The sequence below is a fragment of the Microbulbifer jejuensis genome (assembly GCF_047289955.1).
Classification (GTDB): domain Bacteria; phylum Pseudomonadota; class Gammaproteobacteria; order Pseudomonadales; family Cellvibrionaceae; genus Microbulbifer.
The window spans coordinates 1-55,201 of the sequence record NZ_JBLBUB010000030.1 but is presented as its reverse complement, the minus strand read 5'-3'; the positions used below and the strand labels follow the sequence as shown (position 1 = coordinate 55,201).

General features: G+C 54.1%; 61 protein-coding genes, 2 tRNA genes and 2 pseudogenes (1 of these 65 cut by a window edge). 19 read left to right on the top strand and 46 right to left on the bottom strand.

Annotated features, from left to right (window positions below):
* Positions 1–428 (bottom strand): annotated as a pseudogene (locus tag ACL7TT_RS17335) (integrase core domain-containing protein); its annotated part reaches 337 nt to the left of the window's first position; the annotation flags it as partial.
* Positions 425–745 (bottom strand): annotated as a pseudogene (locus tag ACL7TT_RS17330) (transposase); the annotation flags it as partial. The pseudogenes ACL7TT_RS17335 and ACL7TT_RS17330, both read right to left, overlap by 4 nt.
* 35 nt (positions 746–780) lie before the next feature.
* Between ACL7TT_RS17330 and ACL7TT_RS17325 the strand changes: the two are divergent.
* The 8 genes from ACL7TT_RS17325 (at position 781) to ACL7TT_RS17290 (ending at position 9,527) form a co-directional block, all read left to right on the top strand.
* A complete protein-coding gene (locus ACL7TT_RS17325; protein WP_413397286.1) occupies positions 781–1,266 on the top strand; it encodes an IS66 family transposase in 486 nt (161 codons plus the stop codon).
* Positions 1,266–1,409, top strand: coding sequence for a transposase domain-containing protein (locus ACL7TT_RS17320; RefSeq protein WP_413397296.1), 144 nt, complete (start codon positions 1,266–1,268; stop codon positions 1,407–1,409). Before ACL7TT_RS17325 ends, ACL7TT_RS17320 begins: the two co-directional genes overlap by 1 nt.
* Before the next feature lie 202 nt (positions 1,410–1,611).
* The gene (locus tag ACL7TT_RS17315) at positions 1,612–2,013 is read left to right on the top strand and encodes a hypothetical protein (protein WP_413397285.1); all 402 of its coding nucleotides are present in this window, start codon (positions 1,612–1,614) and stop codon (positions 2,011–2,013) included.
* Positions 2,014–2,193: 180 nt separating this feature from the next.
* Positions 2,194–3,732: an efflux RND transporter periplasmic adaptor subunit gene (locus ACL7TT_RS17310; RefSeq protein ID WP_413397283.1), complete on the top strand. Its 1,539-nt coding sequence runs from the start codon at positions 2,194–2,196 to the stop codon at positions 3,730–3,732.
* Positions 3,726–6,893, top strand: coding sequence for an efflux RND transporter permease subunit (locus tag ACL7TT_RS17305; protein WP_413397282.1), 3,168 nt, complete (start codon positions 3,726–3,728; stop codon positions 6,891–6,893). Before ACL7TT_RS17310 ends, ACL7TT_RS17305 begins: the two co-directional genes overlap by 7 nt.
* A 564-nt stretch (positions 6,894–7,457) precedes the next feature.
* Positions 7,458–8,672: a hypothetical protein gene (locus ACL7TT_RS17300; protein ID WP_413397280.1), complete on the top strand. Its 1,215-nt coding sequence runs from the start codon at positions 7,458–7,460 to the stop codon at positions 8,670–8,672.
* Positions 8,673–9,162: 490 nt separating this feature from the next.
* Positions 9,163–9,236 (top strand) — tRNA-Cys (locus tag ACL7TT_RS17295).
* A gap of 203 nt (positions 9,237–9,439) precedes the next feature.
* Positions 9,440–9,527, top strand: a tRNA-Leu gene (locus ACL7TT_RS17290).
* A 558-nt stretch (positions 9,528–10,085) separates the two neighbouring features.
* On the opposite strand, the gene ACL7TT_RS17285 is transcribed toward ACL7TT_RS17290, so the two are convergent.
* Together ACL7TT_RS17285 and ACL7TT_RS17280 are read right to left on the bottom strand one after the other, a co-directional pair.
* On the bottom strand, positions 10,086–10,730 hold the full coding sequence (locus tag ACL7TT_RS17285) for an SOS response-associated peptidase family protein (RefSeq protein WP_413397278.1): 645 nt from the start codon (positions 10,728–10,730) through the stop codon (positions 10,086–10,088).
* Positions 10,723–10,986 carry a hypothetical protein gene (locus ACL7TT_RS17280; RefSeq protein ID WP_299948086.1) on the bottom strand — a complete coding sequence of 88 codons (264 nt, stop codon included), beginning with the start codon at positions 10,984–10,986 and terminating at the stop codon, positions 10,723–10,725. Before ACL7TT_RS17280 ends, ACL7TT_RS17285 begins: the two co-directional genes overlap by 8 nt.
* Positions 10,987–11,329: 343 nt before the next feature.
* Between ACL7TT_RS17280 and ACL7TT_RS17275 the strand changes: the two genes are divergently transcribed.
* From ACL7TT_RS17275 to ACL7TT_RS17260, 4 genes are all read left to right on the top strand, one after another.
* Positions 11,330–11,926, top strand: a complete 597-nt coding sequence (locus ACL7TT_RS17275; protein WP_299948088.1) for an AHH domain-containing protein — start codon at positions 11,330–11,332, stop codon at positions 11,924–11,926.
* 14 nt (positions 11,927–11,940) lie between these two features.
* Positions 11,941–12,483: a hypothetical protein gene (locus tag ACL7TT_RS17270; RefSeq protein WP_413397275.1), complete on the top strand. Its 543-nt coding sequence runs from the start codon at positions 11,941–11,943 to the stop codon at positions 12,481–12,483.
* Positions 12,484–12,587: 104 nt separating this feature from the next.
* On the top strand, positions 12,588–12,830 hold the full coding sequence (locus ACL7TT_RS17265) for a hypothetical protein (RefSeq protein ID WP_413397273.1): 243 nt from the start codon (positions 12,588–12,590) through the stop codon (positions 12,828–12,830).
* Between the two features lie 304 nt (positions 12,831–13,134).
* Positions 13,135–13,281 carry a hypothetical protein gene (locus ACL7TT_RS17260; RefSeq protein WP_413397270.1) on the top strand — a complete coding sequence of 49 codons (147 nt, stop codon included), beginning with the start codon at positions 13,135–13,137 and terminating at the stop codon, positions 13,279–13,281.
* Here ACL7TT_RS17260 and ACL7TT_RS17255 read toward each other — a convergent pair.
* From ACL7TT_RS17255 to ACL7TT_RS17130, 26 genes are all read right to left on the bottom strand, one after another.
* The gene (locus tag ACL7TT_RS17255) at positions 13,278–13,913 is read right to left on the bottom strand and encodes a hypothetical protein (RefSeq protein WP_413397268.1); all 636 of its coding nucleotides are present in this window, start codon (positions 13,911–13,913) and stop codon (positions 13,278–13,280) included. The two genes, ACL7TT_RS17260 and ACL7TT_RS17255, sit on opposite strands and share 4 nt — an antisense overlap.
* A gap of 15 nt (positions 13,914–13,928) precedes the next feature.
* On the bottom strand, positions 13,929–14,906 hold the full coding sequence (locus tag ACL7TT_RS17250; protein ID WP_413397266.1) for a hypothetical protein: 978 nt from the start codon (positions 14,904–14,906) through the stop codon (positions 13,929–13,931).
* The gene (locus tag ACL7TT_RS17245) at positions 14,891–15,592 is read right to left on the bottom strand and encodes a hypothetical protein (protein WP_413397264.1); all 702 of its coding nucleotides are present in this window, start codon (positions 15,590–15,592) and stop codon (positions 14,891–14,893) included. Before ACL7TT_RS17245 ends, ACL7TT_RS17250 begins: the two co-directional genes overlap by 16 nt.
* Positions 15,579–16,142 (bottom strand): baseplate complex protein, encoded by a 564-nt coding sequence (locus ACL7TT_RS17240; protein ID WP_413397262.1) that lies wholly within the window; start codon positions 16,140–16,142, stop codon positions 15,579–15,581. The genes ACL7TT_RS17245 and ACL7TT_RS17240 overlap by 14 nt, the downstream gene beginning before the upstream one ends.
* Entirely contained in the window at positions 16,139–17,047 is a 909-nt protein-coding gene (locus ACL7TT_RS17235) for a hypothetical protein (protein WP_413397260.1), read from the bottom strand. The genes ACL7TT_RS17240 and ACL7TT_RS17235 overlap by 4 nt, the downstream gene beginning before the upstream one ends.
* 6 nt (positions 17,048–17,053) lie before the next feature.
* On the bottom strand, positions 17,054–17,263 hold the full coding sequence (locus ACL7TT_RS17230) for a hypothetical protein (RefSeq protein ID WP_413397258.1): 210 nt from the start codon (positions 17,261–17,263) through the stop codon (positions 17,054–17,056).
* A gap of 19 nt (positions 17,264–17,282) precedes the next feature.
* Positions 17,283–17,921, bottom strand: coding sequence for a hypothetical protein (locus ACL7TT_RS17225; RefSeq protein WP_413397256.1), 639 nt, complete (start codon positions 17,919–17,921; stop codon positions 17,283–17,285).
* A gap of 11 nt (positions 17,922–17,932) precedes the next feature.
* Positions 17,933–20,113, bottom strand: coding sequence for a phage tail-collar fiber domain-containing protein (locus ACL7TT_RS17220; protein WP_413397254.1), 2,181 nt, complete (start codon positions 20,111–20,113; stop codon positions 17,933–17,935).
* Between the two features lie 9 nt (positions 20,114–20,122).
* Positions 20,123–20,647: a phage tail protein gene (locus tag ACL7TT_RS17215; protein WP_413397252.1), complete on the bottom strand. Its 525-nt coding sequence runs from the start codon at positions 20,645–20,647 to the stop codon at positions 20,123–20,125.
* On the bottom strand, positions 20,644–21,813 hold the full coding sequence (locus ACL7TT_RS17210) for a baseplate J/gp47 family protein (protein ID WP_413397251.1): 1,170 nt from the start codon (positions 21,811–21,813) through the stop codon (positions 20,644–20,646). Before ACL7TT_RS17210 ends, ACL7TT_RS17215 begins: the two co-directional genes overlap by 4 nt.
* Complete coding sequence (locus tag ACL7TT_RS17205; protein WP_413397249.1) at positions 21,810–22,145, bottom strand: DUF2590 family protein; 336 nt, start codon at positions 22,143–22,145, stop codon at positions 21,810–21,812. The genes ACL7TT_RS17210 and ACL7TT_RS17205 overlap by 4 nt, the downstream gene beginning before the upstream one ends.
* The gene (locus ACL7TT_RS17200) at positions 22,145–24,445 is read right to left on the bottom strand and encodes a phage tail tape measure protein (RefSeq protein WP_413397247.1); all 2,301 of its coding nucleotides are present in this window, start codon (positions 24,443–24,445) and stop codon (positions 22,145–22,147) included. Before ACL7TT_RS17200 ends, ACL7TT_RS17205 begins: the two co-directional genes overlap by 1 nt.
* Positions 24,445–24,564 carry a DUF6890 family protein gene (locus ACL7TT_RS17195; protein WP_413397294.1) on the bottom strand — a complete coding sequence of 40 codons (120 nt, stop codon included), beginning with the start codon at positions 24,562–24,564 and terminating at the stop codon, positions 24,445–24,447. Before ACL7TT_RS17195 ends, ACL7TT_RS17200 begins: the two co-directional genes overlap by 1 nt.
* Positions 24,565–24,626: 62 nt before the next feature.
* Entirely contained in the window at positions 24,627–24,914 is a 288-nt protein-coding gene (locus ACL7TT_RS17190; RefSeq protein WP_413397245.1) for a putative phage tail assembly chaperone, read from the bottom strand.
* A gap of 40 nt (positions 24,915–24,954) precedes the next feature.
* A complete protein-coding gene (locus ACL7TT_RS17185; protein ID WP_413397243.1) occupies positions 24,955–25,227 on the bottom strand; it encodes a hypothetical protein in 273 nt (90 codons plus the stop codon).
* A complete protein-coding gene (locus ACL7TT_RS17180; RefSeq protein WP_413397241.1) occupies positions 25,224–25,709 on the bottom strand; it encodes a hypothetical protein in 486 nt (161 codons plus the stop codon). The genes ACL7TT_RS17185 and ACL7TT_RS17180 overlap by 4 nt, the downstream gene beginning before the upstream one ends.
* Positions 25,706–26,293 carry a hypothetical protein gene (locus ACL7TT_RS17175; RefSeq protein WP_413397240.1) on the bottom strand — a complete coding sequence of 196 codons (588 nt, stop codon included), beginning with the start codon at positions 26,291–26,293 and terminating at the stop codon, positions 25,706–25,708. Before ACL7TT_RS17175 ends, ACL7TT_RS17180 begins: the two co-directional genes overlap by 4 nt.
* Positions 26,290–26,502, bottom strand: coding sequence for a TraR/DksA C4-type zinc finger protein (locus ACL7TT_RS17170; RefSeq protein ID WP_413397238.1), 213 nt, complete (start codon positions 26,500–26,502; stop codon positions 26,290–26,292). The genes ACL7TT_RS17175 and ACL7TT_RS17170 overlap by 4 nt, the downstream gene beginning before the upstream one ends.
* A gap of 9 nt (positions 26,503–26,511) precedes the next feature.
* On the bottom strand, positions 26,512–26,958 hold the full coding sequence (locus tag ACL7TT_RS17165) for a phage protein (protein ID WP_301414070.1): 447 nt from the start codon (positions 26,956–26,958) through the stop codon (positions 26,512–26,514).
* 49 nt (positions 26,959–27,007) lie between these two features.
* Positions 27,008–28,162, bottom strand: coding sequence for a DUF2586 domain-containing protein (locus ACL7TT_RS17160; protein ID WP_413397236.1), 1,155 nt, complete (start codon positions 28,160–28,162; stop codon positions 27,008–27,010).
* Between the two features lie 60 nt (positions 28,163–28,222).
* Positions 28,223–28,885: a phage virion morphogenesis protein gene (locus ACL7TT_RS17155; protein ID WP_413397234.1), complete on the bottom strand. Its 663-nt coding sequence runs from the start codon at positions 28,883–28,885 to the stop codon at positions 28,223–28,225.
* Positions 28,869–29,357, bottom strand: coding sequence for a phage tail protein (locus ACL7TT_RS17150; RefSeq protein WP_413397233.1), 489 nt, complete (start codon positions 29,355–29,357; stop codon positions 28,869–28,871). Before ACL7TT_RS17150 ends, ACL7TT_RS17155 begins: the two co-directional genes overlap by 17 nt.
* Positions 29,357–29,821: a head completion/stabilization protein gene (locus ACL7TT_RS17145; protein ID WP_413397232.1), complete on the bottom strand. Its 465-nt coding sequence runs from the start codon at positions 29,819–29,821 to the stop codon at positions 29,357–29,359. Before ACL7TT_RS17145 ends, ACL7TT_RS17150 begins: the two co-directional genes overlap by 1 nt.
* Positions 29,822–29,916: 95 nt before the next feature.
* Positions 29,917–30,588 (bottom strand): phage terminase small subunit, encoded by a 672-nt coding sequence (gene gpM, locus ACL7TT_RS17140; protein WP_413397230.1) that lies wholly within the window; start codon positions 30,586–30,588, stop codon positions 29,917–29,919.
* 81 nt (positions 30,589–30,669) lie between these two features.
* Positions 30,670–31,716, bottom strand: coding sequence for a phage major capsid protein, P2 family (locus tag ACL7TT_RS17135; protein ID WP_413397228.1), 1,047 nt, complete (start codon positions 31,714–31,716; stop codon positions 30,670–30,672).
* Positions 31,717–31,774: 58 nt separating this feature from the next.
* Positions 31,775–32,695 (bottom strand): GPO family capsid scaffolding protein, encoded by a 921-nt coding sequence (locus tag ACL7TT_RS17130; RefSeq protein ID WP_413397226.1) that lies wholly within the window; start codon positions 32,693–32,695, stop codon positions 31,775–31,777.
* A gap of 156 nt (positions 32,696–32,851) precedes the next feature.
* On the opposite strand from ACL7TT_RS17130, the gene ACL7TT_RS17125 reads away from it, so the two are divergent.
* From ACL7TT_RS17125 to ACL7TT_RS17115, 3 genes are all read left to right on the top strand, one after another.
* On the top strand, positions 32,852–34,612 hold the full coding sequence (locus ACL7TT_RS17125) for a terminase large subunit domain-containing protein (RefSeq protein ID WP_413397224.1): 1,761 nt from the start codon (positions 32,852–32,854) through the stop codon (positions 34,610–34,612).
* Between the two features lie 13 nt (positions 34,613–34,625).
* Entirely contained in the window at positions 34,626–35,672 is a 1,047-nt protein-coding gene (locus ACL7TT_RS17120) for a phage portal protein (protein ID WP_413397222.1), read from the top strand.
* Between the two features lie 63 nt (positions 35,673–35,735).
* A complete protein-coding gene (locus ACL7TT_RS17115) occupies positions 35,736–35,990 on the top strand; it encodes an Ogr/Delta-like zinc finger protein (RefSeq protein WP_413397221.1) in 255 nt (84 codons plus the stop codon).
* Positions 35,991–36,018: 28 nt separating this feature from the next.
* Here ACL7TT_RS17115 and ACL7TT_RS17110 read toward each other — a convergent pair whose 3' ends face one another.
* Positions 36,019–36,279 (bottom strand): hypothetical protein, encoded by a 261-nt coding sequence (locus tag ACL7TT_RS17110; protein ID WP_413397219.1) that lies wholly within the window; start codon positions 36,277–36,279, stop codon positions 36,019–36,021.
* Positions 36,280–36,378: 99 nt separating this feature from the next.
* On the bottom strand, positions 36,379–36,639 hold the full coding sequence (locus ACL7TT_RS17105) for a hypothetical protein (protein WP_413397217.1): 261 nt from the start codon (positions 36,637–36,639) through the stop codon (positions 36,379–36,381).
* Positions 36,640–37,018: 379 nt separating this feature from the next.
* Here ACL7TT_RS17105 and ACL7TT_RS17100 point away from each other — a divergent pair, with 379 nt between their 5' ends.
* Positions 37,019–37,156, top strand: a complete 138-nt coding sequence (locus tag ACL7TT_RS17100) for a hypothetical protein (RefSeq protein WP_413397215.1) — start codon at positions 37,019–37,021, stop codon at positions 37,154–37,156.
* A gap of 205 nt (positions 37,157–37,361) precedes the next feature.
* Here ACL7TT_RS17100 and ACL7TT_RS17095 read toward each other — a convergent pair whose 3' ends face one another.
* From ACL7TT_RS17095 to ACL7TT_RS17075, 5 genes are all read right to left on the bottom strand, one after another.
* A complete protein-coding gene (locus ACL7TT_RS17095; RefSeq protein WP_413397213.1) occupies positions 37,362–38,627 on the bottom strand; it encodes a hypothetical protein in 1,266 nt (421 codons plus the stop codon).
* Positions 38,628–38,869: 242 nt separating this feature from the next.
* Positions 38,870–40,483, bottom strand: coding sequence for an antiviral reverse transcriptase Drt4 (gene drt4 / locus ACL7TT_RS17090; protein ID WP_413397212.1), 1,614 nt, complete (start codon positions 40,481–40,483; stop codon positions 38,870–38,872).
* A gap of 352 nt (positions 40,484–40,835) precedes the next feature.
* Entirely contained in the window at positions 40,836–41,294 is a 459-nt protein-coding gene (locus ACL7TT_RS17085; protein WP_413397210.1) for a hypothetical protein, read from the bottom strand.
* 169 nt (positions 41,295–41,463) lie between these two features.
* Complete coding sequence (locus ACL7TT_RS17080) at positions 41,464–41,796, bottom strand: hypothetical protein (protein ID WP_413397208.1); 333 nt, start codon at positions 41,794–41,796, stop codon at positions 41,464–41,466.
* Between the two features lie 172 nt (positions 41,797–41,968).
* Positions 41,969–42,373, bottom strand: a complete 405-nt coding sequence (locus ACL7TT_RS17075; protein ID WP_413397206.1) for a hypothetical protein — start codon at positions 42,371–42,373, stop codon at positions 41,969–41,971.
* 131 nt (positions 42,374–42,504) lie between these two features.
* On the opposite strand from ACL7TT_RS17075, the gene ACL7TT_RS17070 reads away from it, so the two are divergent.
* Positions 42,505–42,846, top strand: a complete 342-nt coding sequence (locus ACL7TT_RS17070; RefSeq protein WP_413397204.1) for a hypothetical protein — start codon at positions 42,505–42,507, stop codon at positions 42,844–42,846.
* 118 nt (positions 42,847–42,964) lie between these two features.
* Here the strand turns inward: ACL7TT_RS17070 and ACL7TT_RS17065 are convergent, their stop codons facing one another.
* From ACL7TT_RS17065 to ACL7TT_RS17045, 5 genes are all read right to left on the bottom strand, one after another.
* Positions 42,965–43,297 (bottom strand): hypothetical protein, encoded by a 333-nt coding sequence (locus tag ACL7TT_RS17065; protein ID WP_413397202.1) that lies wholly within the window; start codon positions 43,295–43,297, stop codon positions 42,965–42,967.
* 319 nt (positions 43,298–43,616) lie between these two features.
* Positions 43,617–44,732: a hypothetical protein gene (locus ACL7TT_RS17060; RefSeq protein WP_413397200.1), complete on the bottom strand. Its 1,116-nt coding sequence runs from the start codon at positions 44,730–44,732 to the stop codon at positions 43,617–43,619.
* Positions 44,732–44,944, bottom strand: coding sequence for a hypothetical protein (locus ACL7TT_RS17055; protein ID WP_301414105.1), 213 nt, complete (start codon positions 44,942–44,944; stop codon positions 44,732–44,734). The genes ACL7TT_RS17060 and ACL7TT_RS17055 overlap by 1 nt, the downstream gene beginning before the upstream one ends.
* A 439-nt stretch (positions 44,945–45,383) precedes the next feature.
* A complete protein-coding gene (locus ACL7TT_RS17050) occupies positions 45,384–48,056 on the bottom strand; it encodes a hypothetical protein (protein WP_413397198.1) in 2,673 nt (890 codons plus the stop codon).
* Between the two features lie 22 nt (positions 48,057–48,078).
* Positions 48,079–48,486, bottom strand: coding sequence for a hypothetical protein (locus ACL7TT_RS17045; RefSeq protein WP_413397196.1), 408 nt, complete (start codon positions 48,484–48,486; stop codon positions 48,079–48,081).
* Between the two features lie 273 nt (positions 48,487–48,759).
* On the opposite strand from ACL7TT_RS17045, the gene ACL7TT_RS17040 reads away from it, so the two are divergent.
* Both ACL7TT_RS17040 and ACL7TT_RS17035 read left to right on the top strand, forming a co-directional pair.
* The gene (locus ACL7TT_RS17040; RefSeq protein WP_413397194.1) at positions 48,760–49,077 is read left to right on the top strand and encodes a helix-turn-helix domain-containing protein; all 318 of its coding nucleotides are present in this window, start codon (positions 48,760–48,762) and stop codon (positions 49,075–49,077) included.
* Positions 49,078–49,105: 28 nt separating this feature from the next.
* On the top strand, positions 49,106–50,185 hold the full coding sequence (locus ACL7TT_RS17035; protein WP_413397193.1) for a phage integrase: 1,080 nt from the start codon (positions 49,106–49,108) through the stop codon (positions 50,183–50,185).
* Between the two features lie 547 nt (positions 50,186–50,732).
* Here the strand turns inward: ACL7TT_RS17035 and ACL7TT_RS17030 are convergent.
* The 4 genes from ACL7TT_RS17030 to ACL7TT_RS17015 all read right to left on the bottom strand — a co-directional run bounded on the left by ACL7TT_RS17030 (position 50,733) and on the right by ACL7TT_RS17015 (position 54,288).
* On the bottom strand, positions 50,733–52,178 hold the full coding sequence (locus tag ACL7TT_RS17030; RefSeq protein ID WP_413397191.1) for a pyridoxal phosphate-dependent decarboxylase family protein: 1,446 nt from the start codon (positions 52,176–52,178) through the stop codon (positions 50,733–50,735).
* A gap of 127 nt (positions 52,179–52,305) precedes the next feature.
* Positions 52,306–53,067 (bottom strand): type 1 glutamine amidotransferase domain-containing protein, encoded by a 762-nt coding sequence (locus tag ACL7TT_RS17025; protein ID WP_413397189.1) that lies wholly within the window; start codon positions 53,065–53,067, stop codon positions 52,306–52,308.
* Between the two features lie 414 nt (positions 53,068–53,481).
* Entirely contained in the window at positions 53,482–53,874 is a 393-nt protein-coding gene (locus ACL7TT_RS17020) for a hypothetical protein (protein WP_413397187.1), read from the bottom strand.
* A 24-nt stretch (positions 53,875–53,898) separates the two neighbouring features.
* Entirely contained in the window at positions 53,899–54,288 is a 390-nt protein-coding gene (locus ACL7TT_RS17015; RefSeq protein ID WP_413397185.1) for a VOC family protein, read from the bottom strand.
* Positions 54,289–55,201 lie beyond the last annotated feature (913 nt).

Sequence of the window (55,201 nt, the reverse complement as noted above, 5' to 3'; positions counted from 1 at the left end):
GTCAGGATACGCAGCACAGGTAGCTCATGCGAAGCGTAGAATGGCAGCACACGGTCATTCAGAAGGTCTGCTGCAGTGATTGGCGTCTTTGTTGTATACAGCTTGCAGTGCGCCACTTTTGCGTAGGTGTCAACGTAGGTCTGCTGGTATACACGTCCAACGCCTTTGAATGTCCCAACGTAGAAGGTGTCCTGGGAGCCCAGGTAACCAGGATGTTGAGTCTCAATTTCGCCGCAGGCTTCGTCATCATGGCGTTTGCGTTCCAGAGCCTGAACCTGTGATTCAGTGAGAATCAGACCTTCCTTTGCCACTTTGGCTTCCAGGGCTTTCAGGCGGAGTCTGAAGTTAGCCAGGTCATGCCGTAACCAGATACTGCGAACCCCGCTAGACGACACAAAGACACCGCGCTTACGTAGCTCATTGGATAGCTGTTGCCCAGGGCGAGCAGGGCAATAATCTTGCGCTCCAGCTCGTCGGTAAGCTGGGTTTGATGCTTCTTGACGATCTGTGGTTCGAAGGTGCCGGCGCGGTCCCGTGGTGTCTGCAGCTCGAAGCTGCCCGTCGGGCTTTGCATGGTCTTGGGTGTATGGCCATTTTTGCGGTTGGGCTTGTCCTCGCCGGCGAGGTGCTCCTCCAGCTCCGCGCTCATAGCTGCTTCGGTAAGCTGTTTGATCAGAGGCGTCAGGATGCCATCTTTGCCGCTGAGGTCTTTGCCCTCACGCAGCGCCTTGACAGCAGCATCCATACCTGCAAACCGACGATTACGTTGGCTATCATGCCGTGGGCACAGAACAGGGTATTACCCACCTCGGCTGCTGGGCACATGCACGGCGCAAATTTGTCGAAGCGCAAAAGGTTGCCGGTGGTAAAACCAGCAAGCCAAAAGGTAAAAAGCAGCTGAGCAAAGTCGACATCGCCCTCAACTACATTGGCCACCTATACGGCATAGAACGCAAAGGGCAGCGCCTCACCGCGGATGAAAGATACCGGCTTCGTCAGAAAGAAAGCCTGCCGGTGCTGGCCAAAATACATAACTGGCTTGAAAAAACACTACCAAAAGCACTGCCAAAAACCGCCCTTGGAAAAGCGCTCGGATATCTACACAAGAATTGGAAAAAGCTCTTGGTTTACACCGAAGATGGAAGGCTCAATATCGACAACAATATCGCAGAAAATGCCATCCGTCCGTTTGTGATCGGTCGCAAGAACTGGCTGTTCAGTGATACCCCAGAGGAGCCAAGCCCAGCGCTGCACTATATGGGCTAATCGAAACAGCTAAAGCCAATGGGCTTGAGCCCTACCATTACCTGCGCCGAGTTTACACCGACTTACCGCGAGCGCAGACCGTCGGGGAAATTGAAGCCCTGTTGTCCTGGAATCTTCAGAGCGCGACGGAAGTAGACCTGTAGAGTGAATCAAGGGGTGGCGTTACTTGATCTGTATTAGTTCAGACTTGATCGCTTACCTTGCTGCCACGCACCTCGCCGTTTGCAGAGCACCATGACAGTGTCTTGAGAAGCAACTAAGGTAACCCTATAAGTGGCGGCTGCCGGGAAACCCGGACCCCGGTACTTTGTCCAATGGTATCCCTTGCTGTATGATTTACTGTCAATGAAACACGCTCCATCCAGATTTCGAACCAGACTGGCCGCGCTGGCGACCCTGCTCCTGCTAATATTCCAGGTCCAGGCCGTGTTGGCCTGTGAAATGATGGATCGCCCGGCACCGGCGGCAGTCTGCTGCTGTGACCATACGGCCGCAGACTCCGAAACCCCGATGGACTGCTGCGAGTTTGAAGCCCAGGTTTCCCTCAAAACACCCTTGGATGATCACCAGGCAGCCCTCACCACAGCTCCCCTGACGCTCGAACTGCCGCAGTTTGCACCGCCGCCAAGTTACCAATGGCCGCAGATACTGGCCCCGCCCGTGCCACCCGGTGTCACCGGCCCCATTTCTCACCTCCCCCATCCCGGCAACGGCACCTGGCTGGATACCCTGCGCCTGCGTATTTGATCGCTCCCTTTCTCTGACACCCAATGTCCCCACCACCATTTGAGTGCGCGGGGTTTCAGAATCATTGTCCGAGGAGCGAACCTTGACTGCCAACAACCCCGCTGCTGCCCTCAGCAGACAAAAGACCACAATCACCTGGCGCACCGGCAAAAGAACCCTCTCCAGCCAGGGAGGGAAAGTATGAACCGCCCTAAAAGCATTGGCTACCTGGCCTTGGGCCTTATGCTTGCTGCGGCGGCAGGGGCCTTTTACTGGAAAGACCGCTTCCCACTGACGGTAAATACAGCGGCGGAATTTATCCAGACCGGCCCCTTCCAGGTTGCAGTATCCATCGACCCACTCAAACCCCGTGCAGGCAGAAACCAGATACGTATCGAAGTTCGGGATTCACAGGGCAATCCGGTAGCCGGTGCCCAGGTGCGCGCTGTGGCGGAAATGCCCGCCATGGGCGCCATGCCGGCGATGCGGACCCAAGCGGCATTCAGTGAGACAGCCCCCGGCGTTTTTCAGGGCGAAATGGAACTGGCTATGGTGGGTGCCTGGCCAATGGTGGTGGATGTGGCTACCGGCCACGATCAACACGTGGATCTCTCCTTCGACATGAGTACCAACCGCAAGGGGCTGCGCCTGAAGTCGGCACCCCAGGCTTCCGATGCGGCCTATTACACCTGTGCCATGCACCCTTCGGTCAAATCCGCTGAGCCTGGAACCTGCCCCATTTGCGGTATGGATTTACAGCCGGTGCGTCACGGGGAGTTAAACAGCAACAGCCTTGTAGTGGAAAGTGCCAGGCGCCAGGCCATCGGTATCAGAACCGGCATGGTGGAACGCAAGCCCTTCTCACTGCCTGTGCACCTGCACGGCCAGGTGACTTATGATGAAACCCGCCTGCGCGATATCAGCCTCCGCTTCGATGGCTGGATCGGCGATCTGGATGCGGACTTCGAGGGCAAACAGGTCAACCGTGGCGAAGTACTGTTTACCGTGTACAGCCCCGAGCTGCTGGCAGTGCAGGACGAATACCTGAAAGCCCATCGCCGGGGCGATGCCCTCGAACAGGCAGCGCGCAGGCGTTTGCTGCTGTGGGGGCTTTCCGAAGCACAAATTGACTGGCTGGCAGAGCAGCAGAAAGCACAGGACTATGTACCGATCTTTGCCCCGGCCAGCGGGGTGATTATCGAGAAACATATCGTCGCCGGCTCCTCCTTTGAAAAAGGCAAGAACCTGCTGCGGATAGCCGATTTAAGCCGGATATGGATTGAAGCCCACGCCTACGAAGATCAGCTGCCCCTTCTGCAAATCGGTATGCCTGCCAAGGTGCGTCTAACCAATGTGCACCACCGGGAGATACCGGCCACGCTTACCCAGATAGACCCCTTCCTCAACCACAGCAACCGCAGCGCACGCCTGCGTGTCTCGCTACCCAATGCCAATGGTGAACTGCGCCCCGGTTTGTTCGCGAACATCCTGCTCAGTGCCGAGCTGGGTAATCAACTGGTAGTGCCGCGGGATGCCGTGCTGATATCCGGCAACAAACGCATTGTATTTCGCGATCTGGGGCAGGGCCGCCTGGAGCCGGTTCAGGTCCGCACAGGCTACGGTGACAGCGACCAGATTGTGATCCGCTCCGGCCTTCTGGCCGGGGACAGGATAATCACTTCCGGCGTTTTTCTGATCGCTGCGGAAAGTCGTTTGAAGTCGGGGGCGCAGCAATGGTAACTCCCGAATCGAAGGGTCTGATTGCACGCATTATCGGCCTCTGTGCCGGCAAACCTGGCATTACCCTGGTCCTTGTGGCCATAGCCGCACTGGCAGGCTACCGCACACTGATAAACATCCCCCTGGATGCCATCCCGGATTTATCCGATGCCCAGGTTATCGTGATGACAGAGTGGCCCGGTCGCAGCCCTGACCTAGTGGAGGACCAGATTACCTACCCTCTCTCCACCGCGCTGCTGGGCCTTCCCAAAGTCAAATTTGTACGGGGCCAGAGTTTCCTCGGGCTCAGCTTTGTCTATGCCATTTTTGAAGATGGCACCGATATCTACTGGGCCCGATCGCGGGTTCTGGAGTATCTGAACCAGGTGGCAGACCAGCTACCAGAGGATGTACAACCCACCCTGGGCCCGGATGCCACCGGTGTGGGATGGGTATTCCAATACGCTCTGGTGGATCGCAGCGGCAGGCACGACCTGCAGGAACTGCGCGCCCTGCAGGACTTCAAGCTGCGTTACTGGCTCACTTCGGTAGCCGGTGTTGCCGAGGTGGCCTCCATTGGCGGCTTCGAGAAGGAGTATCAGGTTCAAATCGACCCCTACCGCCTGGGGATGTTCAATATCCCCCTGGGCAAAGTGGTCGAAGCCATCCGCCGTAGCAATAACGATACCGGCGGGCGTGTATTGGAAATCGCCGGTCACGAACACATGGTGCGCGGCCGCGGTTATATCCAAGGCGTCGAGGATCTTGAGCAAGTCGTCATCGGTGTCAACGCGGCAAATATTCCCGTGACTCTCAACCAGGTTGCCGATATCAGCCTGGGACCGGCCATGCAGCGCGGTATTGCCGAACTTGATGGCGAAGGGCAGACCGTGGGCGGTATTGTCATCATGCGCTACGGGGAAAATGCCCTCAAAGTGATCGAACGGGTCAAGCAGCGTATCGAGGAAATCAGGGCCGGCCTGCCCGAGAGCGTGGAACTGGTCGTGACCTATGATCGCTCCAACCTGATCAACAGCGCCATCGACAACCTCAAAAACACCCTGCTGGAGGAAATGCTGGTGGTCGCAGCGGTGATTGCGCTGTTCCTGCTACATGCCCGCTCCGCACTGGTAGCGGTCATCACCCTGCCCATCGCCGTGCTGCTGGCTTTTATCCCCCTCTCCATCCAGGGGTTGACTGCCAATATTATGTCCCTCGGCGGCATCGCCGTGGCTATCGGTGCGATGGTGGATGCGGCTGTGGTGATGGTGGATAACATCCACAAACAGCTCGCATCAAACGCTGGTAAACCACTCTCTGCAGGGGAACGCAGACAATTGATCGTCGGCGCCATGCAAGAGGTAGGCCCGAGTATTTTCTTCTCCCTGGTGATTATCACGGTTTCCTTCCTGCCGGTATTCGCATTGGAAGCCACCGAGGGCCGCCTATTCAAACCCCTCGCGTTTACCAAAACCTACAGCATGGCCTTCGCCGCGCTGCTCGCCATCACCCTGATTCCGGCCCTGGCAGTATTGTTGATGCGCGGTAAAATCCGCAGCAACGAGAACCCGATTACGCGCGTGCTGGTGAAAACCCTGCAGCCCGCGATCCACTATTGTATCCGGCAGCGCAAAGTGGTTGCCGCTTTGTCACTGTTGGCGCTAGTCTCGGTGGCCTACCCCATCAGCAGGCTTGAGAGTGAATTTATGCCGCCGTTGAATGAAGGCAGCATTCTCTATATGCCCACAGCCCTGCCCGGCATGTCCGTGACCGAGGCGGGCAAGGTGCTACAGCAGATGGATACCGAACTGAAGCGGTTCCCAGAGGTGGAACGGGTATTCGGCAAGATCGGGCGTTCCAACAGCGCAACCGATCCGGCGCCACTCTCCATGGTCGAAACCGTGATCACCCTAAAACCAAAAAGCGAATGGCGGCCGGGCCTTAGCTGGGATGATCTGCTGGCGGAAATGGATGAAAAGCTGCGTTTCCCCGGCATGCCCAATATCTGGTGGATGCCGATCCAAACACGCACGGAAATGTTGGCTACCGGCATTCGCAGTAAGCTCGGCATCAAGGTATTCGGGGATAGCCTGGAGGGAATCGAACAAACTGCCCTGGCGATTGAGGCCGCCTTGCGCAGCGATGAGCGCACGGCAGTGGAAACGCGCAGCGTCTTTGCCGAACGGCTTACCGGTGGTTACTTTCTGGACTTTGATATTGATCGCACAAGGGCTTCCCGCCACGGCCTCAACATCCAGGACATCGAGGATGTGATTTCCGCTGCCGCCGGCGGTCTCGCCGCCACCCAAACTATTGAAGGACGCGAACGCTACGATGTCCTGGTACGCTACGCCCGCGATTACCGCGATACCCCGGAGCAACTGGAACAAATATTGGTGCCGGCATCTGACGGTGCCCAGATACCATTGAACCAGTTGGCAAACCTCAATTACCGCACGGGCCCACCGATGATTCGTAACGAAGATGGACAACTGGTGGGGCTGGTATTTGTCGACCTGAAAAGTGGAGTCGCTGTTGCTGACTATGTGAGCCGCGCCCGGCAAGTGGTTGCGGATCAGGTCACCCTTGTACCCGGCCAGCGCATTGCCTGGGCCGGCCAATACCAGTATCTGGAACGCGCCAAATCCCGCTTGCAATGGCTGGTACCACTGACGCTACTAGCCGTTTGCTTCCTGCTTTATCTGCATCGCGGACGCCTGGCTGACACACTCTTTGTACTTACAGCCATGCCCATGGCCCTGATCGGCGCCTTCTGGCTGTTGTACCTGCTGGAATACAAACTGAGCGTTGCTGTGTGGGTTGGTATGATTGCCATGGCGGGGCTCGCGGCAGAAATGGGACTGTTGATGCTGCACTACCTGTCTGTTGCGGAAAGCGCTTCGACTGATTCCGTGCCCGATCCTGACGACTCCACCAGATATGTAGCCCAAGCCGCAGCCGGCCGCATTCGCCCGATGCTGATGACCAGCCTTACCCTGCTGATTTCTTTAGTACCGGTCATGGTCTCCGACGGTACTGGCGCAGATGTCATGAAACGCATTGCCGCACCCATGGTCGGGGGCACGGTAAGCGCGCTGCTGTTTGTACTGCTGGTGATGCCCGGGATATTTTTCCAATGGCAGAGGAGAATCCCCCATCGGGAAGATAGCCATAACCCTTAAAAATCCCCAACTGGATCTGGTTGCCCTTGCGGTACCCATCCGCAGTCACTGGGCAAACCAGCCAGGTGGTGATGCCCTTTCATCGAGCCGGTAATCCAATTGATCTTTGAATTTCCGGTAAATGGCGCTGCGCAGTGAGGGACAAATTGCGCAGCTAGTCCCAGAGCCAATACCGTTTGGATTGTGATTCCGGAGCTTCGAGTAGAACCCAGATACTTCAACTGTGAACTTTGGACGAGCAGTTTTGGCAGTCAAAAAAAACCAGGGCATGGACAGAATACTCAATGTCGTGGCTACCCGAGTATGTCTGAACCACTTATTTACTGGATTTATTGTAATTTTTACTATGGGCTTATTTGGTAACGACTTTTTAAGTGTATTTTTTACAGGTCATATTAATGTGCTTCCTAGATTAATATCGCGACCCTTTGTCCCGGCTGGAGTACATCTTTCAAGCGCTTAGGCGCTCCCTAAGCTGAGGCTGATTGTTTGCTGGTAACACGTATGCACCTGTAAGCTCCCGTGTTGTCCAATCGATAACTTGTCAGATTTCCTGCTAAACATATGATGCTTGTCAGATTACTCACTCTTCCACTGCTGCTGATTACGCTCGCCCAAGGCACGCACAGCTATGAATTGCTGTATACCGCAAAGATTGAGCCCGATACAAAACTGGCCCATATCAGTATCGAATTAAGCGGCGAACAGCTGCCCAATAAACTCACCCTCAACCTGGAGTCGGGCCGCTACAAGAACCTGTCAAGCAGACAGCCATTGGTGATTGAGGAAAATAGGGCTATCTGGCATCCCACTGGCCCCAAGGCAAAACTCAGCTACAGTTTTATCATCGATAACCAAAGAAATAACGGCAGTTATGACTCGCGGATTACCGAGGACTGGGCAATACTCCGTAGCGACAGGCTGATTCCCCCCATTTCAACAAACGGCAAGGGCCACGCCAATGCCCGCTTACAGCTACAACTGCCCAAGCACTGGTCTGCCGCCCTGCCCTATCCGAAGGTTGACGAGCACCTGTACCAGCTGTCGGACCTAAATCGCCGATTTGTACGCCCCAAAGGCTGGATGATCGTGGGAAAAATCGGCAGCCGCCAGGACTGGATCGCCGGTACTTCCACCTCGGTTTCCGGCCCCCTGGGAGAAAATATTCACCGCCAGGATGCTCTCGCGTTTCTCAATTGGAGCCTGCCGGAAATCAAGAAGGTCTTTCCTCTATTTCCTGACCGTTTGCTGATTGTAACGGCCCGTGACCCCATGTGGCGTGGAGGGCTTTCCGGCCCCCGCTCTCTGTTTATGCATGCAGATCGACCATTGATCAGTGCAAACCGCACCAGCAGCATGATCCATGAGCTGATCCATGTGGCCACAGGTATCCACGGCGACGACCAGAGCGATTGGATCGTCGAAGGCCTGGCTGAATTTTACTCTCTGGAAATTCTGCGCCGCTCCGGGGGAATCAGTGAAATCCGCTATCAGGAAGCGATGGACAAACTGATGGAATGGGGGCAAAAAGCACCAACCCTGCTGGTGAAGCGCTCCTCCGGTCCAGTTACTGCCCGTGCTACGAATGTAATCATGACGCTGGATAAAGAAATTCGTGCAGTTAGTGGCGGAAAGGCGAGTATTGACGATGTGGCCCGGGAACTGGCCCGCACCAGGGGAGAGGTGACCCTTGATCGCTTTAGAGCGCTGTCGGAAAAAGTAGCTGGACAGCCAGTGAAGACACTGGCAATCGGGAATCTCACCGGCAAGGGGCGCTGATCAGCTAAAAAACAGCAAGCACCCACAAAAAAAAGCCCTGACGACGGGGGGGAGAGCGTCAGGGCCAAGACCATTAGGAGTGAAACTTGGAGGATTTCATCCTTGCTACACATCGGGCAATTACCAGTATGGAGCGCCCTTCTGACGTTACTAAACACGTTTTGGGGGGGAGACGTGTTAGCCAGATAAAAACAGTATCGGACACCAGTGAAAGATTTCCAGCAACCAAAACCTCAAATCTAGAACAAATAGAAATAGGTTTATTGGCAACATCGCTAAAAGTTATTATGTCAATTACCCTAACGCACTAAGAGGGCTTTAATTCAGTTTTTTCATATAGACACAAACAATGCTTGACTAAGCGGCGACAGCCCCTAGAATAGCCCCCCTCATATAGTCACGTGTACGTAACTATAAGAAAACGCTAGGATTTTTCAGTTTTATCCGATAAAATCCGGCATGTTTGGGTTCCGTATCTGGCGGAATAATAGGCTAGGTGGCAGAGTGGTCATGCAGCGGACTGCAACTCCGTGTACGCCGGTTCGATTCCGACCCTAGCCTCCATTTTCATTTCATTGAGGTGAAATTTATGGATAAAGTGCTGAGCGAAAGACCAAAGCCCCTCGCAGAGTACCTATCCGCTTGGTTACCAACACCGGTGGGCTCAAGGGATTCAAGAATCCATAATAAATCGCTCTAAATCAATAAGTTCAGCTTTTTGTGATGGCTTTCGGTACATTCTTACCCCAGATAACAATATCTATCCGGCCCGAGTGGTGAAATTGGTATACACAAGGGATTTAAAATCCCTCGGCTGTCATGGCCATGCCGGTTCGAGTCCGGCCTCGGGCACCAATAAAATCAAGTACTTAGCGAGAAATTTGTAATTCCTCCCCAGTGATGGAGAGGGAAATCTCGCCAAAGTGTCAACAAAGTGTCAACGCACGTTTCACCCCCCCCTACCCTCTGGTCTGATCTCATACAAAACTTCTCTCACCTGCTGGAAAACCCCGTGGTTACTGGCTTTCGGCCATTTTGGCCTGTGAAAAATCTCTTCACTTCTCTTCAAAAGTGTTCATTTTGTGAAATCTCGAAAATCGCTACAGCCCACGGCTGGCGGGGGTTTGCGGTATTTTCCAATTTCACTGGGTAAAGGAAAGCCTAAAACCGGCAGGCGTGGGGAGGAGTGATCGCAGGCCCTTTTCCGCGTTCAAAAAATATACAGATCAATGCATGCCAGCTGATTAAGTGCCTGAATTATCTTGAGTTTGTCGCTTCCAAGGCAAAAAGCGGCAGCACTGTTGGCCTTGCCATGTGATGAAGAAAATTGAAAACCCAGGATGGTCATTAGGAGACAGGATCTGGCAGCTTTGTGGGCCGAACAATAGCGAGGGTTGTCTTGCGAGGTTCAGGTCAGGAAAGCTCCTGCTGTTCACCAGAGTATTCCGTAGAGGTCGCTCTTACCACCGGCCTCACCGTCAGGGGATGCCCGGCATACTCGATATGCGGGTGCAGGTAGGGCTCAAAGGGGGCGGTGTCCTCCCCGCCGTTCAACCATTGCGCAACAAAAGTCTTGTCCGCGGGTGCGATCATGGGCAGGGATTTCTCGTGATATTGCCTGGTCTTCGGGTGTGCCCCGAGGGTGATGATGGCGCAACTCAGTAGATTGCCCCAGATCTTGTACAGACCACAGAAGAAAAAAGGCTGGCCGTAACTGAACTCCACCGGGTTCTTACCGTGCTGGCTTTCCACCCAGGCGGTGGCGGGGATCAGGCAGCGGGATTTGCGGTACTCGGGGCGCTTGCCTAGCTTCTGCCAGTTGCTGTTGATCGACCAGTATTTACGGTGCGGCTTCCAATTGTCGCCGTCGCGCTCCAGATACAGGTGCCAGATTGCGGCTTCCACTTCCGGTTCCCCATGCCGGGCAGTGACAATGGAAACATCCTGGGTGGGCCGCCTGCGGCGGCCATACAGCATGCGTTTCGGATGGTGTACTCCGTACTCCTTCAGGAAGCGCTCCATGCCGGCGTGATTGGCCACGCCAAATACACTACACATCGATATCGCCTCCCCTGTCACTGTCATGGTTTCCGGGCTCTTTCGCCAACCGAATACTCTTCATAACAGCCCGGCGAAGCTCCAACCCCTCCGTGATGGCTGCACGCAGATTGCAGCCTACAGCAGCAGAATAGGTGCCATGATAATCCAGGTAATTCAAAAGCCGTATCTGATACATTGGCTGGTTGTCATGAATAGAAGGCCGACGGCTGATTACAATCGGCTCACCATCGATAATTATAGTCTTGGGTCGCATACCTATCCCTTACAGCAGACTGTATACATATACAGTATAAGCATGCATATCAACGCTTTGTCAAGCTGTCTACGCACCCCCGGCAATTAGCAATTGCGGACCGTGATTTCGCGGTATAGTTTAATAAAGATACAAAAGCCCAAAACCGGCAAGCGTGGGGAGGAGTGGCCGACAGCGCTTTTCTTCGCTCAAAAAATGTGCAGACTTGTATGTGCTAACGTGTTAGCACGCTGAATTATTTCAGTTTTCGGGAAGAATGAGCAATCTGTCATAGCGTGTATATTTATTCCCTTTTCTGGCTCCTGTATTCTTTTCTTTCAGTGATAGCAGAGCAGGGACAGCAATGGGACATTACGAACAGCCAAAACCTTACTATCTAAAAGACCGCCGCGAGGTGGCCATTGATATGTTCGCTTCAAAGCAGGATATCACCAAGGCGGACTATATGGCCCTAAAGGTCGTTGAGCAGGTTGAAGAAACCCTCGACAAATACCGTCAAGAAGCTGTCACCATGTCAAGGAAGGAGCTGAGGAGCGAAGAACACGACTCTGCCCGTCTCGGAAAATTCATGGAAAAAAATGGGAAGCCTCACCCCGGTGGGAATTGTGATGCCCATGCAATAGTTTCTGGGGCACACCCAAAAGCCACTCGGCAAAGAGGTATCCTGGCTCGAGTCAGTATCAGGATAGATGATATAAGAAATGGAACTTGGCTCCCAAGGAGAACGGCTGATACTCCACATCCCAAAATGCCAAGTGCTGTGCCCCACTCCCGAATACACAGGAATGGTTATTACCAATGGCTTGGACTTGAGTTCGATACTCTGGACGTAAGCAACCTTACCGGACAGGCTGTAGAAACTCTTCTTAAGGGAATAGAGTATGATCTGAAGTTCTCTAGTTTTCCCAGCTTTGTGATGCTGCCTGCAGATAAACTCTAGGCTTAAGAAACACTATGAAAATCTATCAAGTATTTGAAGATTATGATAACTACATGACCGTGTACTTCGATCCTGATGAGGTTGAAGATAAGCGCGGGGATGATGATTTTATCATTTTCACACAGCCGCAGTCGTACACTAATGACTGGGTACCGCTGGAGTTGAGTATAAAGGTATGTGATTCTTCTCCTGTGATTCCTACACTTTCCAAGTGGCAAAACTACCTCGTACTTCACGAAGCAGCCTACAAGATTCTTGAAGATATGCTGAAATCCTTCGGGGAGTTTCTTCCTTGCACATACCAAGGAGCCAAGTTTTATCTATTCAATCCACTAACAATCGCTGAAGACCTTGACGCAGTAGTGCCCGGCTCTGTAAAAAGAAAAGGCAACTTACTTTCCGGCATTGCGTTTGATGAAAATAAGCTTAAAGAGGTGCCTGTCTTCAGGACTAAGGAATCCTATATCAGCATTTACTGCACCAGTGCCTTTAAAACTGTGGTTGAATCTGAAAAGCTTGACGGTCTGCTATTCAGTACAAATCTAACTCACTATTAACACGGAAGAACATCCAATAGGTGGACCCAATCGGCAAGGTCTGTTGACCTCCTCCCCGTCCTTTAGGGGGGGGGCATAAAAATATTTACATGAGGAGAAGACTAATGAGGCTACAAATTGCAATTTTGGCACCAGTTATTTTAATGTTTTCTGGATGTGCTAGCTTTGAAGCCATTTCAGCGGGTCAAATTGGCTGCGTTCCTGAGGCAATTGCAATATCAGAAAAAAAGCGAGGTTGGATCTCAACGACTTGGATTGCGACATGCAACAATAAACGGCATATTTGTAGCTCATTTCAGACAGGCGAAAAAACACGTCAAGTTAACTGTACAGCTGAACAAGAATAAGACCTGCACTAACAAACTCTGTCCAAACTTACTTTCTTGACGTTTGACACCCCCCAGCTAGTTCGCTGGGGGAGGATGTCAAATCAACTTATCATTTATATCCAAAATCGAGAGAATTCTTGTATTCTTTTGCTGCCACGAATTACAACCCACTGGATAGCCAGATGAGTATTTATCCCCCCACATTTATTCAAAATAATTCCAGCAAGCACAAAAGATTGCCTACTCATCAAACAAGAAAAACCCATGTTAGCATAGTCGCGCAACCAACGTGCCAACACGGGCAATTCAAGGAGACATCATTATGCCTTTAAATAAAAATCGGTTTCAAACTTTGATGATCGATGATGATGATAATGGCGACAAGGACTTGTATTCAAACCGGGGCCAAAAGCCTGATAACGAGCAAAAACCACCGGAATCCGACAAGCCGACACCCGATAAGGATTAACGCTTTTTCTTCAGGTAACGCACTTCTACATACCTGACTTCCCGGCTGGGGATGTAGGTTAAGTTGTCTCCCCAGCTGTCGCTGCGCACAGATTCCACCGTTTTCCAGTTTTCCCAGTCCGGTTTTTTCTTCCGGTTTACATAGAGGGCAATATTGCCGGTCTGATCCGTCTCAAAAAGCCGCACCGCGGCATTGTCAAAATCCTGCACCGCATCACAACACAGTTTTGTCCCGTCCATCATCGTCACAACCATCTGCGTGGGCCAGATACCGGTATCCTGCTGCAGGCGGTTCCACAATGATCCCTGGCTATTGTCGGTTGTGAGTCTCAGCCTGTAGAGTAATTCAAAGTACCATTTCCGACCCCATCTCCGCCAAAGTAGCCCAGCTCCCCAGCAAACACTGGCTGCGGCCAGGGCCGCAATGATAAAAACCCAGGCGAAGCTCGATAACTCCTGCTGCACATAGTAAAACACCAGCCAGCCGATCAGGCCGTACACCAGTATGCCGTACAGCAATTCATCCTTGCGCTCCCCTTCCCTGAACCCCTGATTGGCCACCGTATAACCGATATAACCAGTCACCAGAACAAGTTGGACATAGACGGGCAACTCTATCAGTTTATCCACCATGACTTTTCTCCTTGTTTATGCCTTCATCCCATCAAGCTTGTTTTTTATTGCCTCGGTATCCGCACTGGCGGAGTTATAAGTGCCGGCACTTTCTGGGGCCTGGGTCTTGCCACTGCCGGGCGTGACACCCAGGTGGGTATGGGTAGCCAGGTCGTCGGCCAGGGTTTTGACCACGCCCATCAGGTCGCTCAGCAGCTGCAGCACATTGTCGGCGGTGTTACCCAGCCAGAGGGTGCCACCCGGTTCCACCTTGATCACCTGTTTGAGTTTGGCGATGCGCTCGGCAATATTGCCCACGCGCTCTTTCAGATCCCGCCCCACAGTCACATTAATATCACTGGCGGTGGTGAGATTAAGATTATCCAGCGCAGACAGATTGGCACTGCCACCAGACAGTAACCGCAACGCGCCCAGGGCTTCAATCAGTTTTATCCCTGCCACCGCTTCCATGGAATGCTGGCGCACCTGGCGGTGTTCATTGTCGCAGTCTGTATGCAGTGCGGCCGCTTCGGTTGTTTTCTGCAGCGCGCGCTCGCGGATCTCGCCGTGGGTTTCCCGGTGCCAGGTTGCATTGGCATCCACCTTTTGCCGCACGGTGTCGCTCTGCTGCCAGACTAAGTCCTCGCGATCCAGTGCCGGTACACCCTGGCCCCGGCACAGCACCGTGCGGATAAACGGCTGGTCCGGGCGGCCATAGGCAAAGGCCAGCTCCACCAGGGTACCCGGCTGCGGAAAACCAAAAGCCCCGCGCTCATTGCCGGCAAAGTGCAGCGGCAGCGGTACGCTGCGAAAAATGGGGGTCTGCTTTTCCGCCTTGCCTTCGCTGTTCAGCAGTTGCACATCCACCCCGTAACGCGGCCGAAACGCTTCCGCCAGCTCCGGCTGTTCCGTGGGGTCACTGATGGCCACTATGCGGGCCAGCAGCGGCAGATGCAGGCCGCTTTTCAGTTCCGGGTAGACGCGCTCCAGCAGCCGTTTTATTTGTGCTTCCACGGGTCCGCGCTCCAGGTCAGGTTCATAAAATTACCGGCCAGCGCAACCCCGGTAACATAGTCATTATTGAGCAACACTCCGGGGCGCAGCCAGGGGATGCAGGCCACGCGGGCGCGGTTGGCAATGCCAAAATTCGTGGCGAAGCCCGCGGGCAGTGGCAGCGGCCGCCCGGCCCAGTGGCTGTGGGTCCAACTGCCCACAAACACCTGGCCGTCGCCCTGCTGCTGCCATAACAATTGCGGGATACCAAACACCCGCGCCAGCTGATCCATCAGCCAGTAGCCGCTGCCGGCACTGTAAAAAGCCGGGGCCTTGATCTGGGTATAAGCACCGGTGCCGATCACAAAGCGCAGCCCGGTCACCGCAGACACCAGCCCCAGCACGGCGGCCAGGGTGACATTGCGCTGGGCCAGGGGTACCCGTTGCGCCAGCGCGGCGTTCAGCTCGCGGCAGTGCAGTTTCTGGCGGGTGTTGTCCACCCCGGTGCAATGCACCACATAACCGGTAAAAAACCGCTGCAGGCGCTGGGGGTTGTAGCCCAGGTCCAGCTGCACCAAACCCTGCAGCGGTCGGCGGCTGCGCACGGTAAAGGCCGCGCGTCCGGGGGTAAACAGATCCAGGCGCACATCGTCGTCCACCAGCGCCAGGGGCTCGCCGCTGACGGTGAGGTGTTTATGCAGTCGCACCGCTCGGGTCCCCGCTGTCTGGCTCCGGCGCCAGGGCATCGTCGGCCCATTTCAGCACCTGTTCAAAGCCGGTATAGGTTTCTCCCTCCACTGGGATTGCTGCACCGGTTGGCGCAACCGGTTCGCCGTCGCTGCTCTGGGGCGCAGCGGTTTGGGTCTGCTGGCGCTGCTCCACTTTTTCCGGCACGGATAAATATTCAGACAGGGTAAAGGTCACCCGCCAAGCGTGTTTGCCGGGTATTTCCCGCGCAGTGAAACTTTCATTGAATTGCACCTGACGAATATTCATGGCCCGCGCGGTATCGTCCACAATATCGAACACGGTGAGCTTGCCCTTGTCATCCACGGATTCCGCCTGGCGCAGCAGCCCGTTCAACTCCTCCCCCTGATCAAATGGAATCACCAAGGAAACGCTCAGGGATTTGGCCTTGATGCCGTTCTGGGCGCGGTCGGTGCTGCTGGTGTTGCCACCGAGGGATTCCGTTTCGATGCGCAGTACCCCGTTCACCACCAGTTCCGAACCGGGCACGGTAAAGGCGTTGAGTCTCATAATCCGAACAGCTCCTGTAAGGGCGCGAGGGCGCCAACCGGAGCGGCAAACAACAGCGCCGCGCAAAATACATGATCGTGATCGAAGGGGTGCGCCGCCTGGATTTGCCCGGCGATCTGGCGGGGACTGCCGCTGGCGTACAGGCAGTGGGTCATACCGCGCCCGTTGAGATCGGCCACCAGGGTTTCGGTGGCTGCGCGCACCGCGTCCAAATGCTGTTGTTTTTTCTCGGCCAGGGTGTGCAGCTCTGCCAGCGGATCGGTATTTTCCAGAGCATAGCCCATGGCGCTGGCGATCTCTGCACCGATCACCTGTGCTACGCTGCGGGCGGTGTGCAGTTGTGTCAGTCGGCGCGGCTGCCAATGGCCCCCCAGGGGCGCGCCGGGCAGTTGGGACTTTTCCGATTCCAGGCGCAGCAGCTGCTGCGTGCGCCTTTCGGCCTGACACAGTTCCGGCAGGGGCAACCACTGGCACAGGGTGTGTAACCCGGTGGCGAAGGTGCCCAGGGTCTGTGTTGCCAACAGCACCGCAACGGCCTCCAGCGCGCCGACCGGCTTGTTGCGGTCCCAGGCATCCCCCAGCTTGGCCGCCAGCGCCCGCTGCGCGTTGGGGGCGGACAAATGCCGGCTGTAGCTGTGGCCCTGGCCCACGCCCTCCTGGTAGGGATGCACCACCAGCAGGTGCAGATCCGCACCGAACAGTGCCCGCAGGGTATTGTCAAGCGCAGCACTGCCCGCTGCCGTTGCCGCGGTGGGGTTTTTGACAAAAGCCGCTTCCACACTGTGCAGCCGCGACCGGGCCGTGTCGATTTCACTTCGCCCCTGTGCCAGTGCAGCCGCGACAATCCCGTCGCGCAGGGCTTTGGCCGCGGGGGGAAATTGGATCGCCGGGTGTTGCCAGGGCATGCCGGTTTACCCGGTGGTCTGTTGCCAGGGCGCAGTGCGCTGGAAGCTGGCCACGCGCACACCGAAAATAAAGACATGGGTGCAACCGCGTATAATGGTGCCCCGTCCCTCCGGGAGGATTTCCACCGTGTGTAAAACATTGGTGGTGGCCACCGGGGTAAACAGGTGGCGCGGCTCAATATGCCAGCGCAAAAACTCCGCGACTTTGTTTTTCATGGCAAATGCCTCCCGCGCCTTACAGCGCTTTCAGTTGCTGAATAAATGGTTTGGCGGTGTCCATATAATTTTCGCCCTCGGCCAGGGCAGCCACGGCGGCATTGCCGCGCAGGCGCAGATCGCGAATGGCATCCAGCCGCTGTGCCCAGCGTTCGGCAGCGGACAGAATCTGCTCCGCCGCCTGTTGCGCAGTCACCCCATGCACTTCGGCGTGGGTGCGCACCACCTGGGGCACAGTGCCGGAAAACTCCGTCTCCGCGTAGCGCTGCGCCTGGGCCTGCACACGGCTGTATTCGTCTGTCATGCCATAACCAATGGTGCTGGCACGCTGGCGCGCCTTGCCGGCGGTGTTGTTAATCACATCGATGGCGAATTGGCGGCTGTGGAAAAACGCCTGCTGCTGCGCTGCCTCCCGCGCCTCCCGGTCCCTTTCCGCGTGCCAGCGCTCAATTATCGGCTGAAAGGGGGTCAGGGTATCGATGGGTTCGTGGCGGCCGTCGCGGTACTCGATTTCCCCGCTGGCCCGCCCGTCTTCGTGGCCCCACTGCACCGCCCAGATCTTGTTGTCGATCAAACCGTCCAGATCGAAGGCAAAAGCGCGGCCGTCGATCACCACCGTATCGTCGCCCGCATCGCCGTTGATAATGGATACACGCATCGGGTTTTCTCCTAGGCCACGCGAATAATTGCCGCCGCGGCAAAGTAACGCTGGCGCACGTCCACCGAGTGGCTGTGACTGCCGCTTGAATTAATGGACACACTGTGGCTGTGCCCGCCCGCACTCGCGGTGGAAAAATCGTGGCTATGGGCTCCGCCGCTACTCACCGTCACGCTGTGCTTGTGGTGGCCCACGCCGGCGACACTCACACTGTGGCTGTGGGCACCGGTGCTACTGCTGCTGGCACTGTGATTGTGCGCACCGCCGCTGCCGTTGTTGGCGCCGGTCACGGTTAATCCGTCGCGATCGCTGGGGTCATAGTCCGGTCCGTAGTTGGAAAATTCATAACCGGGAAAACGCAACATCCTGACACCGTTGATACTGTGCCCGTGGGCCGGAATTCTGGAGGTGGACAGGGTGTGGTTGGCAACGGAAATCGTGTGCGCGTGATTGCCGGCACTGCCGCTGGAGGCGTTGTGCGCATGGCCGCCCGCATCGGCTGTGGAGGCCCCGTGGGCGTGACTGCCGGCACTGTCGGTTTCCCCGCTGTGGGTATGACTGCCGGCGCTGCCGGTAGAGGCGCCGTGGCTGTGGCTGCCGCTGCTGCCGCTGGTCCTGGTGTCGCTGCCACCGGTATCGCCGGGCTGGTATTCCCCGCCCGCACACACAAACACCCGGTCAATGGCATTGGGCCTGCCGTTCTGGCCATCACAGAGCGCCCAGCCCTCGGGAATCCCGGCAAGGGTGCCATGCCAGAAAATCACCGCATTGGGCGGTAACAAATAATTCAGGGCGGCCCATAGCTGTTTCGGGGAGACATAGCGGGTGTCATCGGTTTTTGCCAGCACTTCGCTTTGGGTCGCGCGCTCCACAATACCCGCGCGGGTGGTGGTGGCGGTGGTGGTTTTATCCAGCTTGCTGTTTTGCAGCGCGCGGCCCTTAGCCGCACTGAGGGGGCGCCGGGCACTGCTGGAAGTCAGGCTGTCGACCACCGTATCACCGAGCCCTTTGGGGGTTATTGCGCGGGCGGTATCAGCGGCCGCCTGGGTTTCCGCGCTGGTGGCCAGCTCCGCAATGCCCGCACGGATGGTGGTGGCGGTGGTGGTTTTATCCAGTTTGCTCTGTTGCAGCGCGCGGCCCTTAGCCGCACTTAAAGGGCGGCGGGTGCTGCTGGAATCCAGGCCGTCAACCACGGTATCGCCGAGTGCCTTGGGCGTGATCGCGCGGGCCGTATCGGAGGCCGACTGGGTTTCCGCACTGGTGGCCAGCTCCACAATCCCCTTTTGGGATGGGCTGGCTACCTGATCCTGGGGGACGTAAATATTGGTGCGGCTCAATAAATAGTGAACCAGCCCGAGAGAACCCACCTCGTACACCGTGCGCCGGTCCACCGGCGCACCAGTGGATTGGATAGTGGCGATTTCTTCCACAGTGTGTTGCACGCCTGCAGTGTCCACATAATCCGCAGGCGCGCCCTGGTAAACCGTCACCACGGCGGACACCTGATCCACCTGCTTTTGCAGAGAAACGTCCAGACAAATTTCTTTAGGGATAGCGTTTGGCGTGGCAATAACCAAGTCCTGTGTATTGGCAATGCGGATGCCCTCGACATAACCAATACCCGGCAATAAGTGATAACTGCCGGCATCCTCCACCAGCTTCCAGCCATCCCCGAAGAAACTGGCGCGCCCGTAAATATCCCGGTTGTGCGCACGCGCACGCGCATCCATGGCATCGAGCCAGGCACTCAGATCAATCTGCCAGGTTTCCGCGGGCACATGGATTCCGGTCGCCTGTTGCGCGTCGGCAAACTGCAGAAGGAAATTGCGCGTGATATGGTTGCCCTGTACCCCGTTCGCCGTCGTGGTTTTCCGGGTGCGCGGCAAATAGGCCACCGCCACCAGGGTGCCGTCGCTGGCCAGCAGGCCCAGCCAGTTAAAATGGAAATCCCCCACGCTGGTATCCATCGCCAGGGAATACACCACTTTGTCCGGTGTCAGGTAGCCTGTTTGGGAGGCCACCGCCTCAAACACAATTGTGTTTGCCGCCGGCAAGACCTCGGCCAGATCCACCGCCTGGTCAGGGTCCAGGCCATTGATATCCGCCAGTACAAAGTGGGTAATCTCCACCGCTTCACTGGCGCCGGTCTTGGCCGCGATATAAGCCGCACCGGTATTAATAATTGCAGGCATTGTCCTTTCCTACAGTGAAGCCGATAAAAACCCGTTGTCGTGGCCGCAGTGGGCGCTGCGCAGTTGAATGGGCAGCGGTGTTAAAACCTCAAATTCATAGCGGCGACAGATACGGCCGTATTTGCGTAAAATAATCTGTAGCAGCTCCGGGTTATCGGCCATTTGTCGGTCCGACAGATGCAGTTTGATCACATCCCAGTCCCGGTCCGGCAGTCGCTCTTCAATTTCCACATAACCAATCAGCAGGCGTTCAAAGATGCGCTTTAATCCGGCCACGCTGCCCGCGTCGCGGGCATTCACAAACGCATAGCGCACGCGCAGGCGGTACAGGCCCATGGACTCGCCGTCGAAGCGCTGCACCCCGCGCTGCCAGGCCAGCAAATCCAGCGCGCCGGGGGTGCAGGTCAGCGGGTCCAGCTGGCGCACCGGCCAGTACAGCCAGCTTTCCACCTGTTCCCAGAAGTGCTGACAGGCGCGGCGCAGTTTCGACAGCTGCGGCCCGGACAGCCAAAACGGCAATTTCAACGGGATCATGACAGCGTCACCGACAGGCTTTGCAGACGCGGCAGGTTCATCTCACTGACGATATATTCCAGGTTGAAATCCACCCCGCGGATCAACGCAAATTGTCGGTGCAGCTCACCACCGAGCAGGGAAAAAGAAAAACGACTCCAGGGTTGCACCAGGGTCGGCTGGTAATCCCGGTTTTCACGGAAGGCGGCGCGGATAAAATGCACCACGTCCGCCTCTAACTCCGTCCGCGTATCCCCGCTCAGGCCATCGAGGGTGTACACCGTCACGGCAACCGTGTGGTGGGTTTCCGGCATGGGGAAAATTTTCAGATCGTCGCCGTGACCGTGATTGCCCTCGTCGGTGATTTTGCGCTGGATACGCTGAATAAATGCCGCGTCCGGATTGCCGATGGCAAACATCACATAGGCGTCGGCGGTGCCGGGGCCGCGCGGGGCATCGCTGTCAAAAAAAATATGCTCATCGTCCACCCCGTCGAAACCGGCAATCAATGCGCGGTAGACCGCGTCCGTATGCCACTGGTTGACCGCCATAAACTGGGTGCGAATGCGCTTGCGCAACGCCTCCGGATCTTCGTCGTCGGTGCCCGGGTGGGTCAGCCAGCCGGATAAATTGCTCACCGCGATAATGCCCGGCAGCAGCACCGGCAACACCGAGTAGTAACCCGCGGCCAGGTTATAGGCACTGCCCGCCGCTTCCGCCTCTACCGGCGCCAATACGGTTGCCTGTCCATCGGGGAAAGTGGCCTCTGCGGTGGTGCGCAGGGTGTAGACGCGGCCATTGATATTCGCGCTCTGCACCGCGGTATCCACCGCTACCGAAAGCGCACCGGAGCTGTCCGCACGGGTAAACTGCACCAGGCCCTGCGCTTTGGTTTTTACCTTCGGCACCAGGTTGACCCCATCCGCCAACAGGGCGAGGAAAGGTCCACTGGCGGTTTTCACATACATCTGCGGCATCACCCCGTTGATCAGCGCTTGAATCAGCCAGATCACCGGCTGGGTAATTAATATCGTGACCATGCGCCACCAGGGCGATATCTCCCGTTGATTCGTGAAGGCGACATTTTCCGCCTCCACAGCTTTTTCAAATTCCGCGCGCACGGCCGCCTCGGTGGTGGGCAGCCCGCCCTCGGTTAACAACTTGGTAAACAGCTGCTGCTCGCTCACAGGGTAAACTCCAGGTGTTGGTATTCCAGCGTGGTGGCGCGCACTAAAATTGTTTCCTTATCCAGGCGCGTCAGCACTGCACTGCCGGGCAATATACGGGTGTCACTCTCCACCAGGTTTTCCAATCGCGACAGGTTGATGGCCCAGGTATCGCGCTGGCGCTCTCCCACCAGGGCCACAAGCAGGCCGCTCTCGCGGATCAGGTGCTTGATATCCTGGGCAATCGATGCGCGATCATTGATACCCAGGGGTACGCCGACACCGTCGAGGGCGATATCGTTGTTGATAATCAGCAGATCCTGATATTTTTTATGTTGCGAGGATTGCGTCATCAGCCCGCCGCCATTTCCAGTTCATCCAAAAACGACTGCCCGCTGGCCGGATTAAAAACCTCCACCTTTTCGATATGGGTGCCGCCGCGCGAGTGCGTTTGAAAATGCTGGGCAATCCCCCCCGCCGGAACCGCGCTGGGTCGCTGTTGTGGCAGGCCCGGCAGCGGGCCGGGGCGCTCTACCCGAATCTGCTGCAGATCCACCATCTTGCGATCCACAACCTCGCCGCCCGGCGTTTGCGGGAGTGTGATATTCGCCCCGTTGCGGTCAAAGCCCGGTAAAAAGCGCAGCTTGTTGTGCAACCAGTCCAGCCCGCTGCCGAGGGCGGAAAAGGGATTCAGTGTTCCCAGCCAGGATTTAAACGCGGTAAACCAGGCCGGTATTTTTTCCAGCTGCTGCAGTAACAGCCCGGCCACACCGACACTCCCCAGTAGTGGTGCGAATAGCAGGCGCAAAAAGGCGCTGTCCTCGATGGCACTGCGCAGGGTTGCCCACTTGCCCATCAGCCAGTCCAGTGCCCGCCCTGGCGCGCCGAATAAATCCTGTGTGCCGAGCCAGGCGGAAAATTGCCCGAACCACGCCGGCAGCCGCATTAGGCTGCGGATCACCAGGGAGGTCATATCCACACCCGCCAGCAGCGGCGTAAACAGCAGGCGCAGAAAGGCGTTGTCCTCAATCACACTGCGCAGCCGGCCCCACTGGTCCACCACCCCCTGAATAAACTGCAGGGCAGCACTTTTCACCGTATCCCAGTGGCGCACCAGCAGCACCAGGCCGGCGATCAGTGCCCCTACCCCCATCACCACCCAGGTAATGGGATTGGCCCAGAGCGCGGCGGAAAACAGCAGCGTGGCCTTGCCGGCAATACGCATGCCATTGCCAAGCAACGCCAGGCTGGCGGCGGCGCCTTTGCTGGCCAAACCCCAGGCCGCCAGCAGCTGGGGTTTGAACGCAAGGTGATAGAGCAGCACCGCCACACGCCCGGCCTTGAGGGCGCTGTTGTAGAGCCACTGGACGCCGGCTGCGGTTTTGGTGACGGCAGTCCACAAAAATTGAACCCCCGTCAGGCCGGCAAGGGTGAGCCGCAACATGCCCCCCACAGCAGCGAGGGCAAGTAAACTGGCCATCAGCCCCGCAATATAACTACTCACGGTGCCAATCAGTTTGGTCAGATGCGGGAACCGCTCGCTCCACAGCATCATTTTCTCGTTGGCGGCGCTTAGCGTTGCCACCAATGGGGTGATCACCGGCAGCATGGCCTTGCCCAGCAGGGTCATCAATGCGCGGCTGCTGGCCTGCCACTGCTGGAATACATCGACGGTTTCCGCCGCCATCCGTTGCGCCACCGCCATACCACGCACCTGGTCGAATTGGTCCAGGTAACCGGGCAGCTTCTCAAGACCGGTACCCATCGCTTCGACAAACCGCACCGCTTCCTGTCCGCCGAAGTTTTTTTCCAGAAATGCACCGCGCTCCAAAGCACTCATGCCCTGGGTCAACTTGTTGATCTTCGCCAGCAGTAGGTCCGGTGCCAAAAGTCCCTCGGCAGTCTCGAATTTCACGCCCAGCTTTTCCTGGGCTTTACTCAAACCGGAAATAAACGCCTTTGCGGCAGTGCCGCCTTCCGAAGCGCTCATCTGCCCCTGCAGCATACCGGCCACCGCCATCTGCTCCGCCATGCTCCAGCCCTTGTTGGTGGCGGTGGCCCCCAGGCTTTCAAAAAACCTCGCCATTTTCTGTCCGTCGGTGCGGAATACCTTCACCGCCAGGGCCGTCTGCCCCGCCAGTTGCTCCGCCCATGTGTGACGCCCGATACGGTCGGCGGTTTTCTGGAAAATGTTGTACATGCCGCCCATATAACTGGTGATATCGCCCACATTGGCCTTGGTCCCCCTGGCCAGCACTGCCGCCACTTGGGTAAATTTCGGAATTTCATTGTCCCGCAAACTGGATATAGCGCTTTTGATGTCGTAGGAAGCTGCCACAAAATCGGTGGCACTCTCGCCGTAGCGAGCGGAGAACGCCAGCGCAGTTCGTTCCAGCTCTTTCAACGCGCTTGCTGCCACGCCCAGGGTGCTGACCCCGGCCAGCGCCCGTTCCATTTCAATCGCCGGCCCCAACAAACCGGACATGGCCCGCTGCAGCGCCCAACCGCCAACGGCGGCACCCGCCAGCAAAGCGCCACCTGCGGTCGCGTGTCGCGTCACCTTGTGCAGCTGCGCATCCAGCTTGCCGAGCGGTCCACTGGCCCTGTCGATCAGACCAATACGAAACATCAGTTTTTCCAGTCTGGTGCTCATCAGTGTCTCCAGGCCCTGCCAATCCCGTTGGCAACGGTCGCTTCAAAATTGTTCCAGTAGTCCCGCTCCAGGAAAAACGCCGTAGCCAGGGTGTCTTCCTGCAAAGGCGCCCCCGGCAGCCACTTGTGCGCATAGGCACACAGGCGGCTGTAACCGTTCTGTTCGAGGGCGTCTGCCAGCGCTAGGACTTTTTTACCAACACATCCAGGTCGGGGGTGTACTCCTCCACCAATGCACTACCCAGGGCTACCTCGGCACCGGGTTGCGCCGCCAGTAGTTCCAGCAGTTTGTCCTTGTGGGCCGCCTCCACCGTGGCCACCAGAAAGTTATGCATGGGGCCGGTCTTGTTATTGGGGCCGAGCCGGTTGATCAGTTTGTTGTAATCCTCCCGGCACACCTGAAAAGTGAATTCGCTATCGTCGGCACTGAGGGTGATGTTTTTCTGGTTGTTGTTGGTTTTTGCAGCCATGGTGTTCTCCTTCCTACAGGGTTGATCCATTGTTTAACATTTAACTTTTCACACTGAGGGCCACTTTAAAGCCGGCCCACAAAGTCCCACCGACACCGGAGAGAAAAATGCCCAGCAGAATGCGCTTGCCCCAGACCGTCACTTGCTCCGATGCCTTGCGCTGGGCTCTGAGGTGGGCGAAGTCCTTCTGCGTTTCGCGCACATCCTCGGTATCCACACCCAGCTTTTCCAGCAGGTCTTGCCCCGTCTCCCGTGCCGATTCTCTGGCCACTTTGCGCATCAGCGCTTCCAGCTGCTGTTCGTTCAGGTTCATGATGACGGTGGCCTTTTGCCGAACATGCGGTTTCCCGCCCAGGTTTCCACCGCCGTGCGCAACATGCGCCGGAAACCGAAGGTGTCGATATACACCGCGCCCAGGCCCCACCAGTAAAATTCCGGTGTGGCTTTTAAGGCAGTAAACCCGGCCTGCACGGCACGCTGTAAATCGCCACGCTGGTAGTGCGTGGCCATCACCAGTTCCAACAGCGGTGCGGCAAATAACAACACCATCGGCAAGGTGGTGAGCAGCAATAAATAATCGTCTTTCCAGCCCCGCTGCCCGGCGCTCTCCAGATCCATGGCCGCGGCGTGATCGTCACCACTCTGGGTGCGCGCGATACGGGCATTGTTGGCGGCTTTTTTTAATGCCAGTTCACCCCGGCGCTGCTCCGCTTTGACTTCGCGCTTGTGTTTAAAAAAATCCAGCAAACCACCGAGGACAAATTTCCCGGCTGCGGCAAGTACAGTGGCACTCATAGATCCGACGCCTCCAGTAGCGTGTAGGTAAACTGGCTGCCCCAGTTTTGCGCCGCGCGTTCGCACAGCGCGATCAACAGGGCAAAGTCCAGCGGGTTGGCCAGCACCTGGCAGCCGGCGCTCCAGCGATCCACCTGCTGGCTGGTGTGGTTGGCGCTGGCGCGGTGACAATTAATTCCGAACAGGCCGCCCTCAATCGATCCGTCAAAATCCAGCACCCGGTCGCGGTTGTTGTCCCGGTACACCCGCGCCGGTGCGCGCTGCACCAGGGCGCGGTACTGGCCGCGGTGCAAACCCAATTGCCACAGGCCCGCGTACTGCCCCGGCACCAGTATGGCGGTGCCATTGACCTGCACCGGGTTTTCCCGCCAGTAACCGCCTGGGTCGGTGGTGGCCGGAAATATCAGACAGTGGGGTGTGCCATGAAAACTCCAGGCCACCGCCAGGTGATCATTGAATCGATTCGCGCAGGTGTCCGCGCTGCGAATGCCGATCAGATTCAGATTGAAATCGCCCTGTTGAAAAAATCGATAGCCTTTGCGATCGATCGCAGTTTGCAGCTGCGCGTAGTTTGGCTGTTTCATCTGCGTTCCCTCATTTCCTGCAAGGACTGACAGTCAATGCAGCGGGTGATACCGCCAAAGGCGCGGCGCGCTGGCGGTATGCGCACAGCGCACTCCCGGCAATACAACGCACCGGGCACATTGGTATGCCCGCGCGCCTGCTGCGCTGCCAGGGCGCGGTTGCGCTGTTGCTCTTCCAGCTGCGAAGCCCGGTCCGTGATATCCGCCATGCTGCACCTCTAGTTCAGCCGCTCAATTTCCCCCTGGCGCAAATAGGGCACGCCGTTGACCTTCACAAACTCGCGCCCGGTCACTTCAAAGGTGACGGTGTGCATCAAACGCTCACTGTTCTGGCCGGCATTGAGCAGATCCGACAGGCGCAGCTTGCAGTCGAAGGCTTCGATATTCAGGGCCTCGTCGCTGGACTCCGCATTGAAAACCAGATCGAAGGTGGGCAGATCGCGGAAGCTGCCGGCCTCTTTGGCCGCATCCAGAATCGTGGCGAACTCGCCGCTGTTTAATTTGAGTTCCCCCGTGGCCGACACCTCGCCCTCGATAAACCCGTCGGGCACCCCGCGGGTTTTTGTTGCCTCGGTGGCATCCTCTATGGACAGGCTGGCCTCATCGATATTGACGCGGTAACTGCCGATGGTGACATCGATATCGCGGCCGGATAATTTGGACATAACAAAGGCTCCCTTTAACGTTAATCCTGCGGTTTTGTTGTCATCGCCCCTACAAATTGACGTTACTCAAATCCAGCGCGATATTGGCCTCGATCTCCTTGGGGGCGTTGTAGGGGGTCACGCGCAAATAGATTTCCACCTTGTGCCGGGTCGGCCACACAATTTCGATATCGCCGTCTCTGGGCGCTTGGATTTCACCGGGAAACACGCTGGGACCGATTTTCACGCTGCGGGCCATGGCGCGCAGGGGCCGGGAGAAATAGGTTTTGTTGGAGGCAATGGAAATCGGGGTGCTGTTTAACAGGCGGTCGCCGAGACGGCTGATGGCCAGCAGGCGGATTTGCCGCGCGGCCTTGTCCACCACGCGCAGGTTTTCCATCACGCGGTAATCGCCCCCTTCGGCATCCAGCAAATTGCAGTCGCCCCAGAAGGTGCCGGGGTAATCGGCATAGGTTTGCGGTACAGAGAGCCGCAGCGCGTCCAAACTGGCCAGCAGGGCGTTGTCCAGGCCCACGCCGGCACTGTCGTTGGGCACCGATCCCAAAGACAGCAGCGGACCTGTGGCCACGCGCATGGGCGTGTCGGCAATACTCACCGCGCGGTTGCACAAGCGCCCTGCCAGCACGCCCAGATTATTGCCGTGTAACAGCGGCACCGCGGACACCCGGTAGGCGTTGACGGGCTGCACGATAGCGGCCTGGGCGGCCAGGTAATCGCTCCAGGTCTGCGCGGTGTCATCGATACCGGGGGTAGCGCTGAGGATTGCCAGGCGGCGCCCCTGGTCCATGCGCACGGACTCGGCTTTGGCAAACGCGGTTTCCAGATCACTCGCCGCCCCCGCCGGGGTACACAGTGCCACCAGTTCCGGAGACACACTGTGCAGGGCCAGGTCCAGCGCATCCTGCCAATCGTCGTCCACCGCCATGGGCAGCGCCCAGGCTTGCCAGTTTTCACCGCCGTTGGCCTGGGCCGCGGCCACCTGGGTTTTCAATTGTGAATCACCACTGTCCAACAGCTGGTCCAGATCGGATTGGCTGTTCAGCGCAATTACCGTGTCCGTAACGTCTTCGGTGTCCGTAACGTCTTCGGTGTTCGTGTCGCTGCTGACATGACCCACACCCAGAAACAGGGTCTTGCGTTCAATTTCATCAAAACTGCCCTGGCCCAGATTCAGGTTGTTGACGGTCACTTTTCCCAGTGCCATGGCCTTGTCCTCGATCTGTCGGTAAATTCGTTATGTGTAAACCCGCTGTGGGCACAGGATTTACACCCGTTGAATCCGCTGTAATGCTTCATCAAAAATCGTATTGGTCAGGGCCTCGATCTCGCGCCCGTCGGCGCCGAGAAAACTGCGCTCTGGCAGCGGGATCACCCAGCTTGTTTTCGACTGCCCGCCCTCGCGCATCTGTTTTAAAACCAGACCCGCCTGGCCCAGGGTCACGTGCTCGGTGATCCAGCGCATGGTGGGCTTTTTCTTTTTGCCGCCTTTACGGCGCACCACATAACCCTCCCGCTTTAATGCCCGTGCCTGGCGCCGCGTGGCCGGCGCCTCGTAATCCGGCTTGCCGCGCAGCTTGTGCGCCTTGGCGGCGTTCCAGGTTTCGGGCACCCCGTGCTGGTGGGCATAGGCGATCTTGCCGGTGACGTTGGCGGTGTAACCGACCTCGGCACCGCGGGTGTCGCTGTGCAGGCGCATCCGCTTGCTCATGCCCCGCAACAGCTTGCGCTTGCCGCTGCGGGGTTTACTGCGCACCGCCCAGGCACGGTTGTTTAAATCTTTCTGTGCCCGCAACCGCTTGCGGCTGTACACCCGCACCTTGCGTCCCAGAGTCGCCGCCAGCCGCCGGCGCTGGGCCGGCTTCAGCGCCAGCAGTTGCAGCTGCCGGCGCAGGGTCAGGTGTCCGCTGAGATCAAGGGTCGCGCGCATAGGGGGCATCCGTGGGCAGGGCTTTGTTGTCCCCCACCGCCACCTGCTCAGCACTGTCCACCGGCACCGCTGCCACCGCCCAGCGGGTGCCCCGGTAAGCGATGGGGCCGTTGTCGTCCGCCACCAGATCCACATCCTCGGAAAAGCGAATGGTGATTTCCACATCCGCAGCGCGCTCGTCGATCACGTCCACATCCACATCCGGTGCCGGCAGGTTCAGCTCAAAGCGCGCGCGGTCGTGCTCCATTAGCCAGGTGGTCACCAGAGCGAACAGCAGCGCCGGATCACCGGCAAAGCGCTCAATCTGGATCACAGCGTCGTAAGTCTGCCGGCACACCCGCAGGCCCTGGCCCAGGTGCTTGCTGGCAGGCTCCATCTGGCCGTTTTCCATCCAGCTGTCCAGTTGCTCCGAAGACACCAGATTGGCCGCCAGCAGGTGTGCGGTAATGGCGGTGAGTTTTTCCAAAGCCATCAGAGCAGCTCCGCGGTAATATTGGTGGTGATGCCGCGCAGGCGGCGCAGGGCCTGATCCGATTCCGCGCGGTACAGCTGTTCGGTGTGCGGACTTTCCTTGGCCTGGTGCTCGCCCACCTCCCGGCGTGTCACCGTCGCGAACTGACGAAAGGCCATGGCGGTGGCCAGGGCGAACACGGCGCGCTGGTATTGCACCAGCAGCGCGCTTTTACCACCGATGATCGGGGCCGGCACTTCGGCCAGGGTGGACAATCCAGCGCGCTGCCAGGTGTCCTGCTGTTGCACCAGGCTGTCATTCACATCGATCATGGCCAGGCGCAGCAGGTGCTCCACTTTTGCCTGATCGTATTCCGCCGGTACCCGGTACATTTTCTGCAGATCCCCCAACACCAGATCCGGAAAAAACCCGTTGTTCTCCAGTGTGGTTGCCAGGTAGTGATCGGATTTGCCGCTAAAACTCACTGTGCGCATACCTGTTTAAAAACGCGGTGCCAAGTGGTTTGCCTGATCGCACCGGGCGACAGACGCCCCACTGGCCCGCGCGGGTGGGGGGACCGTTACAATTTTTTCCTGGCAGATTCCAGGCGGGTTTTCACGCCCGCCTTATCATTCGCTGCCGTTGCCTTTTCATACCAATGCACCGCTCTGGCAAAGTCTTCCTGCTGATCGCAAATCAGCCCCGCCAGTTTGTACAGTTTGCCCAGCACAATAATTTGCGTGACCGGCCAGGTTCCCTGCTCCACGTTTTCCAGCACCTGCTCGAAATAGGGGCTGGCACTGCGGTTGGCCATGTACTGGCGCTCGGCCCAATCGTGCAGGGTTTCCGCCACAAAGGTAGATAGATCGCGATTGAAGCGCGCCGGTAACTGTTGCTGCTGAGCAATAGCCAGTGCCGCCAGTTCTAAAGCCTGCTCGATATCCTCCACATCCAAAAGCCAGATAAGGCAGGACACCAGCAGCGGGTTCGGATACTGCGCGCCGCTTTCGCGGTAGACCTTTACATGGGGCAGATACTTCGGCAGCAACTGGCGCTTGAGGGCGATTTTTTCCTGCACGTTCGCGCGCTCGGACAACAGTTGCAGATCCGCCTCCAGGGCCGCTGCAATCACACTGCGGTCCGGGCTGTGCGCCACGTCGCTCTGCGCGCTCACGGTGGGGGCAGCGGCGCTGGCCTGTGCCGCCGCGCGGGCGCGGGCACGCTGCTGGTGTTGCAAAGTAATAAACGGCATGGTGCAAACCCGGTTGATTGATCCTGTTAAAAAAAATCGCCGGCGCCTGCAAAAAAACGGCACCGGGGAAACCTGGGTGGCTTACGCCCAATCCCCGGCCCCGTCGGGCAGTCGCACATTGGCGAATTCCACCCCCGCGGCCTTTTCCTCGTCCTCGATCACATAGCCTTCGTTGACCGAGTTGAAATCCTCCACGCGGTTGCGCTTGTGGTTGTCGGCAACCGAGCGGCGCCAGCTATCGCTCTGATAATAAATGGAGAGATTGTCGAGGCTGGTAATTAAAATTCCCCGCGCCGGGAAAAAGGGGATATCGGTTTTCAGCGGCAGGCCGGCGTAGACCCGGGTGACCACGGCGGTTTCGATGCGCTCCTTTTCCGTGGGGGTTTGTCCCAGGGCCTTGTACAGGGCCGCTTTTTCCTCCGCCACCAGCTCCTCGCCCACAATCGCCACCAGGTCCTGGGCGCCGCGGTGCAGGGGATGGATCATCTGTTTTACCGCGTGTACGGCAGCGTCCAGATTCTCGAAATCCCCGCCGTGACCGATACGGATTTGGCCCGCTGTGGCGGTGCCGCTGGAACCGTCAAACCACTGGGCACCGCCGTTGTACTCGCGCAGGAGCTGCAGCCAGCCCTTGTTCACATCCTCGCCGTTGGCATTGTCGGCGGGATTGGTCACCGCCGCGGCACTGGTGCCCACCCAGCCCACACGGATGCGCGCCAGGGCAATGGCCTTGCGCACCCATTTGCCGTAGCGCTCCTGAAAATCGGGAAACTTGGCCCAGGCGTCGATGGTGCTCCACTTGATATGGGTGTCGAACTCGGTGGAAAAAAGTTCGTAGTCCTTGTTGCCCAGGGACAACACATCGCTGGTCTGGCGGTCGTTGTTGTCGGTATCGGTGCGCTTGGGCACCAGGCCGGCAGCACAGCCGATCACCTTCTGGCCCTTGATCTCATCCACCGGCACCACATTGATTGCCTGCAGGAAGCCGTCACTCTCGACGATCTTGTCCTGCAGCTCCTGGGCGATGGTGGGCACCACACTGAAGGAATCCGCCACCGACTCCACACCGTAGGTGGCGGCCATGGCGATCAGCATGGCATTGAACAGTTGTTTGGTTTTCGGTTGCATGGCTTGTGTTTCCGTACAATAAAAAAGTGTGTCCGAATAAAAAAAGACGGAGGACCGCTTACAGCACCCGCGGATGACCGCCGTCGACCGTTCCCTGGGGCACTCTGGTGCCGGGGGTTTCGGTGTTGAGGGCCTTGTTGAATTGTTCGCCCAGAGCCTGAATCTGTTGCGACAGGGTTGCGAGCTCGGTCTGGCTTGTCGCTGCGGGATCACCGCCCTTGCCAAACTTTTCCGCCAGGGCTTCCACCCGCGCAAGCAGGGACTGGAATTCTTTTTTACTCACCGGGGCACTGTCATCTGCAGCATTGTCGCTGTCTTGACGGTTATCACCGCCACTGGCTTCGGGCTGACTGGCAAAACGGTTTTCCAGTTGGGAAAATTGTTGTTGCAAACTTTCCAGCGCGGTTTTCAGGGTGTTGAATTGTTGCTCATCCATGGATTTTGTCTCTTGCGGTTCGGGTTCTGAGGGGGCATCCCTGCCAAACGACTGCAACAGGCGGCTGAAGAGCCCCTGGCTGTCTTCCAATTCCAACGCATCCAGCGCGAGGGGCCTGGCAAAATAATTGTCCGGCTTCAGTGCGCGCTTGAATTGCAGTTCGGTGGTCCCCAGGCTGGCGGGGGAATCGGTCACGGCCAGGCCGGCCAGATAGGCTTTGCCGGTACCGGCAAATTCCGGCTGTATTTCAATACTGGTAAACAGTTTTTGGCCATTGTTGTTGAGGTACAGCAATTCATCCGTGGGCGCCAATCGGGCAAACAGGCACTGCCGGCCCTTGTCGTCCGCCCTCGCCTTCAGTGCCACCACCTTGCCCAGGTTGCCGAAAATACGGATATGCTCATACCAGATATTCGCGGTGTATTCCGAGGGGTCATAGCCCTCGGCCATATCCACAATATCCTGGGCCGGGATCTCGCGGCCATCCACGGTGGGACCGCTGGTGGCCACCTTGACCCAGTTGGTTGTGAGCTTTCGTGCCATAGGAATTTCCCGGTAATTTTTTCTGCATGCATTCACTCAATAAGCGCGAGACTAAGAGCCGAAAACTGGGGAGACAAACCCTTTAATTTCTATAAATTCCTAAATCGCGAAAATAGCAATTGATAGAAATTTTGCCCCCTCGGCAACGGCGGCGGATTGCGTACACTGCCGCCCATGACCAGTTACCCGCAAGAAATCAAGACCGCCGCCAAGTTGCTCTGGCTGCGCCGGCTGTCCGCAAAAGACATTGCCGAGCAGCTGAACCTGAACAATGTGCGGGTGGTGTACCAGTGGGCCGAGAAGGGTCAGTGGGAAGCCCTGCTGCAGCATGAAACCGTGGAGCAGGCCACGGCGCGGCGCCTGATTGCGCTGGCGGAAAAGCCCAACAAATCCGCTGAGGATTACAAAGAGATTGAAAAGCTCGGCAATCTGCTCGACAAACTGGCTGGCATCGACCTGAAAAAAGCGCGCAGCGCCAGGGAACAGGCCGCAGGCAGTCGTGGTGAAAGTGGTGGCAAGCACAAAAAACGCAAACTCAAAAACGATATCAGCGAGATCACACCGGAGCAATTGGAGGAAATCCGCAAGGAACTCTTCTTTGAATACCAGCACCGCTGGCACGCCAACAAAAACCAGCGCACCCGCTTTATCCTCAAAAGCCGCCAGATCGGCGCCACCTATTATTTTGCCTGGGAGGCGTTCGAGGACGCGATTGTCAGTGGCGACAACCAGGTATTCCTGTCCGCCAGCCGCAGCCAGGCGGAGATTTTCAAAGCCTATATTCTCCGCTTCGCCCACCAATACTTCGGGATTGAATTAAAGGGCGCGGACTTTATCGCCCTGTCCAATGGTGCCGAGCTGCGCTTTGTCTCCACCAATGGCCGTACCGCCCAGGGCTATCACGGCCACCTGTATATTGACGAGGTGTTCTGGATACCGGATTTCCAGCGACTGGATGATGCGGTTTCGGGTATGGCGTCCCATAAAAAGTGGCGGCGGACCTATTTCTCGGTGCCGTCCATGAAAACCCATGGCGCCTACCCATTTTGGAGCGGCGAGCGCTACGCCAAAAAGCGCAAGGGAAAAATCGCCTTCGACCTCAGCCATGCCGCGCTCAAGTATGGGCAACTGGGACCGGACAAGGTATGGCGTAATATCATCACCGTAACGGATGCCGAGGAACAGGGCTGCAACCTGTTCGATATCGACGAGTTGCGGGATGAGGCCAGCAGCGAAGCCGCCTTTAACAATAAATATCTGTGTCGGTTTCTGGAAGCGGGACTATCGGTTTTCAATCTCAACGATCTGCTCGCCGCGGCAGTGGACACCCATGAGGTCTGGGCAGATTTTAAAATTCGACAGGAACGCCCCTACGGCAACCACCCGGTCTGGATTGGTTACGACCCCTCCCGCAGTGGCGACGGCGCCGCCATTGTGGTGGTGGCACCGCCGCTCAAAGAGGGAGACAAATTCCGGGTATTGGAAAAAATTGTCCTGCGCAACCGCGCCTGGCAGTACCAGGCCAACCGGATACGGGAACTGACAGAAAAATACAATGTGCAGTTTATCGGTATCGACTGCACCGGCCCCGGTCACGGTGTGTTCGAGATGGTACAGAATTTCTTTCGCCGCGCCACCCCCATTCACTACGGCCTGGAAACCAAAACCGCCCTGGTGCTCAAGACCCAGGACGTGGTGGAAAGCCAGCGTATCCAGTGGGACGCCGAGCACACGGATATTCCCCAGGCGTTTTTACAGATCCACCAGACCACCACCGGCAAGGACCAGATCACCTATGCCGCAAACCGCACCAGCACCACCGGCCATGCCGATGTGGCCTGGGCGGTGATGCACGCGCTCAGCAACGAACCCCTGAACCGCAACCGGCGCAAGTCCACCTGGGCCTTCGCCACTTAACCGGACCCCCGCCATGAAAAAACGCAAACGCAGATACCACCGCAAGACGAAGACGGCACAGCCAGCAGCACACAGTGGTAACAGCTCCAGGGTCTTCAACTTTGGCGATCCCGAGCCGGTGCTGGACAATAATCTGACCGATTACCTGGGCACCTTTCTGGAACCCTATGGCGATTACTATATACCGCCGGTGTCTTTGAGCGGGTTGATAAAACTGCTCGGCGCCAGTGCCTACCACGGCACCATCCCCTACTTTAAACGCAATATGCTGCGCAAATGGTATATTGCCAACGAGGTACTCCCGCCCGAAGACCTGGCCAATGCCGGCTTTGATCACGCGGTGTTCGGGCACTGCTACTTCAAGAAAATTCTCAACCCCTTTGGCCAGGTACTGCGCCTGCAACACCTGCCCGCCCTGAATATGCGCCGCCGCAAGGAAGCGGACCGCTACTGCCTGCTGCAGCCCAACGGCGAGAATCCTGTGCTGTTCGCCCCCGGCGAGGTAATCCAGCTCAAGGAGTACGACCCCAAGCAACAGATCTATGGCAGGCCCCAGTATCTGGGCGGTGTGCAGGCGGTGTTACTGAACGAAGACAGTACCCTGTTCCGGCGCAAGTATTACCGCAATGGCGCCCATATGGGCTATGTCTTTTATACCGCCGATAAAAACCTGAGTGAAGAAGACGAAAAGCTGATCAAGGAGCAGGTGCGCCAGAGCAAGGGGGCGGGCAACTTCCGCTCCCTGTTTGTGAATATTCCGGACGGCAGGGAAAAGTCGGTGCAGATTATCCCGGTGGGGGAGATTGCCACCAAAGACGAATTCGAGCGGGTCAAGAATTTAAGCCGCAACGATGTGATCAGTATGTGGCGCATCCAGCCCGTACTGGCGGGTGTGATGCCGGAAAACGTGGGCGGCTTCGGCGATATCGAAAAGATCAGCCGCGTCTACTACGAAAACGAGGTGGTGCCGATGCAGGACGTGTTTCTGGCCTTGAATGCCCACCTGCCCCAGGGGCGCAGGATTCAGTTTTCAAAACCGGAATTCCCATCAAGCACATAATATTTACCTCTCAAAAGGTAATCCCGTGGTAAACTTTCTTTATGGGCCTTGGGAGGACGACCAATGCGCGTGAAATGTGAGGCTTGCGGGCACAAGGCCATCATTAACAGCAGAAACGAGATTGACCCGAAAGTGATCGATCTCTACTGCACCTGCACCAACCCCCAGTGCGGGCACTATTTCGTGGCAAAGCTCACCTTCAGCCACTCCATTTCCCCCTCCCGCTACCAGGCGCGACTGGCAACGGTGGATTTTCTGCGCTCCCTACCACCCCTGGAGCAGCAGGAACTGTTCAAACAGGTGCATCAAACCGGCTAATGCGATTGCATTACCCAGTGCGCCGGCATTACCCCTTGTCTCTGATCAAACGCCGGAGATTCCTGCTCACTAATTTCTCAATGGATAAACCGACCAGCAGCATTCCCAAACCTACCAGTATTAAATCGGCACTCAGGGCTGGAGACAGCAAAAGGCCACAGAGCACCGCGGCTATGCCTACCAGGAGAGTAAGGATCACCCGTACCAGGTTATCTTTTTTCAGGTCCACAATCAGCGCGGCCTGATGCTTATCCAGCAACCTTTGCTTTGTGTGTGAAAAGCTATCCATCGATTAAACACTCCTAAGACAAAGTAAGCAGACTGGCTATTATTGTTGACTCCGGCCAGTCCATAATTTTCCCTGGGCGTCCAAATGCCCTCGTCTTTTTTATTGGAACTCAGTGGTTACCTGCCCCACTTCCTGAACACGGGCGCGAATCAGGTCCATCAACACATAACAGCCCGCCCGCGCATCCGGGTTTAACGTATTGGGGTCCCCCACAAAGGTATACTGCACCAGCGCCAGCAGTTTATCGGTTTCCGATAAACCCTCGCGCATTGTGAACTCCAGGGGCGCCCGTGCCTCTACGCGGGCATCTATTACGTTGGAGAGTGATTCCTTAGCGGCGACTTCCTTTTCTATTGCCATAGCTCAACCCTGCCTGTCTTACTGAAACTGTCATTTCCATGATGCGTAACTAACAGAACTATTTAGCAATAAATAATGCACAACGTAAATACCCGAGATGGGGATACACCCTAACAAGGGTCGAAATATTCGCTGGATTCCCTAATGATCACAATTCGCCTTTTCTTTTACCGTTTTTGCCATAATTCACATGTACTCGGGCCAAGGTGGTATGCACACGTTCTCACCGGCAAGGCATTGGCCCACCTCTTAGAAATCCGAAACGATGTGCTCTCGAAAATAAAACTCGGCCACCGGGTAATCCCGGCCGCGTTATTAGTAGACTGGTGTAGCGCCCTGCAGGTCTCCCTGTGGGCCATCACGCCCGCAAGTGAGCGCGATGATTGTTTATAAGTGTTACCTGCCCGTTATGCACAAGGGGATGCCCAACCGGGTATCCTCCAGCGGCGTTGGGTATTGGCGCACCTGGCGCTTGTGGCGCAGTTGGAGCCAGAAGCGCGGTCCGAATAGCGGGTAGTTCGCAAAGGGCGGCCAAAAAATAATCACCTGCTGTTATGTTCTGCTGGTGATGCTTGAGGATTTGAGGTCAAGGTGTGCTGGGAGTTCGATGGGTTGGTGTGTTTTTGCGTCAATTTTTGGTTAGTGAGATAAAACAGCCGCACATATGTCACCCGCATGTACGTCGGTGTGGGAGGGAGAACCAGAAACTCGTCTTTGCCTGATTAAGCGTGTTCAATAAGTTGTGTTGGTAAATCCTCACCAAAGAAATATAGATTTTCTTGATATTTAAAAAATGCAGCTAGAATCAAGTAAATACTGTTTCTAAGAATTTGTATATGCTGCAGTATGTCTTTTTCCCACTTCATGGACCAGCCTTCATGCACAATTTTATTTCTCATATTTATTGCGTCGTTTATTTCTTTATAGTGACGGCTGTAAAATCCACTTATATTTAACTCGGCAAACTTATTTCTTATATGCCACTTAACATTGTATCCGTTTAAAATACGTTTATTATTTTCAATATTCTTTTTAAATAAAGTTATCTTCTCCTTCTCGAAATCATTGTTAAAGGAGCCTAGAAAAGAGAGTATAGAATTTCTTAAGCTTCTATACTGAGAATCTGTAAAAATAGTCTCAATTTCATTTTTGCATAAACCCTCTAGGGCAGCCACATGTTGAATTAGAGTCCATTCATTAAGCTGTTTAGCCCAGCATAAATTTGAAATGGCTTGAAATATTCCACGCTCTACGAACTCTTCTTTTGACAATTTTTTTTCAAGGACAGCTTCCAAAAAAGAATTCCAGAGAATTCCATTATTCCGGAATGGATTTACTTTGTTTGGGAATCTATGCGGCGCCGGTGAATCAATATAATGTGCATCAACTATCTTTTCATTACACAAAACTGTTTTCATTATCCACTCTGTCAGAGAGCTTCTACAAAATGAATAAGCACACGAAATTATAAAAATTTCATCATCCACTAACTTACTAATTAATTTAAAAGCTTCAGATTCCTTGTGGACACCATTTGAAAGAGTAGCTTTAACCTTACACCCAATAAAGCTAAACTGAATATTTAACCTCTCAGCTTCTACTTCAATTTCTCTAGACCAATTCATGTTATTAAGAATAAATGGACTACCTTTTGCGCCAGCCAGCTCATACAAAAAGGAAGTTATCTTTTCAGCTATATTGGTATATTTAATTTCTCCGATATGGCAGGTCAATTTTAATGGTTCAAATCTTCTTACCTCACAATTAAGTTTCAGATGTGAAGCATTATCGCTGTCAAATAGTGCTAACTCAACCTCTCTTCTTCCGAAAATAAAATCACCGTTTGATTCAACCGTAATTTTTATAGCGTAACCTTCATACTCAAATGAGCAGTTGACTTCAACTTCCCGCTGAACAGGACATCCTTTAAACTTGAGTTTAGTGTCTCTATTTTTAAAAATATTTTGAAACTTATCTTCAATGCTCATATTGAACTCCATTTGACATTTAACGAGGGTGCAAAAATACCATTTCAATTTCTCTAGTGTACTCCCTCGTGAAAACAAGCATTTATCAGTGAAACTCAGTCATATTTCATATGTGGCCATATTTTTCTCTAACATGAGATCAGCCCTAAAGAATCACAGAAGTAATGTAATTTTTCTAAATTCTGAACGTCGTCAACAGCGGGCGAGCGAATTTAGATCCTGATCCAGTGCATACTTTATATTCATATACCAATATTTTTACGAATACGAGTAAAAGCTAGTTTTAAAAGTAATGCTTTGAATGACATTTTACTTGCTTGTCTCAAATATGAGGTATTAATGAATGATACATTTTTTCGCTTTAATATTTCAAAACACTGAATCTCTCTTCTCATAGCATCGACTTCATTCTCCCTCCCTCCCCTTAGGTCCGAATATAAAGCTGAGTTGGAATAAGGGTTGGATATTTTTCCATCAAAGAAGAGCTGGTAAAGAAGCAACCATTGTGCGTCTATTGCGAATAAATCTTGCCTAGTTATCTGGCTGGCAAATGTGATGACTTTTTCTTCATGTCCACCCAACAAATACAGCATGGTGATTGAGAAACAATCTGCAGTAGCAACTATTTGATTCGCGATACTATCTGATACTCTCGCAGTGCAGTGTTTTTTTAGAAGATAGAGTGACCAAGATATACCATCTGACCTTGAAGCTCTGATGCTCTCGGTTAGAAGCTTGAGTAATTTACCTTCAAGATTAAATCCATCCGTACGATGTAAACCTATAATCAATTTATCTAGCAAAGGAATAATTACTGGGTAGTGAAATGCTAGACTGAGTGCATACTTAGCTAGGGATAACTTCGCTGCAGTATCAACCTTTGACGATATTGTTTTCACTGCGAACTTTAGGACACTCCCATCTGGAGTCTTTCTTTGAATTGAGAGTGCATAGTCAAGATAGCGAATTACATCATGACAGTTTATTTTTTTTGATTTTGGACACCTTGTACTTAGATCTGCAACCCAGTCAACACTTATTGCCTCAGGAAGTTGCAAGATATGAGTCTTTTTCAAATTTAAAGTAAGTTTGTAGCGCTTTAATTCTTGTGACAATTTTAAAATAAAATCTTCTGCCTGCTCATTAGATGAACAGTAAGCAGTGTAATCGTCAATGTATCGAATAAATGAGAAATTCATATTTCTTAACTTCTCATCAATTCTTTGTAGAATCAATTCGGCGAATACATTAGAAGTGGCTGGCCCTATGGGTACACCCATAGTCTCATCTCTTTTACATTGACGTTGATATTTATCAAGCTTATTGTACCATTCTCCGTGCGCTTGTTTGTTTTTTTTTGCCTGATCAAAACCAACCAGCGCCCATGGAATCGCATGTGTGTATATAGAATTGAAGAAATTTGATATGTCGGTATGCACCAAAAACCTCATACCTAGAGACTTATTCAAGTGCCTATGAGAAGACCTTTGAGAACTTTCGTAATCCATGATAATTATGCGACCATCCTTATGCGGATGCGGCCTAATAATACTCGACTGATTACCTTCGATAGTTGATATCACGTTCCAATTTGACTGAATTTCTAAGCATAATTTAGCGTATGGCTGAGGGTGCGGTATAGATAGACTTCTGGGCACATTATTAAACCTAGTCGCACGATATTCCACTTGGTCGTATCCACCTAATCGTGATTTGGTATTACATAGCAAGGTCGCGACCCCTTCATTGAACGAAGATGAATTGAATACTGGAGGGATTTCTTCACGATTTTTCTTTTGTATTGGAAAGTAGTTCCACTTCAACAGTGAATCAGAAATTTTTTTCTTTTTTAACATGTTCCCTCACTTCATTGAAAATATACTGTATCAATAATGGGTCAGAGCAAAGTAGCTAATCTGCTGATCGGAAGTTCAGCCGCACAGGATTATCCTTGACTGGCTTGCCAGATTTTTTGGTTGGCCCCATGCTGTAGCCTATAAGATATATCAGGTGTCGACAGAGTATCTGGTTGAGACCCAGTTGCGCCTTGAGATTCAGCTCCAGAGTGTCATTGCCGGGATTCATTGCAGCGGCAAGAAAATACAGCCGTGCGCAGGCGTCCTCCATACGGTCCCGCAGGGCCAGGGTTTCCAGTGAAAAGAATCTTAAAACCGCCCCGAGTGATTGCTTCTGATAGATATTTAGACATTAAATCTGGATGCCTTCTATCATAGTTACAGCAATGAGCTTACCAGAACGAAAGAGGCCATAACCATTAAAATAACTACCTTTGCTCTGATCCTGTTTATATAGACGGATCACATCCCCCTGCTTGAATAAGCTAGAGATACAATTTGCCTGCCTAAAAAAGCTGTCGTCAGAGTACGAGCTAAGTTGGGCTTTATACCGAGGCCCTTCAGAAGGGTGGTGGTCATCAGGAAGGACAATGCTAAGTGCAGCTACTTTTCTGCTCACGTCAAGGCGCAATAGCTCTACCACAACCACTTCGATTCTCTCACGATATGAAAGCTCTTTGTCTTCTAGGTAGAAGTCCGACTTATATACATCTGGATAAGTTCTACAATCGATTACGTCTTTGTGCGGAGAATTCGCTGCTGCACTAAATGAAGCAATCGATAATATTAAGACGATGATGGTAAATTTCATACTATGAGGTCTTACATTTATATCGTGGTCATCGTGACGCCTATTATCCTGATTACTATCACGGAAGCAATTCTGTGTCACCTATCCAAATTTTCTAAAATTAAACTAGACAACCACGTATGCCAAAAGAAATACAAAGGGCGGCCACCGCCGCCCTCACTAGTTATCGTTAATGGCGCTTTGCCGTCGTCAACAGCTTGCGGATCTGGCAAATGATCTGGTTGAGCCCCAGTTGTGCCTTGGGATTCGGCTCCAGGGTGCCATTGCCGGGACTCACCGCAGCGGCAAGAAAACACAGCCGCGCACAGGCGTCCTCCATACGGTCCCGCAGGGCCAGGGTTTCCAGGGAGTTGTCGAAGTTGGTTTCGTGGATAAAGCCGACAGTTTTCCCTTTCGGGCCTTGGATAAACAGGCCATCGCCCTCGGTAAAGTGGGCGTACTGGGTGGGGGAAAGCCGCAGCTCATGATCCGCCGGGGCGGATTGGGGTTGACGTTTTGGCATGAGAGCCTCCTTTGATTTTGAGGTAGCACGACCAGCAACAGAGAACTGGTGGCCGGGTGTCACTCTCGGCCTAAAGGAGCCGCCACGGATGTTTCCCTTTCGGGTCTTGTATTCCCCGTTGTCCACCCGACTGCACAGAACGATACCACGGTTCTATGGACTGGTGCTGTCGCTACAACTTTCCTTGCCTCTCAAGCCAAAGCGCGCGCTCTTCTTCTTTTGATAGCTTCGGCCTGGTTATTAACAAAACTAAAAAAAGATTCGTTACACCAATCAACAAAGTAAAGGGATTAAAAGTAGCCAAAAAGAGCAACGGCCCGAGTAGGAAGACCAATAGAGCAGGAATCAACCGCAATTTTAGGCTATGCGCACTGATTGCCAGACGAACAAATGCACCCAGTATAACCCCAGGCATAATCCAGGCAAAAACTGAAGTGAAGATTTCCGGTGCAACAAAAAAGAATGTAACGGTTGGAGCAATGCCGATGCCAGTGGCAATCAGCATACCCAGTAAACCCTCTCTCTTCTTAAGGTTCTCCAGTGTCTCTCTTTCTTTTTTGTAATCTGATTTTTCCATATACCTTGCAATACCTCTACTGCTAACTTTTTTATCTAAAGAGTAATTTTATCCTAGACATCCTTTTACTCTAGATAAATCGGATAGTATAATAATTGAAGTGATTGATACATAAACTGTGAGGATGTCTTGTGAAGCATTTCGTATTATTTTTAACCTTGGTTTTTGCTTCTGCCGAGGTATTCGCTGCTGGTGTTGTGCAGAGCGTTAATGTTACTCAGGTAAGAGCGGATAAGGATGGATTTGGTTATATTTCTTTCTCTGAAGATTTAGCTGGCAGCCCTGCCAGCTGTAGCAGTGATAGTCACAAAGCTATACTTTCTTTCGACCTCAATAGCCCCGGGGGGCAGGGAATAATGAGTATTGGTCTTTCAGCACTCGCCAGCGGTAAAAAGGTACATGCTGTAGGAACTGGTTCTTGTGATCAATACGGTTCTGTGGAGAGCTGGCTGTATGGCTGGATCAAGGATTAAACCCTACACTAAGCCCATCCGCAGAATTATCAAAAATAACATTCATTCTATTCGCAGGGCAAGATAAAAGAAAATATCTTCTGCAAAGGGCGGCCACCGCCGCCCTCACTGGTTATCGTTAATGGCGCTTAGCCGTCGTCAACAGCTCGCGGATCTGGCAGATGATCTGGTTGAGCCCCAGTTGTGCCTTGGGGTTCAGCTCCAGGGTGCCATTGCCGGGACTCACCGCAGCGGCAAGAAAATACAGCCGCGCGCAGGCGTCCTCCATACGGTCCCGCAGGGCCAGGGTTTCCAGGGAGTTATCGAAGTTGGTTTCATGGACAAAGCCCACGGTATTCCCTTTCGGGCCTTGGATAAACAGGCCATCGCCCTCGGTAAAGTGGGCGTACTGGGTGGGGGAAAGCCGGAGCTCATGATCCGCCTGGGCGGATTGGAGTTGACGTTTTGGCATGATTGCCTCCGTTGGTTTTAAGGTAGCGCGACCACCAACTGAGAACTGGTGGCCGGGTGTCACTCTCGGCCCAACGGAGCCGCCACGGATATTTCCCTTTCGGGTATTCTATTCCCCGTTGTCCACCCGGCCAAAACCCGACCGTACTGCACAGGACGATACTGCAGGCACAAAAAAACCAGCACTAACGAGGCTGGGGCGGAAACCGCCGTTGGTTTTGAGAGTGCCCACAGTATTTGCCACTGCTGTTTCACTTGTCAACCTTTACGGTATTCTGTGGATTTTAGCGCCTTTTCCCTGCGCCGAAGTGTCGCTGCAATCATGATTTCCCCTCCCTTTGCTGCACCACCAGGGCAAAGCCGCGCCCCTTGCGGATTAAATCACCACTGGCCATAAGAAAATCGAACACGGGTTTCACCACCAGATTGCCGCCGCGCACAGCCCGGTTGATCTGGCGCAATACCGGGCGCCGGCCAAACTCACCACGGCGGATACGGGCAGCCAGTTCCGTTTGCTGCGGGTTCAGCCCGCAAGTGTGTTTGGCGTTATTTACAACCGTTTGTTGCGGCTCAACGGTGGGCGCTAAACGTTTAGAACTTGGTGTTGAACGTTTAACGGTCTGGCCTGAACGTTTAGAAATGGGGTCTGAACGTTCAACGTCCTCGGCTAAACGTTTAGAAGTTGAGGCTAAACGTTCAACGCTCTGGCCTGAACGTTTAGGGGGTGGGGTTGAACGTTCAACGCTGGGAGCTAAACGTTCAATTCGGGCGCTAAACGTTCCTGAACCGTTAAACGCAAGCAGCGCAACCAGGCCAACCACATCCGTCACTATGGCCAATGCCAGCAGGCCGCCCTGCTGCAGCGCTGTGGGGTTGATATGGATCAGCGCTGCAAGATTGGCAAAGGCAGCCTGAGCGCTGTCTGTGGCCGGTACACGCAGGGTGTTGAGCTGGGCCAGCACCTGGTTGCGCTGCTGCTCCAGTGCAGCCAACCGTTCAACCGTTTTCAACGCTCGCTGCCGGTAACCGTTTTTTGCGTCGGTTTTGATGACACCGTTTAGACTTGTGATTTGCTGTTCAATACTGGCCAGCTTCTGTTTAAAGGTTTGGTATTCCACACTGCCGCGAGCGTTCAACTGTTGTTGCTGGGCTGTATGGCCGGCCAGAAACCCCACCGTGGCCGCAATACTGATCACCACCAGCAACGGCCAGAGCAACAGCAGCACATAGCCCAGCGCGCGGCCCTGGGTCCGCAGCCACAATCCAAAAGGTGCGAAGGCGAACTTGCACAGCTCCAGCGCACAAGCGGTTAATCCCGCCACCAGCTTTCCAGCCTCCGCAGCGGGAATAGAGATCCACAGACCCACGGAAAACACCAGCGAGGTACCGCAGAAAATCAGCGCCGCCAGGCCAATCACATAGCGCCAGAACGTCATCACACCGCCTCCCCGTTCAGGGGCCGGTAACGGTTGCCGGCTTTTACAAACAGGCAAAGGTCATCAAGGCGGTACTGTTCACCATTCCCGCTGACACGATAACTGTCCGTGGTGTCGAGGATTGTCACCGGAAACGGCAGCGCCCGCCGGGGCGGGTTCTGGTAGAAGTATCTGGAGTCTTCGCGGATCACCGCATAAAGCTGGGTGCTCATGGCTGTTTTCTCCGTAAACAAACTTGGGGGGCGTATCCCTCTCAAAAACCGGGCACAATGGGCACAAGGCGTCTTTTTCTTTTCTATATCTAGGAACCATGCGGCCTGCAGGCATGTTTCTTTGTGCCCACTGTTTGGGCACAGATGGGCACAAGGTTTTTGGGAAATCGCTGCAGCCCCCGTAGTTACTAGCTTTGCGGGCAAATCAGTCTGTGCCCACTTTTTGAAAATTTTGGGCACTTGTGCCCTTCTCGCTGTGCCCACCTGTGCCCACTCTGTGCCCATGTTTGTGCCCATCGATATCTCTATGTAACTTATTGATTTAGTGAGTTTTTATTACTATTTTTTAAATCTCTTCCACTTGTGCCCGGTTTTTCAGGGGTACCCGCCCCCTAAAACAACCCACCTACTTCGGGCAAAAAAAACACAAATCGAAGATTCATTGGCCAGTCCCGCCGCTCTTCCGAAATACCCAGCACCTGGGGAATGAACCCTGGTCCCGCCTTGATCTGACCTTTTTGCAATTTTCAAACGGGTAGCGCTGACTGGTGGGCAGCAGCTGCTTGAGTTCGGCCACCGGCACCAGTTCCTGGCCCCGTTTGCGGCAGTGCTCCAGGTACTCATTGAGGTTGATGGCGATTAAGGCGGGGTCGATGCTGTGGTTCAGACGCTCAATAGGGAGATCCCGCTCACCGTCCTGATCATCGATGTGCAGTACCTGGTCATTGATAAAGTGGTAGGTGTCCCAGAACTGCTCCACGATGGGGTGATCATTATTGAGGCGGCGCTGGCGGTCGCGGGCGCGTTCCTGTAATTGCGCTTGTACAGCACGGAGCAGATCGCCACTGCAGGCCGGCAGCAAGACCTGCAGGGCGTCCACTGCAGCCATCAGTTGCGCATGGCAGTCGATCACGCGGCCCTGGGTAATGCCGCCGTCGGCACTGAGGGTTTCCCGGTGGCGGTCAAAGGCGGCAAAAAACCGGGCCAGCCATTCACCCTCGCAGGTCAGCGCGCGGTGCAGGTAGCCGGCCAGGTGTTTTACCGGTTCCCGCTTGAGGCGGTCAGCCAGGGGGCGGTTTTCCCGACGCTTGTGGGCGGTGGTGCAGTGCAGATGCACAATGCGCGAGAGCATCGCAGCGGAAGCCTGCACTGTGGCGTTCTGGCTGATCACCAGGGTGCCGCGAAACAGGCGGTCGTGGGTTTTGTTGTCATTGGTCTTAACACCGCGGGAGTCGATCATCCCGTCCAGGTCGTACACCTTTTTAAAGATGTCCCAGTCGAAGGATTTGCCTGGGCGACCGCCGGTGCCGCCGTTGGATTCACGGTCGCTTTCAATCACCACCACCGGCAGGTTGCTGACCTTGCCCAGCTGCCGCCCATAGCTGGAAATGGAGGTGCTGAGCAGATCCACCCCTTCGTAGTTGTCGCGCCCCAACAGTTTCCAGAGAAAGCGGATTAACGTGGATTTACCCGCGTCCGCTTCCCCGGTGAGTTCGAGAAAGTGAAACGCCTGGTGTTGTTCCTTGATCTGGCGGGCAAACAGGCTGGCGGTAAAGTAAGCCAGCGCGGCAATTCCGTTGAAATGAAATACCGTGACGAAATCTGACCACCAACTACTGCTGAATTGGTCGCTGTAGCACACCGGCATATCTTCCAGGGTGGTTTTGATGGCAGTGTCGCCCAGTTGTAAAAAACCGTGCGCATTGGCGGGCAAAAATTTTCCCTGGCGATAGCCAAAGCCGGGAAAGATATAGGTGCGGGCATCCTCGTCATACCCCATGTGCGGTAAAGTGGTCACACGGGCCACCTCCCCATCCAGCCAGCGCGCCTTGAGAATTTTTAAATCCCCTGCCCCACCCTCGAAGCTGCCGCCATCGGTATGGGATAACAGCGCGAGGCCAAAGGCGCGGGGGTCGGACAAGGCATTGGGGGAGAAGGCCCCCAGGTAATTGCGTTTGCTGCCGGCTTTTTGTATCTGGAAAAAGTAGCGCCGCTCGCCGGTCAGGCGGTCGATCTCGGTGTATTGAAATTCCGGTACACAGTTGGAAATCTGCTCGACTTTGGTGGCCTGGTTGAAGGCATCCCAGGAAAATTCCCAATTGAAAGGCTCGTTATCATTGGCCTTGTTAAACTCCTCCAACGAGAACCTGGCGGCATAGAGTCTGTCACCGTGGGCAATCACGGTTTTGCCAAAGGGCTTCCAGCCGTACAGCGCATAGGCTTTGCGCTTGGGAGATTGTGCAATAAATACCCGCCCCCGCCACTGGCATTCCTCAAGGGTTGTATCGTTGAGCCGCTTTTCCCGATACAGGTCATCCCAGTCTTTGCGGCTGCCGGTCTGCAGAATTTCTACTGTTTCATTCCGGTCTTTGAGTGCTCTGTAGTATTTGGCAACATGTTTGCGCGCACCGGGCTCGTCGTCATAGGCCAGACACCAGGTAACCCTCTGGCCTTTATTGTTTTCGATCAGCGCCCGCGGCAGATTGGAACAGCTGAAAGCCGCCACAGCCTTATAGCCAGCCAGAGTCATGGCGATGCAGTGGAAAATGCCTTCGACAATAAAGACCTTGTCTTCGGGCTTGATTTCCTGCCCCGGTGGCGCCCAGTGTTTTCCCCTATTGCTACCACCTTTTTTAAAGTGTGCTTTTTTGCCCGCTTTCTCCACATGGGCTTTATCAATAATGCGTTCCCAGTAGTACTCCTTGCCCCCGTACAGATAGAAGCGCACGGTTTCGGCCCAGGTACCGTCCGGCAACTTGTAAAAACCCTGGTCAAACCAGTCTTCAATATCCGCCGAGGGAAAGCCGCGCTGGATGGACAGGTAGGCCCTGGCAGTGGCCTTGGGATCTTCATCACTGGAGGGGAAACGCTTGGAGAAATTTTCAAAGAGATCCGGGTAGCGGTCGCGGACCCGCTCCTGGTACCCGCATTTGTCCTCGCGATCACAGCGCAACACAATCGGCTTTTCGGCGTTGATCCAGACCGTCTTGCGTTCACACTTGGGGCAGGTTCCTTCCCGGTAGGTATTGGACATGGCCTTGAGGACGAGGCTAAGCGCCCCGTCCCCCTCCAGTGCCGCCACCACATCCCGGTTGATCTGGGTGTAGTCCATGGGAACTCCGATACCGGATGGATTAGTAACAGGAAGTTCCGTTCTGTTGGGCCTGGCACTGTCGGACCAGCTCAGCCACATCGACCAAAACAAGGCGGCCAATATATCTGTGCGGCAGGTTGCCCCTGTCCAGCTGTGCCTGCACTTGCTGCTCGCGTAATCCCGACGCCCTGGCAAAAGCGTCTTTCGTCATAATTGGGCTGGGAACCAAATGCAGTTCACGCCAGGTAAGGAGAGCTACATTCACCAGAGCCAGGCGGCCGACATGAAACATCGGTAGATTGCCGCGCTCCAACTGGCCGCGTATCTGGGCTTCCCGTAGGCCGGATGCAGCGGAGAATTTATCACGGGTCATTACCGGGCTGGCCAGCAGTACTGGGGGGGCTTTAACAATGTGGTTTCGGTTCTTGCGCGTATTTAATGGCATCATTTTCTTTGCTCCGTGTGAATGTCAATTTGTACAAGCCAGCAAATACTATTTACATATTAATCTGTATGTCAATACTTTTTACAAGTTAATATGTATTATTTATTTGTGTAATAGCACGTAATACCTTTTTGTATCGTTTACATGTAATTATTAGATTGTTGTGTTGTAACAGTTACTTTCAGACGTGTATAAACAGCGACATTCGTGCATCGACCAAAAAGGGTGAGCCGGTGCAATACAGCAAGTTAAGAAATGTTCAAAGGGTGATGAAAGATGCGACTAAGGGCTGGGGAACGATTAAAAGCAATTCGGGAATTGATGGGGCTAACCAGGGAAGAGTTTGCCAATTTGCTGAGCCTGGACATGATAAGGATCTCAAATATTGAGCAGAAAAGAGCCAAGGTCGCAGAAGAGGAATTTGAAAAAGTGGGCCAACGATTTCCTGAATTAATTCCGTACCTTGCCTACGAGGGGGATATCGTTCTTGCTGACCTAAAGGCAAGCGATGAAAAGTTATGCGCCTTAGTCGCCGCAAAAATCGAGGCCGGGCAAATTCCACGCGGGTTTCATCTTGAAGAGAACCTGAAGTGATTCGCTATGCCAGGTCAAGGGAGTGGGAATGGCGATTAGAAAAGTTACCAGAGGCTGGCAGGTAGATATACAGCCCGAAGGTAGAGGTGGAAGGCGGGTTAGGCGCACCTTCCAAACAAAGAGAGCGGCTGAACAATTCAAAGTTGAGCAGAAGGCTCTGGCAAATACCGGGGAGTGGCGCGCACCTGAGCGCGAATACCGGAGACTGTTGGATCTGGTAGTGGATTGGTTCGATCTCTATGGGTTTACGCTAAAAGATGGAGAGAACCGCAAGACAAAACTGATCAGCATCTGTGAGCGGCTCGGAAACCCTCGCGCCACCAGTATTACTGGTGAGAGCTGGCTTCGCTATAGAAAAAAGCGGCTTGAGCAAAATTCTCAACGTGGCAAACCGGTCAGCCCCAATACCGTGAACCATGAACACGCCTATTTATCCGCGATGTTCGGGACTCTTATAAAGCTGCGTAGCTGGAAGCGCGATAATCCATTGAGGGGTATCCCAAAGATCAAACTGGATGAGCCCGATCTCATCTATCTGGAGTTAGAGGAAATCGTAAGGTTATTGGATGCGCTGGCTGCATCGAGAAACCTTGATGTTTTGGTAATCACCAAACTGTGTCTCGCCACCGGCGCCCGCTGGGGGGAAGCCCAAAGCCTTGAGGCGCAACGCCTACGCAATGGACAGGTGCATTACATCAGAACAAAGAACTCGAAAGCCCGAGCGATTCCTATAGCACCTGAGCTAGAGGCCGAGGTGCGCCAGGGGCGCCCCCACACAGGCCGCCTATTCCGGATCAGCGGCTATGATGCATTCAAGCATGCCGTAGGCCGTGCAAATATATGTCTCCCCGAGGGGCAGCTCACCCACGTTCTACGGCATACCTTTGCCAGCCACTTTATGATCAATGACGGGAATATTCTAAAGCTTAAGGATATTCTTGGGCATAAGACGCTGGCGATGACTATGCGCTACGCAAAACTGGCCCCACGCCACCTATCACAAGCCCTGGAGAAGAACCCCCTTCAAACCATACGGTGTCAACAAAGTGTCAACGCTGCTATGAAAAAAGACCCAGTAAAGAGCCCAGGTGCTGTCGTAACTCTTTGATTATGCTGAAGTTATAAATTAACCAGGTGCTTTTCAGAGGATTTAAAATCCCTCGGCTGTCATGGCCATGCCGGTTCGAGTCCGGCCTCGGGCACCATATAAATGTTTAAAATCAATCAGTTAGTAGTTTTGTGGTGCAAATCTGGTGCAGTTCACCTTAGCTCTTCAACATCGCCAGGAACTGAACTGATTCCTCCTCAGCTAGAGTCAACCCATACTTCTCCACTATCGCCATAAATCGTTGAACATAGATGGCCTGCACTGGCTCATAGGGTAGCATCCACTCATCAGGCCCCCTGCCCCCTTTACTCTGGTTTCAACCATCATCAACAAGCCATAGATTTCAGGGTCTTCTGCAAACTGCCGCTTCAACTCTACAGTCCAGTCTGCACCCCCGTGCTCGTGGGTCCATGAAAGCAGGACGATATGTTCAACATCCAGGTCAGAGGCCAGGGCCTTCCCTTAGCGCAACCTGCTTTTCTCTTGATGGATGAGGGGCTACTGTGACGGTCACCTGCTGAGCCAACACGACTGAAACGGAATGATTTCATGAGCAATTTCTGCCCAATATTGTCGAACACCCAATATCGGTTTCCAGGTAATCGATGGTACCCATGACATCTTCCTCTGTTGTCAGCGGGTTAATAGTGCAGAGTCGAAGCACACTGCGGTCTTTGAGCTTGGTCGAGGATACGCACGCGTAACCGCTGTCCGACAAGGCCTTTGCCCTGGCGGCATGCTGCCGGGGAGTCCCATTTTTAAGGGAGAAGCAGACAACGCCAATTTGAGCAGGCGTGATCACCTCCCATGTTTCAGGCCTGGAACGTAAGTAGGCTTCGGCAAATTCTGCCAGTTTGATGCCGTGATTGATCGCTTTTCGAAATCGCTCAATACCATATGTACGCAAACTCATCCAGAGTTTTACCGCTCGTGATCGACGTGTGAGCTCCAAACTGCGGTTTCGAAAATCCACCTCGCCGGCGCCGGCTTCAACATTCTTTAGATACTCCGGATTCATGCTGAAACAATGCTCAAGTGCGCCGGGACGACGAACCAGGACACAGCCAACGTCATAAGGCTGAAACAGCCATTTATGCGGATCCAGGACCAGCGAATCGGCTCGTTCGATCCCGGATAAATACTGACGTCCCTGTTGGGTAATCGCAGCCGGCCCCCCGTACGCGCCATCGACATGAAACCACAGATCTTCCTGTTGACAGATGTCCGCGATTTCGTGCAGTGGGTCGACAGTTCCCGCGTTGGTGGTTCCCGCAGTTCCGATTATCATCGAAGGACACCTGCCTGCAACCCTGTCTTCCCCAATGGCTCGCGTCAGGCACTCCATCGACATTTTGTAGTTCTCGTCACTCTCCAGTATTCGGATATGCTGCTTTGGCCAGCCCATTTCTCTAAGGTTGCGGACCAATGACGAATGCGTCTGGTCGGTCAGATAAACGACGCCCTTGCCGTAAACCGAGCGAGCCACGGAAAACGCCGTCAGGCTGGCATGAGACCCGCCACTGACCAGGATACCTTCGCTTCCTTCGGGAAACCCCATTAACTGCCACAACCACTCGATAACGATGAGTTCAAGCGTCGCCGGGCCCGAGCCGCCAGCCCAGGACGCAGCGATTGCGTTGAACCCGGTCCCCAGCCATTCACCGAGAACGGCGGCAAACGAACTAGGGCCGGGCACTCTGGCGAAATAACGTGGGTGGTCGCCTCTTTGCTGATGCCGTAAGGCGACTTCAGCAAGCAATGCCAGTGATGCGTCCGGATCCATCGGCTTGTTCGGCAAGGGGGCGCCAAGAAGCGCCATCAAGTCGGCAGGCGAACCCGTAAGCACGGCATCTTCAACATTCTTACGCATCAAGCGGTCGACGACCAGATCCACCACTTTATGGCCCAATCGACGCATCTCTTCTGCTTCCAGCCCAAGAGTGTCAGCAGGGTAGTAGAGCTCATTATCGGGGTTTATTTTGGAAGTAGTCATAAATCACCACGGCCTTAAGGGGTTCTGTGCGAGTAGAGAGTTACAACCAATGCTGGTGTTTGAGGGTTTGAAAGAAAGCAGCGTAGTTGGGGGAGACAAGTACAGGCTACAGTTGCTTCTATCCTTATTATTTCTCTTGAATCAATTTGACAACAGCTTCAGCTGTTTTATAAGAAGAGGCTGGATTTTGACCTGTGACAAGTCGGCCATCGATAACGACATTAACCTTTCTTACCGGCGCTTTTTTGAACTTAGCCCCACGTTCAATTAAGCTAGTTTCAAGTAAAAATGGCATCTTATCTTTCACTCCAGTAGTATCTTCTTCCTCATTTGTGAAAGACGTGACAGATTTTCCTTCAATTAAATAGGAACCATTCGATAGCTTTACATTAATGAGAGCAGCAGGCCCATGACACAACGCAGCAACGATATCGCCGTTTTCATAGATTTGACGTGTGACTTTTTGAAGGCTCTCTGAGTTTGGGAAGTCCCACATAGGGCCATGACCGCCTACAAAAAAAATAGCCTTGTAATATTTTGGATTAATATCAGAGATAGAAATTGTATCACCAATCTGATTCATTAAACCATGATCATTATAAAAAGCCTTATTATCAGCGTCTGACAGGTCAATGCTGCGCGGGTCAACAGGTGCATACCCGCCAAGTGGGCTTGCAAAATCAACCTCGAATCCAGCTTTGGTAAACGTATAATAAGGGTGCGATAGTTCAAGTAAAAAATAGCCTGTAGGCTTGTTTGTACCTTGTATTTGGGAAGTGTTTGTAACGACCATTAAAATCTTTCCTTGATCTTTAGCAAAAGTATTCACTGATGAGAGTTGAAAAAAAATCAAGAAAATTGAAGAAATAATAGTAAGCAATATGTGCATATTAAAACCTCTTTTATTTCAACTATTGAGCTTTGCAACTAAACACCTTCCCCTCGCAACCATTTTGATACACAGAACACCAACTCTAATATTTGATCGGAACTAGGGCATGGATTATATTGAGTACGATAGCTACTTGAGCGACCATATCAAGTAAAAGGCAAAGGTTTTATGAAAAAGTTCTAAAATACGACTGCCGAAGGATCAATCAATGAAGACTGAAAGAAGGTTGTCGTGAAATTTCATGCTTTGACTAAACTGTGATAGGTCAGATGTGATCTGACAAACAGTGTCGGAGGTCATTGAAACTATGTTCTAAAGCGGACGCTAAAAGCGACCCTTAAACGATGTTGCTAACGGCTCCGATCGGCCAATAGCAGTCGGTCGCATTTTCTGCTTTCGGGTGGATTTCGGTCAATAACCCGCTAGACGGTCATCAAGCTTTGGACCTCCGAGGGAGGCTATGGGAAGCATTGTGAGCATAAATACCCAGTACCAGATTGGGTATGGAAGCATAGCTAAATTGATCACAACCATTGCAAATATTAAAGCTCCAACACCGTAGCCGAACCAGAGATTTCTTTCGATTGATCCGATGCAAGTTGTTAGGAATGTGCATACCAACGTTGTCAATCCATATCCAACACCCAGAAGTGCCAACACCCAAGCGGGATAATTTTTAACATGTGTCGCAATCTCTACTAGTGTGCCCATAAAACCTTCAGGCCACGGATGTAGGATTGTGCTAATTCCTTCAATGGCCATGAATAAGCCAATGGCAACAACAGCGCCTACGACTACCGCCAAAATTCTCCTAACAACCACCTGTCACTAACCTTTCATTTGCATTAGCTGGATGAGGTTCCCACATGTGTCATCAAATATAGCTACTCGTACTGGACCCGCATCGGTAGGTGGCATTGTGAATTCAACTCCATTTCCGCTTAGTCGTTCATGTTCAGCGTCGATGTCGTCTACTTGGAAGGAAGCAGCAGGAATACCATCTGCAACAATTGCTGATTTGTAGATTGGGACAGCTGGGTGATCACTTGGTTCGAGTAGAAGCTCTGTTCCTTCTGGTTGTTCAGGAGAAACGACAGTCAACCAACGATTTTCTCCCACAGGAACGTCGTTCTTTACAACGAAGCCTAATTTTTGGGTGTAAAACTCATGCGCCTTTGCCTGATCGTCAACAAACACACTCGTTACGTATATTTTCATTGCTCAACTCCTTAAGTGAACTTGCTTAATAAAACCTCTATTGCTCTTTGCAGTGGCTCCTCGTTTATTGAGTGCATCTTGGTTCGACCTTGCCAAGTCGCTTCTAGCAACCCAGCTCGCTCAAGGGCATCCAAATGTTGAGAGATCGTTTGACGTGACAGTGTTTTACCGTCCTGCCCAAACGACTCCGCACATATCTCGAACAGAGATTGATTGGGCTTTTCGTACAACGAGAACAAAATACGTCGACGTTCCGCGTGTGCCAAAGCCTTGAATACAAGATCAAGTTCGCCTTCGTGCATAGGGAGTATTATGCAGGATTTTTACTGCATGTAAAGTGCAATATTTTTACTGCATTTTTAATGCTGCGGTTCACGCGTTATTGACTGACCGCTTAGCAGGCTGTTGAAATTCGAAGAATTGCGACGCCTGGCACCGAAATATGGATGTTTCGGCAAAATCGGCGAAGCCTAAGTCATTGATTTTGGGAGAAAAGTGAAAATCACATTTTTCGCTTTTCGTGTTTTGAAACAGGCAGGATGCCTTTTTCAACAACCTGTTAGAGATCACCTGACACTGTCTGTCAGATCGGATACCGACCATTACAACTAAACTACTCAACTCCATCTAAAAGGTGGACATTGCTCTGTGATGTCCTTTCCGCCAACGCATTGATCCGCTTTTGAATTGCATCCAATTTCATCTGCTTGCCCTTACGCGGAATATCCTCGGCCAGGATCTCCAGGGATAGACTCCCAGGCCTGCATTGAATCACCCTGGGCTTCTCGGAGACGATTTGATTTGAGTCATGCCGCTTGGGCAGACTCGGCTTGCTGATAATACAGCTTTTCGTATTCGGCTGGAGGCATATCGCCAATCGGCTCGAGAATGCGGCGATGGTTAAACCAGTCGA

What these genes read in the sequence shown, in the direction of transcription:
- ACL7TT_RS17315 (WP_413397285.1), top strand. Translation starts at nt 1,612, where the DNA reads ATGAAACACGCTCCATCCAGATTTCGAACCAGACTGGCCGCGCTGGCG.
- ACL7TT_RS17310 (WP_413397283.1), top strand. Translation starts at nt 2,194, where the DNA reads ATGAACCGCCCTAAAAGCATTGGCTACCTGGCCTTGGGCCTTATGCTT.
- ACL7TT_RS17305 (WP_413397282.1), top strand. Translation starts at nt 3,726, where the DNA reads ATGGTAACTCCCGAATCGAAGGGTCTGATTGCACGCATTATCGGCCTC.
- ACL7TT_RS17300 (WP_413397280.1), top strand. Translation starts at nt 7,458, where the DNA reads ATGATGCTTGTCAGATTACTCACTCTTCCACTGCTGCTGATTACGCTC.
- ACL7TT_RS17285 (WP_413397278.1), bottom strand. Translation starts at nt 10,730, where the DNA reads ATGTGTAGTGTATTTGGCGTGGCCAATCACGCCGGCATGGAGCGCTTC.
- ACL7TT_RS17280 (WP_299948086.1), bottom strand. Translation starts at nt 10,986, where the DNA reads ATGCGACCCAAGACTATAATTATCGATGGTGAGCCGATTGTAATCAGC.
- ACL7TT_RS17275 (WP_299948088.1), top strand. Translation starts at nt 11,330, where the DNA reads ATGGGACATTACGAACAGCCAAAACCTTACTATCTAAAAGACCGCCGC.
- ACL7TT_RS17270 (WP_413397275.1), top strand. Translation starts at nt 11,941, where the DNA reads ATGAAAATCTATCAAGTATTTGAAGATTATGATAACTACATGACCGTG.
- ACL7TT_RS17265 (WP_413397273.1), top strand. Translation starts at nt 12,588, where the DNA reads ATGAGGCTACAAATTGCAATTTTGGCACCAGTTATTTTAATGTTTTCT.
- ACL7TT_RS17260 (WP_413397270.1), top strand. Translation starts at nt 13,135, where the DNA reads ATGCCTTTAAATAAAAATCGGTTTCAAACTTTGATGATCGATGATGAT.
- ACL7TT_RS17255 (WP_413397268.1), bottom strand. Translation starts at nt 13,913, where the DNA reads ATGGTGGATAAACTGATAGAGTTGCCCGTCTATGTCCAACTTGTTCTG.
- ACL7TT_RS17240 (WP_413397262.1), bottom strand. Translation starts at nt 16,142, where the DNA reads ATGAGACTCAACGCCTTTACCGTGCCCGGTTCGGAACTGGTGGTGAAC.
- ACL7TT_RS17235 (WP_413397260.1), bottom strand. Translation starts at nt 17,047, where the DNA reads ATGCCCTGGCAACACCCGGCGATCCAATTTCCCCCCGCGGCCAAAGCC.
- ACL7TT_RS17230 (WP_413397258.1), bottom strand. Translation starts at nt 17,263, where the DNA reads ATGAAAAACAAAGTCGCGGAGTTTTTGCGCTGGCATATTGAGCCGCGC.
- ACL7TT_RS17225 (WP_413397256.1), bottom strand. Translation starts at nt 17,921, where the DNA reads ATGCGTGTATCCATTATCAACGGCGATGCGGGCGACGATACGGTGGTG.
- ACL7TT_RS17220 (WP_413397254.1), bottom strand. Translation starts at nt 20,113, where the DNA reads ATGCCTGCAATTATTAATACCGGTGCGGCTTATATCGCGGCCAAGACC.
- ACL7TT_RS17215 (WP_413397252.1), bottom strand. Translation starts at nt 20,647, where the DNA reads ATGATCCCGTTGAAATTGCCGTTTTGGCTGTCCGGGCCGCAGCTGTCG.
- ACL7TT_RS17205 (WP_413397249.1), bottom strand. Translation starts at nt 22,145, where the DNA reads ATGACGCAATCCTCGCAACATAAAAAATATCAGGATCTGCTGATTATC.
- ACL7TT_RS17200 (WP_413397247.1), bottom strand. Translation starts at nt 24,445, where the DNA reads ATGAGCACCAGACTGGAAAAACTGATGTTTCGTATTGGTCTGATCGAC.
- ACL7TT_RS17190 (WP_413397245.1), bottom strand. Translation starts at nt 24,914, where the DNA reads ATGGCTGCAAAAACCAACAACAACCAGAAAAACATCACCCTCAGTGCC.
- ACL7TT_RS17185 (WP_413397243.1), bottom strand. Translation starts at nt 25,227, where the DNA reads ATGAACCTGAACGAACAGCAGCTGGAAGCGCTGATGCGCAAAGTGGCC.
- ACL7TT_RS17180 (WP_413397241.1), bottom strand. Translation starts at nt 25,709, where the DNA reads ATGAGTGCCACTGTACTTGCCGCAGCCGGGAAATTTGTCCTCGGTGGT.
- ACL7TT_RS17175 (WP_413397240.1), bottom strand. Translation starts at nt 26,293, where the DNA reads ATGAAACAGCCAAACTACGCGCAGCTGCAAACTGCGATCGATCGCAAA.
- ACL7TT_RS17170 (WP_413397238.1), bottom strand. Translation starts at nt 26,502, where the DNA reads ATGGCGGATATCACGGACCGGGCTTCGCAGCTGGAAGAGCAACAGCGC.
- ACL7TT_RS17165 (WP_301414070.1), bottom strand. Translation starts at nt 26,958, where the DNA reads ATGTCCAAATTATCCGGCCGCGATATCGATGTCACCATCGGCAGTTAC.
- ACL7TT_RS17160 (WP_413397236.1), bottom strand. Translation starts at nt 28,162, where the DNA reads ATGGCACTGGGAAAAGTGACCGTCAACAACCTGAATCTGGGCCAGGGC.
- ACL7TT_RS17155 (WP_413397234.1), bottom strand. Translation starts at nt 28,885, where the DNA reads ATGCGCGCGACCCTTGATCTCAGCGGACACCTGACCCTGCGCCGGCAG.
- ACL7TT_RS17150 (WP_413397233.1), bottom strand. Translation starts at nt 29,357, where the DNA reads ATGGCTTTGGAAAAACTCACCGCCATTACCGCACACCTGCTGGCGGCC.
- gpM (WP_413397230.1), bottom strand. Translation starts at nt 30,588, where the DNA reads ATGCCGTTTATTACTTTGCAACACCAGCAGCGTGCCCGCGCCCGCGCG.
- ACL7TT_RS17135 (WP_413397228.1), bottom strand. Translation starts at nt 31,716, where the DNA reads ATGCAACCGAAAACCAAACAACTGTTCAATGCCATGCTGATCGCCATG.
- ACL7TT_RS17130 (WP_413397226.1), bottom strand. Translation starts at nt 32,695, where the DNA reads ATGGCACGAAAGCTCACAACCAACTGGGTCAAGGTGGCCACCAGCGGT.
- ACL7TT_RS17120 (WP_413397222.1), top strand. Translation starts at nt 34,626, where the DNA reads ATGAAAAAACGCAAACGCAGATACCACCGCAAGACGAAGACGGCACAG.
- ACL7TT_RS17115 (WP_413397221.1), top strand. Translation starts at nt 35,736, where the DNA reads ATGCGCGTGAAATGTGAGGCTTGCGGGCACAAGGCCATCATTAACAGC.
- ACL7TT_RS17110 (WP_413397219.1), bottom strand. Translation starts at nt 36,279, where the DNA reads ATGGATAGCTTTTCACACACAAAGCAAAGGTTGCTGGATAAGCATCAG.
- ACL7TT_RS17105 (WP_413397217.1), bottom strand. Translation starts at nt 36,639, where the DNA reads ATGGCAATAGAAAAGGAAGTCGCCGCTAAGGAATCACTCTCCAACGTA.
- ACL7TT_RS17100 (WP_413397215.1), top strand. Translation starts at nt 37,019, where the DNA reads ATGATTGTTTATAAGTGTTACCTGCCCGTTATGCACAAGGGGATGCCC.
- ACL7TT_RS17095 (WP_413397213.1), bottom strand. Translation starts at nt 38,627, where the DNA reads ATGAGCATTGAAGATAAGTTTCAAAATATTTTTAAAAATAGAGACACT.
- drt4 (WP_413397212.1), bottom strand. Translation starts at nt 40,483, where the DNA reads ATGTTAAAAAAGAAAAAAATTTCTGATTCACTGTTGAAGTGGAACTAC.
- ACL7TT_RS17085 (WP_413397210.1), bottom strand. Translation starts at nt 41,294, where the DNA reads ATGAAATTTACCATCATCGTCTTAATATTATCGATTGCTTCATTTAGT.
- ACL7TT_RS17080 (WP_413397208.1), bottom strand. Translation starts at nt 41,796, where the DNA reads ATGCCAAAACGTCAACCCCAATCCGCCCCGGCGGATCATGAGCTGCGG.
- ACL7TT_RS17075 (WP_413397206.1), bottom strand. Translation starts at nt 42,373, where the DNA reads ATGGAAAAATCAGATTACAAAAAAGAAAGAGAGACACTGGAGAACCTT.
- ACL7TT_RS17065 (WP_413397202.1), bottom strand. Translation starts at nt 43,297, where the DNA reads ATGCCAAAACGTCAACTCCAATCCGCCCAGGCGGATCATGAGCTCCGG.
- ACL7TT_RS17060 (WP_413397200.1), bottom strand. Translation starts at nt 44,732, where the DNA reads ATGACGTTCTGGCGCTATGTGATTGGCCTGGCGGCGCTGATTTTCTGC.
- ACL7TT_RS17055 (WP_301414105.1), bottom strand. Translation starts at nt 44,944, where the DNA reads ATGAGCACCCAGCTTTATGCGGTGATCCGCGAAGACTCCAGATACTTC.
- ACL7TT_RS17050 (WP_413397198.1), bottom strand. Translation starts at nt 48,056, where the DNA reads ATGGACTACACCCAGATCAACCGGGATGTGGTGGCGGCACTGGAGGGG.
- ACL7TT_RS17045 (WP_413397196.1), bottom strand. Translation starts at nt 48,486, where the DNA reads ATGATGCCATTAAATACGCGCAAGAACCGAAACCACATTGTTAAAGCC.
- ACL7TT_RS17040 (WP_413397194.1), top strand. Translation starts at nt 48,760, where the DNA reads ATGCGACTAAGGGCTGGGGAACGATTAAAAGCAATTCGGGAATTGATG.
- ACL7TT_RS17035 (WP_413397193.1), top strand. Translation starts at nt 49,106, where the DNA reads ATGGCGATTAGAAAAGTTACCAGAGGCTGGCAGGTAGATATACAGCCC.
- ACL7TT_RS17030 (WP_413397191.1), bottom strand. Translation starts at nt 52,178, where the DNA reads ATGACTACTTCCAAAATAAACCCCGATAATGAGCTCTACTACCCTGCT.
- ACL7TT_RS17025 (WP_413397189.1), bottom strand. Translation starts at nt 53,067, where the DNA reads ATGCACATATTGCTTACTATTATTTCTTCAATTTTCTTGATTTTTTTT.
- ACL7TT_RS17015 (WP_413397185.1), bottom strand. Translation starts at nt 54,288, where the DNA reads ATGAAAATATACGTAACGAGTGTGTTTGTTGACGATCAGGCAAAGGCG.